Origin of the sequence: Pseudorhizobium banfieldiae, assembly GCF_000967425.1 — a bacterium.
GTDB classification, from domain to species: domain Bacteria; phylum Pseudomonadota; class Alphaproteobacteria; order Rhizobiales; family Rhizobiaceae; genus Neorhizobium; species Neorhizobium banfieldiae.
This window is the reverse complement of the sequence record NZ_FO082820.1, coordinates 3,297,501-3,352,008: the sequence shown is the minus strand read 5'-3', so window position 1 is coordinate 3,352,008 and position 54,508 is coordinate 3,297,501. Positions and strand designations below refer to the sequence as shown.

58 protein-coding genes, 1 tRNA gene and 1 pseudogene (2 of these 60 only partly in view) are annotated in these 54,508 nt (G+C 63.0%); 33 read left to right on the top strand and 27 right to left on the bottom strand.

Annotation, left to right across the window (positions count from 1 at the left end):
* The 3 genes from NT26_RS16325 to NT26_RS16315 form a co-directional block, all read left to right on the top strand.
* A protein-coding gene (locus NT26_RS16325) for a class I SAM-dependent methyltransferase (protein WP_052640320.1) crosses the window boundary here: on the top strand, window positions 1–356 show its final stretch. Its footprint begins 409 nt before the window's first position; only the last 356 of its 765 coding nucleotides appear in the window; its start codon lies off the left edge, out of view; its stop codon occupies window positions 354–356.
* Between the two features lie 78 nt (window positions 357–434).
* Window positions 435–1,544, top strand: a complete 1,110-nt coding sequence (gene hisC / locus NT26_RS16320) for a histidinol-phosphate transaminase (RefSeq protein ID WP_052640319.1) — start codon at window positions 435–437, stop codon at window positions 1,542–1,544.
* Window positions 1,541–2,470 (top strand): prephenate/arogenate dehydrogenase family protein, encoded by a 930-nt coding sequence (locus NT26_RS16315; RefSeq protein ID WP_052640318.1) that lies wholly within the window; start codon window positions 1,541–1,543, stop codon window positions 2,468–2,470. The genes hisC and NT26_RS16315 overlap by 4 nt, the downstream gene beginning before the upstream one ends.
* 2 nt (window positions 2,471–2,472) lie before the next feature.
* On the opposite strand, the gene NT26_RS16310 is transcribed toward NT26_RS16315, so the two are convergent.
* Window positions 2,473–3,483, bottom strand: coding sequence for a DUF2125 domain-containing protein (locus tag NT26_RS16310; RefSeq protein ID WP_052640317.1), 1,011 nt, complete (start codon window positions 3,481–3,483; stop codon window positions 2,473–2,475).
* Window positions 3,484–3,536: 53 nt separating this feature from the next.
* Here NT26_RS16310 and NT26_RS16305 point away from each other — a divergent pair, with 53 nt between their 5' ends.
* Window positions 3,537–4,070 carry a gamma-glutamylcyclotransferase gene (locus NT26_RS16305; RefSeq protein WP_052640316.1) on the top strand — a complete coding sequence of 178 codons (534 nt, stop codon included), beginning with the start codon at window positions 3,537–3,539 and terminating at the stop codon, window positions 4,068–4,070.
* Between the two features lie 22 nt (window positions 4,071–4,092).
* Here NT26_RS16305 and NT26_RS16300 read toward each other — a convergent pair whose 3' ends face one another.
* From NT26_RS16300 to ftsE, 4 genes are all read right to left on the bottom strand, one after another.
* Window positions 4,093–4,896 carry a lysophospholipid acyltransferase family protein gene (locus tag NT26_RS16300; protein WP_052640315.1) on the bottom strand — a complete coding sequence of 268 codons (804 nt, stop codon included), beginning with the start codon at window positions 4,894–4,896 and terminating at the stop codon, window positions 4,093–4,095.
* A gap of 88 nt (window positions 4,897–4,984) precedes the next feature.
* A complete protein-coding gene (locus tag NT26_RS16295) occupies window positions 4,985–5,722 on the bottom strand; it encodes a YdcF family protein (protein WP_082077743.1) in 738 nt (245 codons plus the stop codon).
* Window positions 5,723–5,787: 65 nt separating this feature from the next.
* On the bottom strand, window positions 5,788–6,795 hold the full coding sequence (locus NT26_RS16290; protein ID WP_052640314.1) for a cell division protein FtsX: 1,008 nt from the start codon (window positions 6,793–6,795) through the stop codon (window positions 5,788–5,790).
* Window positions 6,788–7,447, bottom strand: a complete 660-nt coding sequence (ftsE, locus tag NT26_RS16285) for a cell division ATP-binding protein FtsE (RefSeq protein ID WP_052640313.1) — start codon at window positions 7,445–7,447, stop codon at window positions 6,788–6,790. Before ftsE ends, NT26_RS16290 begins: the two co-directional genes overlap by 8 nt.
* Before the next feature lie 213 nt (window positions 7,448–7,660).
* Here ftsE and NT26_RS16280 point away from each other — a divergent pair, with 213 nt between their 5' ends.
* The 3 genes from NT26_RS16280 to NT26_RS16270 all read left to right on the top strand — a co-directional run bounded on the left by NT26_RS16280 (window position 7,661) and on the right by NT26_RS16270 (window position 9,395).
* Window positions 7,661–8,302: a hypothetical protein gene (locus NT26_RS16280; protein WP_052640312.1), complete on the top strand. Its 642-nt coding sequence runs from the start codon at window positions 7,661–7,663 to the stop codon at window positions 8,300–8,302.
* 41 nt (window positions 8,303–8,343) lie between these two features.
* Window positions 8,344–8,898 carry a hypoxanthine phosphoribosyltransferase gene (gene hpt / locus NT26_RS16275; RefSeq protein ID WP_052640311.1) on the top strand — a complete coding sequence of 185 codons (555 nt, stop codon included), beginning with the start codon at window positions 8,344–8,346 and terminating at the stop codon, window positions 8,896–8,898.
* 122 nt (window positions 8,899–9,020) lie between these two features.
* Window positions 9,021–9,395 (top strand): response regulator, encoded by a 375-nt coding sequence (locus NT26_RS16270; protein WP_052640310.1) that lies wholly within the window; start codon window positions 9,021–9,023, stop codon window positions 9,393–9,395.
* A gap of 4 nt (window positions 9,396–9,399) precedes the next feature.
* Here the strand turns inward: NT26_RS16270 and NT26_RS16265 are convergent, their stop codons facing one another.
* The 4 genes from NT26_RS16265 to argH form a co-directional block, all read right to left on the bottom strand.
* Window positions 9,400–12,084 carry a TIGR02302 family protein gene (locus NT26_RS16265; protein WP_052640309.1) on the bottom strand — a complete coding sequence of 895 codons (2,685 nt, stop codon included), beginning with the start codon at window positions 12,082–12,084 and terminating at the stop codon, window positions 9,400–9,402.
* 159 nt (window positions 12,085–12,243) lie between these two features.
* Window positions 12,244–13,512 (bottom strand): diaminopimelate decarboxylase, encoded by a 1,269-nt coding sequence (gene lysA / locus NT26_RS16260; RefSeq protein ID WP_052640308.1) that lies wholly within the window; start codon window positions 13,510–13,512, stop codon window positions 12,244–12,246.
* A gap of 12 nt (window positions 13,513–13,524) precedes the next feature.
* The gene (gene lptM / locus NT26_RS16255) at window positions 13,525–13,725 is read right to left on the bottom strand and encodes an LPS translocon maturation chaperone LptM (protein ID WP_052640307.1); all 201 of its coding nucleotides are present in this window, start codon (window positions 13,723–13,725) and stop codon (window positions 13,525–13,527) included.
* Between the two features lie 85 nt (window positions 13,726–13,810).
* Window positions 13,811–15,214, bottom strand: a complete 1,404-nt coding sequence (argH, locus tag NT26_RS16250) for an argininosuccinate lyase (RefSeq protein ID WP_052640306.1) — start codon at window positions 15,212–15,214, stop codon at window positions 13,811–13,813.
* Window positions 15,215–15,238: 24 nt separating this feature from the next.
* Here argH and tlpA point away from each other — a divergent pair, with 24 nt between their 5' ends.
* Complete coding sequence (tlpA, locus tag NT26_RS16245) at window positions 15,239–15,898, top strand: thiol:disulfide interchange protein TlpA (protein WP_052640305.1); 660 nt, start codon at window positions 15,239–15,241, stop codon at window positions 15,896–15,898.
* A gap of 4 nt (window positions 15,899–15,902) precedes the next feature.
* Here tlpA and NT26_RS16240 read toward each other — a convergent pair whose 3' ends face one another.
* The 7 genes from NT26_RS16240 to NT26_RS16210 all read right to left on the bottom strand — a co-directional run bounded on the left by NT26_RS16240 (window position 15,903) and on the right by NT26_RS16210 (window position 21,162).
* Window positions 15,903–16,787, bottom strand: coding sequence for a 3-hydroxybutyryl-CoA dehydrogenase (locus NT26_RS16240; RefSeq protein ID WP_052640304.1), 885 nt, complete (start codon window positions 16,785–16,787; stop codon window positions 15,903–15,905).
* Between the two features lie 121 nt (window positions 16,788–16,908).
* Window positions 16,909–17,838, bottom strand: a complete 930-nt coding sequence (locus NT26_RS16235; protein WP_052640303.1) for an electron transfer flavoprotein subunit alpha/FixB family protein — start codon at window positions 17,836–17,838, stop codon at window positions 16,909–16,911.
* Window positions 17,839–17,863: 25 nt separating this feature from the next.
* Window positions 17,864–18,613, bottom strand: coding sequence for an electron transfer flavoprotein subunit beta/FixA family protein (locus NT26_RS16230; RefSeq protein WP_052640301.1), 750 nt, complete (start codon window positions 18,611–18,613; stop codon window positions 17,864–17,866).
* Between the two features lie 153 nt (window positions 18,614–18,766).
* Complete coding sequence (locus tag NT26_RS16225; protein WP_052640299.1) at window positions 18,767–19,513, bottom strand: rhomboid family intramembrane serine protease; 747 nt, start codon at window positions 19,511–19,513, stop codon at window positions 18,767–18,769.
* Window positions 19,514–19,532: 19 nt separating this feature from the next.
* Window positions 19,533–20,105, bottom strand: a complete 573-nt coding sequence (locus NT26_RS16220; protein WP_052640297.1) for a cob(I)yrinic acid a,c-diamide adenosyltransferase — start codon at window positions 20,103–20,105, stop codon at window positions 19,533–19,535.
* Window positions 20,106–20,107: 2 nt separating this feature from the next.
* Window positions 20,108–20,305, bottom strand: a complete 198-nt coding sequence (locus NT26_RS16215) for a twin transmembrane helix small protein (RefSeq protein WP_052640291.1) — start codon at window positions 20,303–20,305, stop codon at window positions 20,108–20,110.
* A 23-nt stretch (window positions 20,306–20,328) separates the two neighbouring features.
* Entirely contained in the window at window positions 20,329–21,162 is an 834-nt protein-coding gene (locus NT26_RS16210) for an SDR family oxidoreductase (RefSeq protein ID WP_052642284.1), read from the bottom strand.
* Between the two features lie 65 nt (window positions 21,163–21,227).
* Between NT26_RS16210 and NT26_RS16205 the strand changes: the two genes are divergently transcribed.
* On the top strand, window positions 21,228–22,175 hold the full coding sequence (locus tag NT26_RS16205) for a YihY/virulence factor BrkB family protein (protein WP_077548717.1): 948 nt from the start codon (window positions 21,228–21,230) through the stop codon (window positions 22,173–22,175).
* On the opposite strand, the gene gluQRS is transcribed toward NT26_RS16205, so the two are convergent.
* Entirely contained in the window at window positions 22,140–23,021 is an 882-nt protein-coding gene (gene gluQRS / locus NT26_RS16200; protein WP_052640289.1) for a tRNA glutamyl-Q(34) synthetase GluQRS, read from the bottom strand. The two genes, NT26_RS16205 and gluQRS, sit on opposite strands and share 36 nt — an antisense overlap.
* On the opposite strand from gluQRS, the gene NT26_RS16195 reads away from it, so the two are divergent.
* Both NT26_RS16195 and NT26_RS16190 read left to right on the top strand, forming a co-directional pair.
* A complete protein-coding gene (locus NT26_RS16195) occupies window positions 23,020–23,712 on the top strand; it encodes a DNA-3-methyladenine glycosylase family protein (protein ID WP_425287715.1) in 693 nt (230 codons plus the stop codon). The genes gluQRS and NT26_RS16195 overlap by 2 nt on opposite strands.
* A 91-nt stretch (window positions 23,713–23,803) precedes the next feature.
* Entirely contained in the window at window positions 23,804–24,361 is a 558-nt protein-coding gene (locus NT26_RS16190; protein ID WP_052640285.1) for an HNH endonuclease, read from the top strand.
* Between the two features lie 6 nt (window positions 24,362–24,367).
* On the opposite strand, the gene NT26_RS16185 is transcribed toward NT26_RS16190, so the two are convergent.
* Both NT26_RS16185 and NT26_RS16180 read right to left on the bottom strand, forming a co-directional pair.
* Complete coding sequence (locus NT26_RS16185) at window positions 24,368–24,889, bottom strand: disulfide bond formation protein B (RefSeq protein WP_052640282.1); 522 nt, start codon at window positions 24,887–24,889, stop codon at window positions 24,368–24,370.
* A gap of 137 nt (window positions 24,890–25,026) precedes the next feature.
* Window positions 25,027–25,111 (bottom strand) — tRNA-Leu (locus NT26_RS16180).
* Between the two features lie 244 nt (window positions 25,112–25,355).
* Here NT26_RS16180 and NT26_RS16175 point away from each other — a divergent pair.
* Together NT26_RS16175 and NT26_RS16170 are read left to right on the top strand one after the other, a co-directional pair.
* Window positions 25,356–25,940 carry a hypothetical protein gene (locus NT26_RS16175; RefSeq protein WP_052640280.1) on the top strand — a complete coding sequence of 195 codons (585 nt, stop codon included), beginning with the start codon at window positions 25,356–25,358 and terminating at the stop codon, window positions 25,938–25,940.
* Window positions 25,941–26,046: 106 nt separating this feature from the next.
* Complete coding sequence (locus NT26_RS16170) at window positions 26,047–27,684, top strand: AMP-binding protein (protein WP_052640278.1); 1,638 nt, start codon at window positions 26,047–26,049, stop codon at window positions 27,682–27,684.
* A gap of 3 nt (window positions 27,685–27,687) precedes the next feature.
* Here the strand turns inward: NT26_RS16170 and NT26_RS16165 are convergent, their stop codons facing one another.
* The 3 genes from NT26_RS16165 to secA form a co-directional block, all read right to left on the bottom strand.
* Window positions 27,688–28,941 (bottom strand): GNAT family N-acetyltransferase, encoded by a 1,254-nt coding sequence (locus NT26_RS16165; RefSeq protein WP_052642280.1) that lies wholly within the window; start codon window positions 28,939–28,941, stop codon window positions 27,688–27,690.
* A 32-nt stretch (window positions 28,942–28,973) separates the two neighbouring features.
* Window positions 28,974–30,383 carry a lipopolysaccharide biosynthesis protein gene (locus tag NT26_RS16160; protein ID WP_052642278.1) on the bottom strand — a complete coding sequence of 470 codons (1,410 nt, stop codon included), beginning with the start codon at window positions 30,381–30,383 and terminating at the stop codon, window positions 28,974–28,976.
* Between the two features lie 141 nt (window positions 30,384–30,524).
* On the bottom strand, window positions 30,525–33,245 hold the full coding sequence (gene secA / locus NT26_RS16155; RefSeq protein ID WP_052640276.1) for a preprotein translocase subunit SecA: 2,721 nt from the start codon (window positions 33,243–33,245) through the stop codon (window positions 30,525–30,527).
* 249 nt (window positions 33,246–33,494) lie between these two features.
* On the opposite strand from secA, the gene NT26_RS16150 reads away from it, so the two are divergent.
* From NT26_RS16150 to NT26_RS22470, 6 genes and pseudogenes are all read left to right on the top strand, one after another.
* The gene (locus tag NT26_RS16150; RefSeq protein WP_052640274.1) at window positions 33,495–34,382 is read left to right on the top strand and encodes a peptidylprolyl isomerase; all 888 of its coding nucleotides are present in this window, start codon (window positions 33,495–33,497) and stop codon (window positions 34,380–34,382) included.
* 57 nt (window positions 34,383–34,439) lie between these two features.
* Complete coding sequence (argJ, locus tag NT26_RS16145) at window positions 34,440–35,681, top strand: bifunctional glutamate N-acetyltransferase/amino-acid acetyltransferase ArgJ (RefSeq protein WP_052640272.1); 1,242 nt, start codon at window positions 34,440–34,442, stop codon at window positions 35,679–35,681.
* Window positions 35,650–36,460: pseudogene (locus tag NT26_RS16140) on the top strand (GNAT family N-acetyltransferase). Before argJ ends, NT26_RS16140 begins: the two are co-directional and overlap by 32 nt.
* Window positions 36,461–36,486: 26 nt before the next feature.
* Window positions 36,487–36,879: an 8-oxo-dGTP diphosphatase MutT gene (gene mutT / locus NT26_RS16135; protein ID WP_052640270.1), complete on the top strand. Its 393-nt coding sequence runs from the start codon at window positions 36,487–36,489 to the stop codon at window positions 36,877–36,879.
* 110 nt (window positions 36,880–36,989) lie between these two features.
* A complete protein-coding gene (locus NT26_RS16130) occupies window positions 36,990–37,310 on the top strand; it encodes a hypothetical protein (RefSeq protein WP_052640268.1) in 321 nt (106 codons plus the stop codon).
* A 30-nt stretch (window positions 37,311–37,340) separates the two neighbouring features.
* A complete protein-coding gene (locus NT26_RS22470) occupies window positions 37,341–37,514 on the top strand; it encodes a Flp family type IVb pilin (protein WP_082077742.1) in 174 nt (57 codons plus the stop codon).
* Here NT26_RS22470 and NT26_RS16125 read toward each other — a convergent pair.
* Window positions 37,507–38,400, bottom strand: coding sequence for a methyltransferase domain-containing protein (locus NT26_RS16125; RefSeq protein WP_052640266.1), 894 nt, complete (start codon window positions 38,398–38,400; stop codon window positions 37,507–37,509). The two genes, NT26_RS22470 and NT26_RS16125, sit on opposite strands and share 8 nt — an antisense overlap.
* 91 nt (window positions 38,401–38,491) lie before the next feature.
* Here NT26_RS16125 and NT26_RS16120 point away from each other — a divergent pair, with 91 nt between their 5' ends.
* Genes NT26_RS16120 through NT26_RS16105 form a run of 4 tightly spaced genes read left to right on the top strand, consistent with a single transcriptional unit; the run spans window position 38,492 to window position 40,837 of the window.
* The gene (locus tag NT26_RS16120) at window positions 38,492–39,235 is read left to right on the top strand and encodes a ComF family protein (RefSeq protein ID WP_244467634.1); all 744 of its coding nucleotides are present in this window, start codon (window positions 38,492–38,494) and stop codon (window positions 39,233–39,235) included.
* Window positions 39,236–39,291: 56 nt separating this feature from the next.
* A complete protein-coding gene (grxC, locus tag NT26_RS16115; protein ID WP_052640262.1) occupies window positions 39,292–39,546 on the top strand; it encodes a glutaredoxin 3 in 255 nt (84 codons plus the stop codon).
* An 11-nt stretch (window positions 39,547–39,557) separates the two neighbouring features.
* A complete protein-coding gene (locus NT26_RS16110; protein ID WP_052640260.1) occupies window positions 39,558–40,412 on the top strand; it encodes a carbon-nitrogen hydrolase family protein in 855 nt (284 codons plus the stop codon).
* Window positions 40,409–40,837 (top strand): DUF1178 family protein, encoded by a 429-nt coding sequence (locus NT26_RS16105; RefSeq protein ID WP_052640258.1) that lies wholly within the window; start codon window positions 40,409–40,411, stop codon window positions 40,835–40,837. The genes NT26_RS16110 and NT26_RS16105 overlap by 4 nt, the downstream gene beginning before the upstream one ends.
* A gap of 2 nt (window positions 40,838–40,839) precedes the next feature.
* Here the strand turns inward: NT26_RS16105 and ubiG are convergent, their stop codons facing one another.
* Complete coding sequence (ubiG, locus tag NT26_RS16100) at window positions 40,840–41,586, bottom strand: bifunctional 2-polyprenyl-6-hydroxyphenol methylase/3-demethylubiquinol 3-O-methyltransferase UbiG (RefSeq protein WP_052640256.1); 747 nt, start codon at window positions 41,584–41,586, stop codon at window positions 40,840–40,842.
* 228 nt (window positions 41,587–41,814) lie between these two features.
* On the opposite strand from ubiG, the gene NT26_RS16095 reads away from it, so the two are divergent.
* The gene (locus NT26_RS16095) at window positions 41,815–42,414 is read left to right on the top strand and encodes an SH3 domain-containing protein (RefSeq protein WP_065814551.1); all 600 of its coding nucleotides are present in this window, start codon (window positions 41,815–41,817) and stop codon (window positions 42,412–42,414) included.
* Window positions 42,415–42,462: 48 nt separating this feature from the next.
* On the opposite strand, the gene NT26_RS22830 is transcribed toward NT26_RS16095, so the two are convergent.
* On the bottom strand, window positions 42,463–42,603 hold the full coding sequence (locus NT26_RS22830; RefSeq protein WP_156157147.1) for a hypothetical protein: 141 nt from the start codon (window positions 42,601–42,603) through the stop codon (window positions 42,463–42,465).
* Here NT26_RS22830 and NT26_RS16090 point away from each other — a divergent pair.
* The 5 genes from NT26_RS16090 (at window position 42,602) to NT26_RS16070 (ending at window position 49,230) form a co-directional block, all read left to right on the top strand.
* Complete coding sequence (locus NT26_RS16090; RefSeq protein WP_052640254.1) at window positions 42,602–43,876, top strand: aspartate kinase; 1,275 nt, start codon at window positions 42,602–42,604, stop codon at window positions 43,874–43,876. The two genes, NT26_RS22830 and NT26_RS16090, sit on opposite strands and share 2 nt — an antisense overlap.
* 85 nt (window positions 43,877–43,961) lie before the next feature.
* Window positions 43,962–46,229: a phosphoenolpyruvate--protein phosphotransferase gene (gene ptsP, locus NT26_RS16085; protein WP_052642274.1), complete on the top strand. Its 2,268-nt coding sequence runs from the start codon at window positions 43,962–43,964 to the stop codon at window positions 46,227–46,229.
* Between the two features lie 25 nt (window positions 46,230–46,254).
* The gene (prfA, locus tag NT26_RS16080; RefSeq protein ID WP_052640252.1) at window positions 46,255–47,337 is read left to right on the top strand and encodes a peptide chain release factor 1; all 1,083 of its coding nucleotides are present in this window, start codon (window positions 46,255–46,257) and stop codon (window positions 47,335–47,337) included.
* Window positions 47,334–48,203, top strand: a complete 870-nt coding sequence (prmC, locus tag NT26_RS16075; RefSeq protein WP_052640248.1) for a peptide chain release factor N(5)-glutamine methyltransferase — start codon at window positions 47,334–47,336, stop codon at window positions 48,201–48,203. Before prfA ends, prmC begins: the two co-directional genes overlap by 4 nt.
* 301 nt (window positions 48,204–48,504) lie before the next feature.
* A complete protein-coding gene (locus tag NT26_RS16070) occupies window positions 48,505–49,230 on the top strand; it encodes a DUF4167 domain-containing protein (protein WP_052640247.1) in 726 nt (241 codons plus the stop codon).
* Window positions 49,231–49,345: 115 nt separating this feature from the next.
* Here NT26_RS16070 and NT26_RS23305 read toward each other — a convergent pair whose 3' ends face one another.
* Together NT26_RS23305 and NT26_RS16065 are read right to left on the bottom strand one after the other, a co-directional pair.
* Window positions 49,346–49,474: a hypothetical protein gene (locus NT26_RS23305; RefSeq protein ID WP_280136220.1), complete on the bottom strand. Its 129-nt coding sequence runs from the start codon at window positions 49,472–49,474 to the stop codon at window positions 49,346–49,348.
* Window positions 49,471–50,559 (bottom strand): metallochaperone AztD, encoded by a 1,089-nt coding sequence (locus NT26_RS16065; RefSeq protein WP_244467633.1) that lies wholly within the window; start codon window positions 50,557–50,559, stop codon window positions 49,471–49,473. Before NT26_RS16065 ends, NT26_RS23305 begins: the two co-directional genes overlap by 4 nt.
* Window positions 50,560–50,709: 150 nt before the next feature.
* Between NT26_RS16065 and NT26_RS16060 the strand changes: the two genes are divergently transcribed.
* The 4 genes from NT26_RS16060 to clpB form a co-directional block, all read left to right on the top strand.
* The gene (locus NT26_RS16060; protein ID WP_052640246.1) at window positions 50,710–51,036 is read left to right on the top strand and encodes an ArsR/SmtB family transcription factor; all 327 of its coding nucleotides are present in this window, start codon (window positions 50,710–50,712) and stop codon (window positions 51,034–51,036) included.
* Window positions 51,033–51,443: an SRPBCC family protein gene (locus tag NT26_RS16055; RefSeq protein WP_052640245.1), complete on the top strand. Its 411-nt coding sequence runs from the start codon at window positions 51,033–51,035 to the stop codon at window positions 51,441–51,443. The genes NT26_RS16060 and NT26_RS16055 overlap by 4 nt, the downstream gene beginning before the upstream one ends.
* 62 nt (window positions 51,444–51,505) lie before the next feature.
* Window positions 51,506–51,721, top strand: coding sequence for a hypothetical protein (locus NT26_RS16050; RefSeq protein ID WP_052640244.1), 216 nt, complete (start codon window positions 51,506–51,508; stop codon window positions 51,719–51,721).
* 206 nt (window positions 51,722–51,927) lie between these two features.
* Window positions 51,928–54,508, top strand: partial view of an ATP-dependent chaperone ClpB gene (gene clpB, locus NT26_RS16045; RefSeq protein ID WP_052640241.1) — the 5' portion only. 26 nt of this gene lie beyond the right edge of the window; 2,581 of the gene's 2,607 nt are visible here — the first part of the coding sequence; its start codon is at window positions 51,928–51,930; the stop codon falls past the right edge of the window.

The following is a 54,508-nucleotide window of genomic DNA, read 5'->3' as shown; positions in this document are numbered from 1 at the left end:
GCGTCTGGGCCCGAATGGAGCACACGCCTTTCGGGTCGGGCCGGCCCTATTCGCGCCGGCAGTTGAGCCTGCTGCTGCGGGAGACGAACTTCACGCCTGCCGCGAGCGCCGAGGCACTGTTCTTTCCACCGTCGCGGATCAGGACCGTGCTGCGGTTCCGGAACGTGATCGAGCGGATGGGCCGTCGGTTCTGGCCGGTCTTTTCCGGCATCATCATCGTCGAGGCGCAGAAGCGCCTTTACCAGGGGCTGCCGGTGGCTGCGCGGGCGTCCCGGCGCGTCTTCGTTCCGGTCCTCGCGCCGCAGGGCGTGCCGACCACACGGGATGGCGCAGATGGCTGCGGGGCCGTGGCCTGACCCTCGACAAAGACCGGTTTCGGCTTTAATGCGACAGCATTATCCGCCGGTTCCGGTACCCTTCAGAAGGTCGTTCCCATGAGCATCGTCGTCAACGAGCCTGTTCCCCGTCCTGGCATCCTGGACATTGCCGCCTATGTGCCGGGCAAGGAACATGCTCCGGGCGTCGCACGCGTCTTCAAGCTCTCGTCGAACGAAACTCCTCTTGGGGCCAGCCCAAAGGCGATCGAAGCGTTCAAGGGCGCGGCGGACCATCTGGAGATCTACCCTGACGGCCAGGCAACCGAACTCCGGCAGGCCATCGCCGCCGTGCACGGACTCAACGCGGCCAACATCCTCTGCGGCAACGGTTCGGACGAGCTGCTTGGCCTTCTCTGCCATGTCTACCTGGGGTCAGGCGACGAAGGCATCATTACCGAGCACGGCTTCCTCGTCTACAAGATCCAGATCATCGCGGCGGGTGCCACGCCCGTCGTCGTCAAGGAGAAGGATTGCCGCGTCGATGTCGACGCGATCCTGGCCGCAGTCACGGACAGGACGAAGATCGTCTTCATCGCCAATCCCGGCAATCCGACCGGAACCTATGTGCCGGTGTCGGAGATCCGACGCCTCCAGGCCAGGCTGCCGAAGAACGTCGTTCTGGTGCTCGACGCGGCCTATGCGGAATATGTCCGCCGCAACGATTACGAGGCTGGGCTTGAACTCGTCTCCGGCAGCCGCAACGTCGTGATGACCCGCACCTTCTCCAAGGCCTATGGCCTGGCTGCCCTTCGCATCGGCTGGATGTATGCGCCAGCCGCCATCATCGACGCTCTGAACCGGGTGCGCGGCCCGTTCAACATGAACGCCCCGGCGATTGCCGCCGGTGCCGCCGCCATCCGCGACCAGGGCTTCATCGAAAAGGCGGTCGAGCACAACAACCTCTGGCTCGGCAAGCTGGCGCACGCGTTCGAGGCGATCGGCCTCACGGTCACCCCTTCGGTCACGAACTTTCTTCTCATCCATTTCCCCGATATCGACGGCAAGCGGGCCGAGGATGCCGACGCCTTTCTCACCAGCCGTGGCTATATCCTGCGGGCGGTGAAGGGCTACGGCTTCCCGAACGCGCTACGCATGACGGTCGGATCGGAGGAGGCGAACCGCGGCGTCATCGAGACCCTTGGCGAATTCATGGGTCGCAGCGCATGACGGATGGCGTATTCGACCGGATCGCGCTGATCGGCATCGGCCTTATCGGCTCTTCGATCGCCCGCGACGTGAAGGAGCTCGGGCTGGCAAAGGAGGTTGTCATCTCGACGCGGAGTCCGGAGACGCTGCGGCGGGCCGAGGAACTAGGGCTTGGGACGGCCTACGTCGCTTCAGCGGCAGAGGCGGTGCGTGGCGCCGATCTGGTAGTCGTGTCCGTTCCGGTGGGTGCCTCGGAAGAGGTGGCGAGGCAGATCGCGCCCAACCTGAAGCCCGGAGCAATCATCACCGATGTCGGCTCGACCAAGGCTTCGGTCATTGCGCAGATGGCCCCGCACATGCCGCAAGGCGTCCACTTCATTCCGGGCCACCCGTTGGCAGGAACGGAGAAGTCCGGTCCGGATGCCGGTTTTGCCGGCCTCTTTCGCGGCCGCTGGTGCATCTTCACGCCCTTGCCCGACACCGACCCGCAGGCAATGGAGAAGCTCAAAGCCTTCTGGACCGCCTTGGGGTCGCGGATCGACGAGATGGATCCCCAGCACCATGACAAGGTGCTCGCCATCGTCTCGCACCTGCCGCATATCATCGCTTACAATATCGTCGGCACGGCGGATGACCTCGAAACGGTGACGGAATCGGAAGTCATCAAGTATTCCGCCTCCGGTTTCCGCGACTTCACGCGTCTTGCGGCCTCCGACCCCACCATGTGGCGCGATGTCTGCCTGCATAACAAGGATGCGATCCTGGAAATGCTGGCGCGGTTTTCGGAAGACCTTGCCTATCTGCAGCGGGCGATCCGCTGGGGCGAGGGCGACAAGCTGTTCGACCTCTTCACCCGGACGCGCGCCGTACGCCGCTCGATCATCGAGGCCGGCCAGGACGTGGATGCTCCGGACTTCGGGCGCCATGCACTGGACGCCAAGAAATAGCGTCAGATCGGCGGGATCTCGCCGATTGGAATGAAACCGCCCGCCAGCACCTTGCCGCGCTCGATCGTCAGATCGATCGATGCGCTCTGGCCACCTCCGGTCAAGGCCGAGAGCATGCCGGAAACGGTCCTCAGGACAGGCTCGATATCCGGGAACGCCGCTGCAACACTGTCGCGCCACGCGTCGATCTGCTCCACCTGCACCTTCAATCGACCCGACAGATAGCCCTCTCCATCAATGGAGAAGGGGCCTGTCACGGTGACGAGCCGTCCCTCGCCAAGATCGACGGCCAGCCTGCGCATCTCACCTTCCGTGCCATAGAGGGCAAGGCCGCTGGGATCCGTGCCGTCCACCATGCCGGCACGTCCGACAAGCGTCACGTCGACCACGGCCGATCCTGCCGGCAACGATACCTCTGCCAGTCCCTCTCCCGTTGCCGTGACATTCTGGAGACTGAGTGCCGCGTCCAGATCGTTGCCATTCTGGCGCAGATGGACCTCCGTCCTGTCTGCTGCAACGTTCAGCGCTTGCCCCGCGGCAGTGGAGACGAGGCTCGTGGCCACCTGCTGTATCACCGTCGAGCTGCGCTCTAACCGGCCATCATTCGCCACCAGGCTCGATTGCAGGTTTTTCCAGTTCGATGACACGGACAGACCGTGGCTTGTCCTTACTTCCGCGGGTCCATCGACTTCCCAGACGATATGGCCTGGGTCGTAGACCTGCGCAGCGGAACGAAGCGCGCCGAGCGTCGCCGAAATGCCGTGGGTGCGATCGTCGAGGTTGACGCGGGAGCAGAACAGGCCGATCCGGAACGGATAGCCCCGATAGGACGCATCCAGGCATTCGACGGTTACTCCATCAGCCTCTTTGCTGCCCAACAGCGCAAGCGTTCGCTCCTTCAGAGCCGATGCCGCATAGAACCAGCCGCCGGTGTAGATGGCGATGACCAGAACGATCGAGAGCGCGAGAAGCCAAACTCTCCTGGCGATAGCGGATCGGCTTGACGCTGCCATGATGTTCTCCCAAAGGTGGCCGGATGTAGCGCGAACGACGCTGACGGGAACGCATGGCGCCGGATATGGACGAATTTTGGGTGTTTGGCTACGGGTCGCTCATGTGGAACCCGGGCTTCCCCTTCGAGGAGAAGGCGGAGGCGCATATCTTCGGTTACCGCCGCTCGCTCTGCGTCCGCTCCCACGTCCATCGGGGCACGCCGGAGCGACCGGGTCTGGTCCTGGGGCTGGACCGTGGCGGGTCCTGCCGCGGCATGGCATTCCGCGTCCGGAGCGAGGAACGCGCCGAGGTGCTCGCCTACCTGCGCGCCCGGGAACTGGTCACGCATGTCTACAAGGAGCGTTTTCTGCCCGCAATGCTGGGGGACCGGCGACAGGTCAGGGCGCTGGGATATGTGGTCGACCGGCAGCACGCTCAGTATGCCGGGGTATTGGACGCGCGGGAGGCTGCCGAGATCGTCCGCAGCGCCGTCGGCAAGTCCGGCCCCAACCCAGCCTATGTCCTCAATACCGTCTCCCACCTGCGCGAGATGGGAATACGCGACCACTGGCTGGAAGGCGTGAGCAGGATAGTCGATGTGGACTAGCGGCAGCCGGCAGCCGCTAGGCTCAAGCCGGGCCGATGTCCGCCTGTTGCTCCCGCAGTTCCGCGAGGCGCTTCACGGCGGTCGGCGGTAGCTTGAGGTGCGGATTGGCCTCCACCGTTTCGACGAGAAGTTCGTCGCTTGCCTTCTCCAGCCGGTCGATCAGCGTCTGATAGAATGTGTCGGGGTCAAGACCCGGCTCGATCGCCGGAAGAATTCGCACTTTGAAATGGCCCGGGAAGCGGACCGAGCGGCGCCGCGGCCAGAACAGCCCGGGATGCATGGCGATCGGCACGACCGGAACCTGAATGTCGCGATAGATGCGGGCAATGCCATAGCGATATTGCGGCTCGGCACCTGGCGGACGGCGGGTTCCCTCGGGGTAGATGATGAGCTGGCGCCCGTTGTTCATCTCCTGCTTCGTGCGCTCCATCACGCCCACCATCACCTTGCCGCGGGCGCCGCGGTTGACCGGGATCATCCGCTGCTTCATCACGTACCAGCCGAAGAGCGGGATCCACAGCAGTTCGCGCTTGAGGATGTAGACCGGGTCCTTCTGCCAGGGGAGGAGCGCGAAGGTGTCCCAGAAGGACTGGTGCTTGGGCGCGAAAATGCAACCGCCTTCCGGAATATTCTCCAGTCCCTCGATCTCGAAGGTCGTGCCGACGATCTTCTCCATCAGCCAGTGATTGGAGAGTGCCCAGTTCTTGGGGATCCGGAACGCCTTCTTGCGCGGCAGGGCGAAGTAGACCGGCGTCAGGACGATCATCTGAAGGATGAGGTTGGCGTAGAATGCCATGTTGAACAGGATGGAGCGAACCATCAGCATGCAGGATTTCCTCGTGGACCAAGGCTGCCTACACGAGAACGGCCGGCAGCAAAAGCGGCCAGATGCAAGTATGGAAGGCGGGCGGGGCTCAGAGCGTTGCCTTGAAACCTGACGCTTCCGATTTCTCTCCGGTACGCAGGCCGGTGCGGTGGCCGAGCCCGACCCAGTCCCGCATGTTCGCCGCGAGGACCTTCACATATTCCTGCATCATAGTGCGGACCACGTCCGGCTCAGCGAACCAGGCCTTGCGGGTCAGGTCGGAATTCACCACCGGATAAGGGATGAAGTCGGTCACCGGATCGGCCCGGCGCAGTTCGTGAAGGCTGCGGGGCATGTGATAGTTCTGGGTGACCACCAGTACGGTGGCGAAGCCGTTGTCATTAATCCAGCGTGATATCTCGTTGGCATTGCCGATCGTGTCGATAGCGTCATAGCCGATGTCGACGCAGCACGAGAAAAGATCGGGTGGAGTCTGCGTCATCTTCTGGATCTGTGCCCGACTGGTGGAAGGGTGCGCGCCAGAGATCAGCAGCCGTTTTCCCGCTCCGTCACGCAACAGGCCCATGGCCTGGTCGATGCGCTGATAGCCACCCGTCAGCACGACTATTGCGTCGGCCTTCACCCCCTCCGGTGGCTGCAGCGAGGCGACCGAGTCGGCGAACCAGAGGAAGCCGCCCAGGATCGTTGCAATCACAACCAGAGAACCGGTGATGATCCAGCGCGCAGCCCGCCTCAGCCTGCTGCTCCGGGAGAAAAGCTGCGTTGCCACACGTCTGCGCGGAGTATCAGGCAGGCGTTCCCCCTTCGATGGACGAGTCGTGCTCATGCGAAAGTGAATAGACCGAGTCCCACGTCATGAACAGGGTTTTGTCTCCAGCCTCTACCCATGCGTCACGACGCCGGAAGGCCGTCGGATCTCGCCGGATCCGAGCGTATGAGGTCGATTTCGTCGATCGTGCGCATCACCGTCAGGCGTGCTGTCAGTGTCGTCAGGAGGGCGATGACGACCATTGTCGCAACGATGCCCAGATAGCCGCTCCATCCCAGCGAGAACGTTCCGAAGAGGGCCATTGCCTGGTCGCTTTCGGGCGTCGCACGGGCGTTCGTCTGCCAGATCCCCAAGGTGGCAAACAGGACTGCTGCCAGTGCGCTCCCGGCGGCCGATCCCTTCAGGCTGATCTTGAGGAAATGCTTCTGGAATTCCCGCGCCACGAAGCCGCCTTCGGCTCCGACGAAATGAAGAACCTCGACGATGTGGCGATTGCCGGCGATCACGCCGCGGGTGGCAAAGACCACGGTAAGGACCATGGCCGTGAAGACAAGGACCAGGACACCGGTTCCAATCATCACCGTAGTGCTCGCCATGGAGACGAGCCGGTCGACCCAGGTGCGGTGATCGTCGAGGAAGGCCTCGGGGAGTTCCTGCGCCAGCAATTCCCGCATCTCGGCGAAATCGGGCGGGTTCTCTTCATCGATGGTGATGACCACCAGTCGCGGAACCGGCAGTTCCTTGAGATCGAGCCCGGCACCGAGCCAAGGCTCCAGAAGTCGCGCCGTTGCGCCATCGTCCAGTATCGTTCCCGCCTCGGTGCCGACAAAGCCGAGCGCAAGATCCTTGGCTTTCTGCAGGGCCGCATCCATGTCCAGCCCTTCCGCGGGCTTGATCTGGATGGTGATCTCCCGGGAGATCTGGCTTTGCCAGCCTGCGGCGGTCGCCCGAACCATGCTGACGGCGCCGAAGGTCAGGCAGGCGAGGAAGGCCATGATCGCGATGACGACAATCAGCGCATTGCCCTGAATATTGGAGGGTGGCAAAATGGGAGCCGTTGGCCGAACACGCATCGCAGCACGCTGCTGCGTCGGCCTTGGTGCGGGATGGGAGCGGGTCATCTCATTCATAGATGTCGAGCTGCCCTTCCGTCAGGATCATGCGACGCGCATCAACCTGATCCATCAGCGCGAGGTCATGGGTTGCGATCACGACAGCGGTGCCCAGACGGTTGAGTTCGAGGAAGAGCGAGAGAAGCCGCTTGGCCATGGGCGGATCGACGTTGCCCGTCGGCTCGTCGGCCAGCAGGATTTCGGGACGATCGATCAGGGCGCGGGCGATCGCCGCGCGCTGCTTCTCTCCCCCGGACAGGACGGGTGGCAGGACGTTGATACGCTCCCCGAGACCCACCCATTTGAGGAGTTCGATGACGTCGTTGCGATAGCTGACTTCCTGCTTTCCCCGCACGCGCAACGGAAGCGCGACGTTCTCGTAGGTGGTCAGGTGGTCGAGCAGGCGGAAATCCTGGAACACGATGCCGACGCGCCGGCGCAGCATCGGCAACTCGTTGCGGGGTATCTGCGACAGGTCGCGCCCGAACATGCGGATCAGGCCGCGGGTCGGCTGCAGCGACATGAAGAGCAGCCGCAGGAGTGTCGTCTTCCCGGCGCCGGACGGCCCCGTGAGGAACTGGAACGACTTCTTCGGGATGTCGAAGGTCATGTCCCGAAGAATCTCCGGGCCCATCCCGTAACGGAGGCCGACGTTTTCGAAATGAATCAAAAGGAAACCCAGATCCCGTGTTGCGCCGCCCTTGCAACCAAGGTCATGCGATCTTCTATCGCCACCGGACTAGGTCGTTTTGAGGGCCGCATTTGCGAAGCATTAACCATTTAAATTTACGACTGGGTAGGATTCGATTCAATGCCAAGTTTTCCCACGTGGGGGAACGTGGCACTCAGGGCCCCGGCAGGCCGGAGTCCGGAAAGGCGAACGATGACGGTCATCGATATCCTGCCCCCCGAACCGAGGTCGGCCCGCAGACGGTTCAGCCATGGCGCCACCGGCAACGTAGCGGATGCCAGCTTTGTCACGGTTCCTGCGGCATCGCGCCGATCCGGTCCCGCAACCGAACGTCCGACCCCGCCTCGTCCTCGTTCCACCCGTCACGTCGCCGCCGCGGAAAAACCATCTGCCGGAGCCGTCCTGGCGTGGGTAGAGCGCGCGCTCATGAATCTCTCTGCCGATGTGTTCGCAGCGATCGTTGCAGCTCTATGCGTTGCAGTGTTCGGTCTGGCGGGTGGATTCGCCTTGTTCCTGGGCGAGTCCGCGCCAGCAGAGCCGCCAGGCCTTGACCTGACGCACGTGAACCTGACGCCGCAGGACGCAAACGGCATGTCGCTTCTCCTGATTACGGGGATCGTCAAGAACAACAGTGACGCGCCGCTCGAGGCGCTGCCGATCCGCGCGGACCTGGTCTCGGGTGATGCCACGGTCGCCAGCACCGTCATCCAACCACCCGTCGCAGCGATCGGGGGTGGCCAGAGCCACGGCTTTTCCGCACGCCTCCCGCATCCTGGTGGAAAAATGCCGGAACTGCGGCTTTCCTTCGCATCGGCGGGTGCCTCGGCGCCATGATTATGCTATCGGCGGCCTTCTGAACCTGTCAGGAGAGCCCCATGCCCGTCGTTCGCGGCAAGATCATTGAGCCGCTCTACTCCGCGGAAGCCATTGCCGAACGCAATCGTTCGATTGCCGCGGAGATCGCCAAGGGTCCTACCAAGGACCTGCTCGTCATCGCGATCCTGAAGGGCTCCTTCATCTTCGCGGCCGATCTCATCCGTGCGCTCCACGATGTCGGTCTGGCGCCGGAAGTGGAGTTCATTACGCTCTCGAGCTATGGAGCGGGTACGGTCTCGCAGGGCGTGCGCATCGTCAAGGATATCGACAGCGACGTGAAGGACCGCGATGTGTTGCTGATCGACGATATCCTAGAGTCCGGGCGCACGCTGCTGTTTGCCAAGCAGATGCTGTACGAGCGCGGCGCCAGGAATGTCTCGATAGCGGTGCTCCTGGACAAGAGTGTAAAGCGCAAGGAAGAGCTGGAGGCGGATTACGTCGGCTTCGAATGCCCGGATTATTTCGTGGTGGGCTACGGCATGGACGTCGCCTACGCCTTCCGCGAACTTCCTTTCGTGGGCGTGGTTACCGGAGATGCACTCGGCGAGAGTTAGCAGTCGGCGGTCCGCATATCGTTAACCATCTCGGGAGTGCTGGAGGAGGCTGTTTACTCCTCGAAAAGGAAAGTCTGGTGATTTGCTCCCGTAATGAGACAGAATGGGAGACGTCGAGCGCCATGGCCAAGATCCTGATAACCGAGGACGAGGATTCCCTGCGCATGTTCGTCGCAAGGGCCCTGCGTCTCGACGGACACGAAACCCACGAAGCGGGCGATGGCGCGGAAGGGCTGGAGAAGCTCGGGGAGACCGAGTTCGATCTCTTGCTGTCCGACATCCGCATGCCCGTGATGGATGGTATCGAACTTGTCCATCAGGCGGCGTCGCGTCACCCTGGTCTCAAGATCCTTCTCATGACCGGTTATGCAGAACAGCGGGAGCGCGCCGACGATCTCGCCGAGAAGATAATCGATGTTGTCCAGAAGCCTTTCGCCCTTCCGGAAATCCGGCGGGCCGTGGCGCGCGCACTATCCGAGCAGCCACAGGCGGCCTGACGGGCTAGCGTATTTCCAGCAAACGCTCCAGGTAACGGCGCTCGATCTCACCCGCTGACGGTGCCGGGAACTGTTCCTGAATCGCGGTACCCAGTTTTTCGCGAATGGCCTCCAGAATCCGCCGCGCCTGCTGCACGTCGATCTCGTTTGGCACCTTCACCTGATCGCCGAAGTCGGGACCCTGGGTGGCGCGTGGACGTCCCAGGGGATCCCGGCCGTTCTGGTTGCCTTGGGAGACCTCGCCAGGACCTTCACCCTGACCTTGGCCCTGTCCCTGCTGCATGGCCTGCATCATCTGCTGCATCATGTCTTGGGCGCCCTGACGCAGGGCGTTGAGGGCATTCCCCTGGCCCTGGACAGCCTGTTCGCCTTCGCCCTGGCCGAGGGCCTCGCCGGCATTGCCCATTTCGCGCTCCGCCTCTCCGAAGCCCTCGCCCGGCTGCATTCCGAGCTCCTTGAGACCCTGCTGCAGTTCCTGGAGCTTCTTGCCGAGGCCTTCCTGCTGGGCTTGCAGGTTCTTCAGCGCTTCCCGCAGTTGTTCCGCGGTCATCTGGTCGGTGGTCGATCCTTGTTGCCCCTGCTGGCCGGGCTGGCCCTGTTGTCCCTGCTGCTGCTGCTGCTCGTAGGGCTGCTCTCCCTGCTGCCCAGGGTCGCCGCGCTGCATGCGGTCGCGCAAGGCCTGCTCCAGCTGGAAGGTCTGGTCCATCAGGCGCTGCTGTTCCTGCATGATCTCGCCGAGCTTGTCGATCTGCTGGCGCATCTGGCTGTTCTGCTGCTGCCCCTGCTGGCCTTGCTGCATGCGACCGGCCTGGAGGTTGTTCATCATCTGCTGCAGTTGCGAGAGCATCTGCTGGGCCGCATCGCGATTGCCCGAGCGAGCCAGATTCTCGATCTGGTCCAGCATGTTCTGCAGATCGCGCTGGCGCAGCATGTTCTGGGCCTGCATGTCCTGGGGCGCGCGCGGGCTGTTCTGCAGGCGCTGGGCGAGCTCTGACATGAATTCCTGCATGGCCTGGCGGAGCTCGTCCATGAGCCTGGCGATCTCCTCGTCGCTGGCGCCGTTCTTCAAGGCCTCGTTCAGGGCATTCTGGGTATCGCGAAGGCGTCGCTCAGCCGCGGAAAGATCGCCGTCCTCGATACCGAGTGCGATGTCCCAGAGGTAGTCGGCCGTTTCCTTCAACTGTTCCTCGTCGCGCGCGAGTTCCATGCGGCCATGCGCCGATCGCAGAAGCAGGAAGTGCGACAGGTTCGGGATGGTCTCATCGGGTCGCAGCGTCAGCGCCTCGTTGAGTTCGAGCGCCCGCGGCACCTGCCTGCTATCCAGGGAGAAAACCTGCCGCTGTTCGACGACCGCCGCCGCCAGCGGCTCCGAGAACGGCCGGGCGGGCAGCACCATTTCGTAAGGCTGGCTCCGTCCCGTCTGGCCTGCCCCGTCCGTCGCCAGCAATGTAATCCTCACCCGCTTTCCCGAAAGCGGGTGCTCGGTCAGGTCACGGCTTGTGAGCCCCTTGACCTCTTCCGAGCTACGTCGCGGCAGGTCGAGCGGGAAGGTCGGGAGTGGGTAAAGGGGAGTGGCGTCCGCTTCCGGTGCGTCGACCGGTTCGATCAGTGCCTGCGCTTCGCGAATGCCGTAATCGTCCTTACCCTTGAAGGATATCTCCAGCGCGCCGTTCACGGCGCGACGCGGCTGCTTGTCGAAAGCGATCTCCGGCGGTTGGTCGGGGATGACGTCAAAGGTCCAGGTCTGCCCATTGATTGCGAGTTCACCGCTGCCATCGAGCGTCATCAGGTAGGTCCGCCTTTGCGGAAGCTGGCCTGGTTGGCCGGCGGCCGGAGCGCCTTGCTGCTGCTGTGCCTCGTCCGTTGCCTTCTCCCTCGCGGCGGCGATCTCTTCGCTCACCAGAGCGACGGGTTCCGCTTGTGAGGCAGGTGTGTAGGTTACGACTTCCTGGCCGTCTCCACCGGTCAGGCGGACGGTCAGTTGCGAGTGCTGTGGCAGTGACAGGTCAGTCGTGGCGCCGTTAGCCCCGCCCGTCAGGAAGATTGGCGCACGTCCGGTATAGGAGGGTGGAGTCAACCACGCATCAATCCGCAGGTCGGGGGCAGAGTCGGCTGGCGCAGAGGTTGGCCGAAAGGCGTCTGCGATCGTTCCTGCTCCGTTGGAGAAGGAGAAGCCGAATGCGACGACCAGCAGGAGAGCGGGGACAGCGCGCAAGGCATGGCGGTCGTGACGCGCGATATCGGGCTGTGGCAGGCCTGCATCGAGAGCTGCGATCCGTTCCGCCATGCGGATCTGGTGCTCCTTCCACAGCGCGCGCGCGAAGAGGGTGTCGTGGGAGAGCGCATCATCCTGAACGGCGACCGGCTGGTGCGGCAGGTGGTTTCTCTCCTCCAGCAGGCGGTCGGCATCCGCGGATGCGGGCCAGCGAAGCCGAGCGATAGGCAGCAGTGTAGCGACAAACCCGACGCCGAAGACGACCAGCAGGGCCCAGCGGACCATATCCGGCATGAGGCGGAACAGGCCGAACCATGCGAAGGCGAAGAAGAGCGCAGCGACACCCAGCATAGGCAGGAGGCGCGGCATCAGGCGCTCGACGAAGAGCACGGAGCGAGCGAGGGAGCGCTTCCAGGCCACACGCCGGGCAAGTCCGGGAAGGGCGTCGAAGGCACCTTTGCGGATATTGCTCATGTCAACCGTCTCCTGTGGCGGCGCAAGATGCGGGCGTGCCGAGAGCGACGCTGCCTTCGAACCAAGATAGCGATCTTTATGGCGAAGACGAGAGCGCTCCTGCGGCGAGCGGCAGAAATCCGTCCGCTTCCTGTAATTGTGAACAGGACGAGATAAGGGTCAGGCGAGCCAGGCGGGTATCGAATCCAGGCCGATCAGGTCCTCGTAGCTTCCGCGCGGACGTATCACGTGGAAGTCGCTGCCCCTGACCAGGACTTCCGGAACGAGAAGGCGTGAATTGTAGGTGCCCGCCTGCACGGCGCCATAAGCGCCGGCGGAGCCAACGGCAATCAAGTCCCCGGGCTTCGGCGCCGCCATCTCCCGATCAAGCGCAAGGTAGTCACCCGTCTCGCAGACGGGTCCTACAATATCGCCACGGATTCGTGGCGCGCTGGCCGCGGCCGCAATCACCGGGCGTATCTCGTGATAAGCGTCGTAAAGCGTCGGGCGGATGAGATCGTTCATGGCGCCGTCGACGATGACGAAGGCCTTTTCGCCGCCGTCCTTGACGTAGATGACCTCGGTCACGAGGATGCCGGCATTGCCGACAATGAGCCGGCCGGGCTCGGTGACGATCTTGCAGTCCAGCGAACGCAGCTGTCGCTTCACCGTCTCGGCGTAGGCGTCGGGAAGCGGCGGTGGATCATTGTCGTCCTTGTAAGGAATGCCGAGGCCGCCGCCGATATCGACATGGTCGATCCTGTGGCCGTCGGCGCGTAGCGTATCCACCAGTTCGCGCAGCAGCCGGAAGGCATCCTCGAATGGCTGCAGATCGGTGATCTGGCTGCCGATATGCATATCGATGCCGGTGACGTCTATTCCCGGCAACTGGGCCGCATGCGCATAGACGGCGCGGGCGCGCTCATAAGAAATCCCGAACTTGTTTTCCTTCTTGCCCGTGGAAATCTTCGCATGGGTGCGCGCGTCGACATCGGGGTTGATGCGGAAGGATACATGGGCGCGGGTACCTTTACGCTGCGCCCGCTGGTTCAGGACTTCGAGTTCCGGCTCGGATTCGACGTTGAAGCAGTAGATGCCTGCCTCGAGTGCCAGATCCATTTCCGCCGCGGTCTTGCCGACGCCGGAGAACATGATGCGGCTTGCGGGGATGCCGGCCGCCAGCGCCCGCCGCAGTTCACCTCCGGACACGACGTCAACCCCGGCTCCGAGGCGCGCGAGCGTCTTCAGCACCGCCTGGTTGGAATTCGCCTTCATCGCGTAGCAGACCATCGCGTCGACATCCGCGAACGCCTTGGCGAAGACGGTGTAGTGGCGTTCCAGCGTTGCGGTGGAGTACACGTAGAAGGGGGTGCCGACCGCCTTGGCAATCTCGGGAATCGGCACGTTCTCGGCGTGCAACACGCCATCGATGTAGTGAAAATGGTTCACGGCTGTTGTCGCTCAGAGCAAGGGATCGAGCAGGAAGCGCTTCTCGGGAACCGGCTCCGGCTTGCGGTCGTCTCCCGTCTTGCGGATGTTCTGCTGCTCCACAGGAGTGCTGGGGCGGTCGAGATCACCCTTGCGGCCGCATCCGGAAAGGACGATGCCGGCCACCGCCAGCGTCAGGGCGATGCCGCCGAATTTTTGCACGAGCTTCGACATTCCGTTTCCTTCATCAACCAGCCTGCGCTGGTGTCATAGCGGAGTTCCTGCCGCTTGTGCAGTCACTCTGCGGTCATTTCGATGGCTAGTTGCGAGCGCGCCACCAGGCAATCTGCTTGCGCACTTCCGACGGGGCGGTGCCACCGAAACTGGTGCGGCTTGCGACCGACGCATCGACCGACAGGACATCAAAGACCTTGTCGGTGATGGCATCATGGATGCCCTGTAGTTCCTCCAGCGAAAGCTCTGCGAGGTCGCAGCCCTTCTGCTCGGCAAGCGCAACGGCCCGGCCAGTCACGTGGTGGGCGTCGCGGAACGGCAGGCCCGCCTCGCGCACCAGCCAGTCGGCGAGGTCGGTGGCGGTCGAGTAGCCGGACCCGGCTGCAGCGCGCATGCGGTCGGCGCGGATGGTCATGTCGCGCACCATCCCGGTCATCGCGGCAATCGTGAGTTCCAGGTTTTCTGCGGCATCGAAGACCTGTTCCTTGTCTTCCTGCATGTCCTTGGAGTAGGCGAGCGGCAGGCCCTTCATGACGGTCAGCAGTGCGACGAGCGAACCGTTGATGCGTCCCGTCTTCGCGCGGACCAGTTCGGCCGCATCGGGGTTCTTCTTCTGCGGCATGATAGAGGAGCCGGTCGAGAAGGCGTCCGACAGGCGGATGAAGCCGAACTGCGGCGTCGACCAGATGACGATCTCTTCCGCAAGCCGCGACAGGTGCATCGCGCAGATTGCGGTAACCGACAGGAATTCCAGCGCAAAATCGCGGTCGGACACGGTGTCGATGGAGTTGCGGGTGGGCTCGCGGAAGCCAAGCGCCTCAGCCGTCATGTGCCGGTCGATCGGGAAACCCGTGCCGGCGAGTGCGGCGGCGCCGATCGGGCTTTCGTCCAGGTGTTCGATGGCGTGGCGCACCCGCTGCCGGTCGCGGCCGAACATTTCGACATAGGCCATGCAGTGATGGCCGAAGGTCACCGGCTGCGCCGTCTGCAGGTGGGTGAAGCCGGGCATGACGGTATCGGCGTGCTCGTCGGCACGCTCGAGAAACGCGGCGATCAGGCCGGTCAGCATACGTTCGGTCTTACTCAGTTCTTCCTTCACCCAGAGGCGAAAGTCGAGCGCGACCTGGTCGTTACGGGAGCGCGCCGTGTGGAGCCGTCCGGCGGCTGGGCCAATCAGAGCGGCAAGCCGTGCCTCCACGTTCATGTGGATGTCCTCGAGCTTGCGCGAGAACTCGAACTGGCCGCTCTCGATCTCTGACAGGATCGTGTTCAGCCCTCCGACAATCTTGTCTTTATCTTCGCCGGAAATGATGCCTTTTGCAGCAAGCATGGTCGCATGCGCCATTGAGCCGCGGATGTCCTGGGCGTAGAGCTTCTTGTCGAAGCCGATGGAGGCATTTATCTCCTCCATGATCGCATCCGGGCCGGAGGCGAAGCGACCGCCCCACATCTGGTTGGAGGATACCGCGTCCTTCGTGCCGTCAGCCATGATGCATACGTCCTGGAGTGCTAGATGACGAACAAGAGACCGCTTGGCCTTCCCTCCGCCAGATTGATCGTGATTGCCGCCGTGGCCGGGCTGATTGCCGGCGCCGTGGCGGTATACGTGAGGAACACCGGGTCTGGCAATGGCGAGGTCGCCGCCGACGCTGGCGCGTGCGAGGGCACGGTGGAACTTGCCCGGACGGTCGACGAGTTCGCGCGGGGTGAGGTTGCCGCCATGGCCGCCGCCACATCGCCGCGGCTGATCGACCTCTCGTTCAAGGGGCCTGAGGGGCAGGACCTGAAGACGAGCGATTTTGCAGGCAAGACCGTGCTGCTCAATCTCTGGGCGACGTGGTGCGGCCCGTGCAGGGAGGAGATGCCGGCGCTGAACAATCTGCAGAAGGAGATGGGTGGGGAAGACTTCGAGGTCGTCGCCGTCAACATCGATACGGGCTCAGACGAAAAACCTAAGGCATTCCTGGCAGAAACCCGGGTGGATGCGCTCGGCTATTACCGCGACAGCACGATGGGCGTGTTTAACACCATGAAGAAAGAAGGACTTGCCTTCGGACTTCCCGTCACGCTCATCCTCGACAGGAAGGGCTGCCTCGTCTCCGCCATGAATGGCCCCGCGGTCTGGGACAGCACGGATGCCAAGGCATTGATCACGGCCGCAAAGGGTTCGTGACGCCTCAGCGCGTCGGGATCGGCGTTTCGCCGCGGTAATCGTAGAAGCCGCGGCCGGATTTCCGGCCAAGCCAGCCCGCTTCCACATATTTTACCAGCAGCGGGCAAGGGCGGTACTTGGAATCCGCCAGACCGTCGTGCAGCACCTGCATGATCGACAGGCAAGTGTCGAGCCCGATGAAGTCTGCCAACTGCAACGGCCCCATCGGGTGGTTGGCACCGAGCTTCATGGCCGTGTCGATGGCCTCGACCGAGCCGACGCCTTCATAGAGGGTGTAGATCGCCTCATTGATCATCGGCAGCAGGATGCGGTTGACGATGAAGGCCGGGAAATCCTCGGCGACCGTGATCGTCTTGTCGAGCGTCGAGACGAATTCCTTGGCGGTGGCGAAGGTCGTTTCTTCGGTCGCGATCCCGCGGACCAGCTCCACCAGCTTCATGACCGGAACCGGATTCATGAAATGGATGCCCATGAAACGTTCCGGGCGATCGGTCGCAGAAGCGAGGCGGGTGATGGACAGGGACGACGTATTGGTGGCGAGCAGCGCTTCCGGCTTCAGGATCGGACAAATCTGCGCGTAGATCTTGCGCTTGACGCTTTCGTCCTCGGTAGCCGCCTCGATCACGAGGTCCATCGGTGCCAGGTCGTTGAGATCGGCCGAGCCGCTGATGCGTGACAGCGCCGCCTTGCGATCCTCGTCGGACAGCTTGCTGTTCGTGACCTGCCGGGCAAGGTTGCCGTTGATGGTTGCCAGGCCAGCCTCGATGCGGTCCTGCGAGAGGTCGTAGATGTGCACCTTGTAGCCCGCAATGGCAGCGACATGGGCGATGCCGCATCCCATCTGCCCTGCCCCGATCACACCGACGTTTTGAATACTAGCCAAACCCATGGACCTGCTCCCGAGGCGTCCGGCGGCGCCTGCTTTGATGCCGGCCCCTCGAAGGGCCGGCCTTTCTTATCTTGGCCGACTGGCGTCAGTTCTAGCGTTTTTCGCAGGTGCGAAGCAACGACTAAAGCGACTCCTGGAGTTCCGGCAGAAGTTCGAACAGATCACCTACGAGACCGTAGTCGGCGACCTGGAAGATCGGCGCCTCCTCGTCCTTGTTGATGGCGACGATGACCTTGGAATCCTTCATACCGGCCAGGTGCTGGATCGCTCCGGAAATGCCGGCGGCGATGTAGAGGTCGGGCGCGACGACCTTGCCGGTCTGGCCGACCTGCCAGTCGTTCGGCGCGTAGCCCGCGTCGACTGCCGCACGCGAAGCGCCGACTGCGGCACCCAGCTTGTCGGCAAGCGGAAGGATCACTTCGTTGAACTTGTCGGCCGAGCCGAGGGCGCGGCCGCCCGAAACAATGATCTTCGCGGAGGTCAGTTCCGGACGCTCGGAAGACGCGATCGCGTCGGAGACGAAGCTGGAAAGGCCGGGATTGGCCGCTGCCGAAACCGTCTCGACCGAAGCCGAACCGCCTTCGCCTACAGCCGAGAAGGCTGCGGTGCGCACGGTGATCACCTTTTTTGCATCGGTCGACTGCACCGTCTGGATGGCATTGCCCGCATAGATCGGCCGCTTGAAGGTGTCGGCAGAGACCACTTCGATGATTTCGGAAACCTGCATGACGTCCAGCAGTGCTGCGACCCGTGGCATGACGTTCTTTGCGGACGCCGTTGCCGGGGCAATGATGGTGTCGTAGCTGCCCGCCAGCGACACGATCAGGTCGGCCAGCGGTTCGGCCAGGTTATTGGCAAGGTCTCCGCTGTCAGCGAGCAGGACCTTAGAGACGCCGTCGAGCTTGGCGGCCGCATCGGCGGCAGCCTGTGCGCCGGAGCCGGCGACGAGGACGTGGATGTCCCCACCGATCGACTTCGCCGCGGTCAATGCCTTGGCGGTCTGATCGGAAACGCTGCTGTTGTCGTGTTCTGCCAGAAGAAGAATGGCCATGTCTTTGTCTCCCTGTTCTTCCGACTTAAAGCACGCCGGCTTCGGTCTTGAGCTTCTCGACGAGCTCGGCAACGGTCTTCACCTTGATGCCGGCCTTGCGGCCGCCCGGCTCCTCGGTCTTCAGCACCTTGAGGCGCTGCGCCGTGTCGACGCCGAAATCGGAAGGCGTCTTCTTGTCGAGCGGCTTCTTCTTTGCCTTCATGATGTTCGGCAGCGATGCATAGCGCGGCTCGTTGAGGCGAAGGTCCGTAGTCACGATTGCCGGCAGCTTCACGTCGATCGTCTGCAGCCCGCCGTCGACTTCGCGCGTTACCTTGGCGGATCCCTCGGCAAGCTCGACCTTGGATGCGAAGGTCGCCTGGCCGCACTTCAGGAGGGCGGCGAGCATCTGGCCGGTCTGGTTGCTGTCATCGTCGATCGCCTGCTTGCCCATGATGACGAGGCCAGGAGCTTCCGCTTCGGCGACACCCTTGAGGATCTTGGCAACAGCCAGCGGCTCGACCGTGTCGTCCGTCTCCACCAGGATTGCCCGATCGGCACCCATGGCGAGCCCGGTGCGGAGGGTTTCTTCGGCCTTGGCGGGACCGATGGAGACGACCACCACTTCCTCGGCCTTGCCCGCTTCCTTCAGGCGCAGGGCTTCCTCGACCGCGATCTCGTCGAACGGGTTCATCGACATCTTGACGTTCGCGAGCTCAACGCCGGTGCCATCAGGCTTGACGCGGATCTTGACGTTATAGTCGACCACTCGCTTCACAGGTACCAGGATCTTCATGGGGTCCTTCCTTGACTTATGGAGCCGCTCGAATGCAGCCTCTCCCGTTCGTCCTCTAGTCAGTGGGCGACATGGATACCCATTTTTGGCGCGATTACAACGTGGTTTTGGGCCGCGACGCGTGCGCTTTGATCATACCGCTATGACTGCCGTCTATGGTTGGCGCGGACCGACAACAGGTACGGTGGCGCGGGTTTCGACCGCCTTGGGAATGACGATCTGGCGATCGAAGAGCGGCATGCCCTTCCGTCGCATGAAGAGGATGAGGATTGCTCCTGCCAGGATCCCGCCGACATGGGCGCCCCAGGACACCATGCCGTCTAGGTCGAGCGCCAGCATGGCGAACTGCTGCAGCAGCCAGAGCGTCAGCGGAATGAAAGCTGGAAACGGAAGCGGTATGCGGAACAGTACCAGCACCCAGAGCCGAACGCGCGGATGCAGGATGAAATAGGCGGCGACGACGCCGGATATGGCCCCGGACGCGCCGATCAGCGGACCCTCCGATGCCGGAGCGATCACCGCATGCAGCATTGCCCCGGCCGCAGCACAGAGGAGATAGAAGACCAGGAACCGGACATGTCCGAGCGCATCCTCGACGTTATCGCCGAAGACCCACAGGAAGACCATGTTCGAGGCCAAGTGCCAGAAGTCCAGGTGGATGAAAGCATAGGTGACGTAGGTCAGGCCCGTCGGAACCAGGACAAGCTCGGGATCGAGGTAGGCTTGATCGGAGGCGACGGCGGGGATGAAGCCGAGGCCGAGCGCCGCCAATTCACCTATCATCTCCGGCGTTAATGCAGTGAAGGCCCAGACTGCGACATTGGTGAGGATCAGCGCGATCGTCACATACTGGGCGCGGATGTGCTTCAGCGTGTTGGCATCATGGATCGGGATGAACATGGATGCCGCTTGCCTCTCGTTACCGATTCTTCCCCGGTACCCACAGCACATCGACCTTGCCGTCATCATTGGCGTGGCGGGCGGCGACGAACAGGAAGTCGGAGAGCCGGTTGATGTATTGCAGCGCCGGTTCGGCGACGGTCTCTCGCCGCGACAGCTCCACCATCAGTCTTTCGGCACGCCGGGACACGGTTCGGGCCAAATGCAGGGCGGCCGCAGCCGGAGATCCGCCCGGCAGGACAAAGGAGCGTAGCGGTTCGATCACCGCGTTCAGCTCATCGATTTCGCTTTCTATCCGCGTCACCTGGGCCGGTACGACGCGCAGAGGCTCGTATTCAGGGTTCTCCTCGACCTCCGGGTTGGCGAGGTCCGCGCCCAGGTCGAAGAGGTCGTTCTGGATGCGCGCCAGCATTGGATCGAGCTTCTGCATGCCGGACGTATGGAGACGCGCCATGCCGATGACCGAATTCGTTTCGTCCACCGTGCCATAGGCTTCGACGCGCAGGTCGTGCTTGTCCCGCCGCGGGCCGCTGACCAGCGAAGTCATGCCCTTGTCGCCGGTGCGGGTGTAGATCCTGTTGATCCTGACCATTTCTATCGCCCGCCGCCGGTAATCCAGAGGGTGAGCATGATGAGCACGATGGCGACCGCCTGGAGCATAAGCCGCAACTGCATCAGCTTGTTCGACTTGTTGGCATCGGTTCCCTTCATCATGTTGAACAGCCCGCGGATCAGGACGAGGACAACAAGGCCCATCACGATGACGGTGAGGATGGTGGTGAATGTGGACATTCGAGATGTAGACCTTTTTGTTGTCAGTCCAGCCGGCGCATCAGGCGGTAGAAGAGATCGGCCGGGAGGAGCCGCTTGAGCAAGGCTCCCTGCTTGGCGGGTGTCGTGACCAGATAATGTGGTTTGGGGCGGGATGCGGTCAAGGCATGCGTCAAGACGTCGTAGACCGCTTCGGGACCGAGCCTGTGTCGGTTTTTGGCACCCGTGCCACTCAGGCGGGCGAGCTGGCGCTTGTATTCGGCCGAATGCGCCGAGTTCTCCAGGTCGACATGTTCCTCGATCTTCGCCAGCGCATTGGCCGTGAAGCGCGAGGCGATCGGCCCGGGTTCGATCAGGCTGACGTGGATGCCACTGCCTTCGAGTTCCATCCGCAGGGTCACTGTCAGGCCCTCAAGCGCATACTTTGAGGCGGTATAGGCGCCGCGGTAGCGATAGGGCAGAAGCCCGAGAATGGAGGAGCAATTGACGATCCGCCCATGGCCCTGTCGGCGCATGAGCGGAATGACCTTGCGGGTCAGGTCGTGCCAGCCGAACAGGTTGGTCTCGAATTGCTCGCGAAGGACATGGGTCGCGAGATCCTCGACGGCGCCGGGCTGCCCGTAGGCGCCGTTGTTGAAGAGGGCGTCGATCTGGTCGCCGGTGCGCTGCCGCACGACCTCTACCATCGCCGCGATCGTCTCCGGCTTCGTGTAGTCCATCAGCAGCGCTTCAATGCCGTCCGCCTCAAGGGAGGCAAGATCCTCCGTCTTGCGGACCGTAGCAAAGACCTGCCAGCCGTCCCGCTTGAGGGCGCGGGCGCAATGGGCGCCGATGCCCGAAGAGCAGCCGGTAATGATGATCGATCTCTGATGCGGCATGAAAGGGTCCTGTACAAGGTGCCCGTGCATCCCATATTTCGGGTGCAGTGACAACGGAGCCGACCTTGGCCGAGAAGAAGAGCAGGATCCGCGGGCTGGGGCTCGCCTGGAAGGTCGCCTATGATGCCTATTGCCACTTCAACGAAGACGATGGCTGGGCCATGGCGAGCCATGTCGCACTGTCCGGCCTGCTTGCCCTGTTTCCCTTCCTGATCTTCGGCACCGCGCTTGCCGGATTCCTCGGCGCAGACACGTTTTCCGAAACCGCCGTGCATCTGCTCTTCGACACCTGGCCCCAGGACATTGCCGATCCCCTGTCGCGGGAGATCGAGCAGGTACTGACGATCCCGCGCGGAGGGCTTCTCACGCTGTCGGTGCTTGCGGCCGCCTACTTCGCGTCCAATGGCGTCGAAGCCTTGCGGGTGTCGCTGAACCGCGCTTATCGGGTCAGCGAGACGCGGGCCTGGTACATAACGCGTCTCGCAAGTCTCGGCTACGTCATCGCGGCCGTCATCATCTTTGCGGTCATCAGCACCCTGCTTGTGGCGGTGCCCGTTGCCCTCCACTATGGAGAACGCTTCTTTCCCTGGCTGCAGGATCTCCTTCGCGCCGCATCCGATTGGGGGCTCTACGGTACCGTTCTGGTCCTGATGGGCGGCCTCATCCTGTCGCACAAATGGTTGCCGGACGGGCACCGGCGGATCATCGACGTGCTGCCCGGTGTCGTGGTGACGCTCGTCCTTTGGACGATCGGCGCGCTGATATTCGCGTCCTACCTGGCCACGTTCGCAAACTACGCGGCGACCTACGCGGGTCTGGCGTCCGTCATGATCGTGCTCGTCTTCCTCTACATGGTGGGCGTGATCTTCATGCTGGGCGCAGAGATCAATGCGGCGCTCATGAAATATCGCGTCTATTCCGTGGTCGTGCATGCGCGCCGCAGGCGCAACAACCGAGACAGCCGGATCAAGGATGCCTCAGAGCCCGATCCGTCGGCGAATGTCGGCGGGTGAGGCGCCGGCGGCCCTGAGTGCCGCGAGCCCCGTCGACTGCTCGCTCTTCGAGAGCTTCCGGCCATCCGGCCCGAGGATCAGCCGGTGGTGGTGATAGACCGGCTCGGGAAGACCCAGCAGTTCCTGCAGCAGCCGATGTACCGAGGTTGCATGGTAGAGGTCGACGCCGCGGACCACGTGAGTGATCCCCTGCAGTGCATCGTCCACCACCACCGAGAGATGATAGCTCGACGGCGCATCCGAACGAGACAGGATGACGTCACCCCAGGCCGCAGGGTCCGCCTGCATTTCCTCTTCGCAGCCTTCTCCCGTCTCCCGCCATGTGAGCGGACGGGCGACCCTTGCCAGCGCCCCTGCCATGTCGAGACGCCATGCGTGCCGGCTGCCTTCCGCCAGCAGGCGCCGACGCTCCGTCTCGCTCCTCTTACGGTCGGCGTCCGGATAAAGCGGCGATCCGTCCGGGTCGCGAGGCCATACCTCACCGGCCGCCTCATGCGCGGCAACGGCGGATTTCACGTCGCCGCGGGTCATGAAGGCGGGGTAGACAAGCTCCATCTCCCTCAGCCGATCCAGCGCCGCGCCATAGTCGCCAAAATGCTCCGACTGGCGGCGGACCGGTTGCTCCCATCGAAGTCCCAGCCAGGCGAGGTCCCTGTAGATGGCTTCCTCATGATCCGGCGTGCAACGGGCGAGGTCGATATCCTCGATGCGCAGCAGAAAGCGCCCGCCGACCGCCTGCGCCATCTCATGGTTGAGAATGGCGGAGAGCGCATGGCCGAGATGCAGGGGGCCGTTCGGGCTGGGCGCAAAACGGAAGACGGGTCTTTGACCGGGTGGTGCGAGCATGGTTTCTTCTGGCATGAAATCGGTGGCGGGACCACAGGGACAAAACATGTGCATCATCCGCAACGAAAGCGACATCCAGGTCGGCCTTGCGGCGCTGGCGTCACTCGACCCGCGGCTGGTGCCGGTGATCGAGGCTGCCGGTCCCGTGCCGCTGAGGTTGGTGGAGGCAGGCTTTGCCGGGCTAGCCTTCATCATCGTCTCGCAGGTGGTCTCGAAAGCGAGCGCCGCGGCGATCTGGAACCGCATCCGCGCGGCGGGACCAACCACGGCCGAAACCTATCTTGGCCATCAGCCGGCAACGATTGCGTCCTTCGGCTTGTCGCGCGCCAAGGCAGCCACGCTCGCACATGTTGCCCGAGCTGTGGCCAATGGTGAGGTAGACCTGGAAGAAGTCGCGCGGATGGAGCCCGCCGCTGCGATGGCGAAGCTGACGGCGCTTTACGGGGTGGGGCCATGGACGGCCGAAGTCTATCTGATGTTCTGCGGCGGCCATCCAGATATATTTCCGTCAGGCGATGTCGCCTTGCAGGCTGCTGCCGCCCATGCTTTCGGCCTGCCGGGAAGGCCATCCGCCCGGTCGCTCGCGGGGATGGCGGAGGTTTGGCAGCCATGGCGTTCGGTCGCGGCCCGACTTCTATGGGCCTACTATTCCGCCAGCATCCGCAAAGATGTGGCCCCAGTTGCGGGGTAACTACTGCCCACCACTGTTATTTCTGCTTCACAATTCTGTGGCAACGGACCTAATATAAAACTGCGGATGCCGAATCGGTAAGGAGTACCCCTTGACGATTGCAGTCTCTCCCCAGGCCTTGCCGGCGCTCGTCCTGAACGCCGACTACCGGCCGCTGAGTTACTATCCCTTGTCGCTGTGGTCCTGGCAGGACGCGATCAAGGCCGTATTCCTGGACCGTGTGAACATCATCGCCGAATACGAACAATCCGTCTCGTCGCCCAGCTTTTCCATGCGCCTGCCGAGCGTCGTCAGCCTCAAGACCTACGTGCAGCCCACTCGCCACCCGGCCTTCACCCGGTTCAACGTCTTCCTGCGCGATCGCTTCGAGTGCCAGTACTGCGGTTCCCGCGACGAGTTGACCTTCGACCACGTTATCCCGCGGGCACATGGCGGGCAGACGACGTGGGAGAACGTCGTGGCTGCCTGTTCTCCCTGCAATCTTCGCAAGGGTAGCAAGCTGCCGAAGCAGGCCGGCATGTTCCCACACCAGAAGCCTTATCCGCCGACGGTGCAGGACCTTCACAACAATGGCCGGCTCTTCCCGCCGAACTACCTGCACGAAAGCTGGATGGACTATCTCTACTGGGATACCGAACTGCAGCCTTGAAGCCGTTCAGGCCGTCTTCTCCGACGCGCCGAGGAAGGCGACGGCAGCCAGCATCACGCTCGCAATCACGTTCCAGCCGGCGAACGACAGACCAAGTACCCGCAGCGATGCCTGCGTGCAGGATGGGCCGTGAAAGGCGTTCAGATCGTCCAGGAGGCTGCCGGCATTGGTTGTGATGCCGGGCGAACTGGTGGCGCAGGTGGCCGGACCCTCCCAGAACCCCCACTCGACGCCCGCGTGATATACGCCCATGCCAGCACCCACGATCATCATCACACCGATGAGCGCGAGCAGGCTGCGGGTAACCCATGGGGGTGCACGGAAGCTGGCGGCGATGATCGCAGCGATACCGACCGGGATTCCATAGTAGTAGGGGTCGCGCTGCAGCAGGCAGAGCGCGCAGGGGATGTAGCCGCCGATGTGCTCGAAGGCGAGCGCTCCGCCAACGGTCGCCACCATGCCAAGGGTCACCGCGGAAGCGTAGATCAAGGGGCGGGAAAGGGCGGGGGAGCGGGTTTCAGATGGCATGCACATCTCCGGGCCGGAGGCCGATCAGGGTCGTTGCTCATTAGAACATCGGACCGGACGACGCAATTGTCCCGAGTCGAGCACGAAGACGACCCTCACACATCTGCGTGAGACGCGGCTCTGGATGTCAGGGAGGATGGTGCCCCGTGCCGGAATCGAACCAGCACTCCTTTCGGAACCTGATTTTGAGTCAGGCGCGTCTACCAATTCCGCCAACGGGGCACGGAAGGTATGGAATGGCCTCTATCATGGGCGCGCGCTGCTGCGCAAGTGAGGAGGTAGCCGGCAGCTCGGAGGCTTCTGCGTGCTTCCGGCACAGAAGTCCATCCGACAGTGACCCAGCGTTAATGATCACGGCAAAGCGGAGGGCTCCCGGGAAACCTTCTCCATGCAACGGCGGTTCCGTACATGCCCGCGATGGTTGCGGGTCTCGTATGGAGGAATGGCCATGAATGTTAGGAGAAGCATGCTTCTCGTCTCCGCTTGCCTGCTCTTGCCGGCTCTCGGGCCGGCGGGTGCGCAGGAAGCGGGAGTGTCGGTAGGTGGCGTCAGCGTCGGCGTCGATACCAGCGACGGCCTCGGAGTCGGGGCTTCGGTCGGCGGTAGCAACGGCGTGGACGCAAGCGCGAATGTCGGAGGGAGTAGCCTCGCCGATGTGGATGCGTCCTTGGGCGGCACCGATGGCGTGAATGCGAGTATCGGTGCGGATATCAGCGATGGTGTCGATGTCGATGCAACCGCCTCGATCGGAGGCTCGAACGGGGTCAATGCCGGTGCCGGGGTGCGGGCCGGCGGAGGTTCGGGCGTCGGGGCCGATGTTGAACTCGGAATCGGTGGCGCCGGCGCGGGTGTGGGCGGGCCGGGTGCGGGTGGGCCGGGCGTCGGAGGTACCGAGCCCGACCTCACCCCGGCGCAACGTGAGGCCTTCAACGCCATGTCCGAAGACGAGCAGCGCCGGCTGCTCAACCGTTGCGATGACCTGCTCTCGAGCGGCACCGACGCCGAACTGGCGGCCTTGTGCCGGATGCTGCGGATGACCGCGCAGCGTTAGGCTGCGATACGCATGATGATGGGCCAAGGGGGCAGGCACGGCTGCTCCTTGTGGCCGCGGCCTGCTGGTGCTAGCAGATTGCAACGCTGAAAACGCGACACAGGCCATGCTGCTTCCAAACGCTCAATCTTCCTACGACGAAATCCTTCGCAGTTTTGAGTGGCGCATCCCGACCAGGTTCAACATTGGCCATATGGTTTGCGATGCGTGGGCGGAAAAGGAGCCGGCGCGCATCTGTCTGCAGCACTTCAGTCCCGATGGGCAGCACCTCACCATGACCTATGGCGAGCTTCGCGAAAAGTCCTCTGCGCTCGCAAACGGATTGCGGTCCCTCGGGATACGCCGCGGCGACCGGGTGGCGCTTCTAATGCCGCAGGGCTTCGATACGGTCGTTGCCCACGTGGCGATCTACAAGCTCGGCGCGATCGCATTGCCATTGGCGCTGCTGTTCGGGGAAGATGCCCTGGAGTATCGGCTGCGTGCGTCGGAAGCAGTGGCAATCGTGACCAACGAATTCGGCCTGCCGCGCTTGCAGGCAATCCGCGCGAGGCTGCCGGCTCTGCGGCATCTCGTCGTCGCGGGAGGGGCCGTCGCCAGGGATGGTGTGCTGGCGTTCAATGATCTGCTGGATCAGCATCCATCGCGGTTCGAGGTCGCGGCGACCGGCCCTGACGACCCCGCACTGATGATCTTCACGTCCGGCACCACCGGACCGCCCAAGGCGGCGCTCCATGGCCATCGAGTGCTGGCCGGCCACATTCCCGGTTTCCAACTGGGACATGAGTTTGCCCCACAGGAGGGGGATCGCATCTGGACACCCGCCGACTGGGCCTGGGCCGGCGGCCTGTTGAACGTGCTCCTTCCGGCGCTGATGCTTGGCATACCGGTGGTCTCCTCGCCGGCGCAGAAGTTCGACCCTGACATGGCCTTCCGCATCATCGCCGAGATGGATGTCCGCAACGCCTTCATTCCGCCGACCGCGCTTCGCCTGATGAAGTCTGTCGCCGAACCGCGGTCCCGTTACGAGCTGCACCTGCGAACGATTACCTCGGCGGGCGAGGCACTCGGACGAGAGACCTATGAGTGGGCCCGCAACGTCCTCCGCGTCACCGTCAACGAGCTCTATGGCCAGACAGAGTGCAACTTCGTTCTCGGTTCCTGTGCTGCACTCGGCGTGACCAAGGCGGGTGCTATCGGGAGGAGCGTGCCGGGGCATGACGTGGCCGTCCTTGATGAACGAGGTCTTGAAGTCGCGGATGGTGTCGAAGGCGAGATCGCCGTCAGGGCGCCCGACCCGGTGATGTTCCTCGGCTACTGGGACGATCCGGCTGCGACGGAGGCAAAGGTTAGGAACGGTTGGCTACTGACGGGCGACATAGGGCGCCGGGACGCAGAAGGCTTCGTGGAGTTCGTCGGGCGGGACGACGACGTGATCACCTCGGCCGGCTACCGGATCGGCCCGGGGGAAATCGAGGATTGTCTCAGCGGCCACCCCGCCGTCCGACTCGCTGCCGTGATCGGCAAACCGGATCCGCTGCGCACGGAGATCGTCAAGGCCTATGTCGTCCTTCGCGAGGGGCACGAGCGTAGCGAACGCCTCGCGGCCGAGCTTCGCGACTGGGTCAAGCACCGGCTGTCGATGCATGAGTACCCCCGGGAGGTGGACTTCGTCGACGATCTGCCGCTGACGACGAGCGGCAAGGTGATCCGCCGGATGCTGCGCCTGCGTGCGGCAGCGGAATGAACCTTATTCAGGTCGCCTGGCGATCGACAGGATCTTCTGCCGCAGCAGACGTGCCATGTTTCGCGTGCTCCGGTACATGTGGAGCTGGGCCGCGACTTGCCGGACATCCTTGTCGGCATTATGCGTCAGGCCGATCACAAGCGTCCCCATCTCCTCGCGCTCCTCCCACATCCGGCTCATGATGGAGTGGTCGGCGGTCGCGCAGGAATCGGTACGCAGGATATTGGCGTCATCGAGGTGCCATTCGGTCAGCTTCATCATGAGCAGCTTGCCGGGGGACCATGCGGCAAATTCCTCGTCGTAAGTCGTCTTCCAGGTATAGGCTTCGCCGGCCATGACGAAGACGATGAGGGAGGCGATCGCGCGGCCGTCGAGGTCGAGCGTATGGATGCGGACGGCATCGATTTCGGCGAGATTGGTGATGGCTTCCCGGGCAAAGGCAGCGCGGTAGCGGTCGTTGATGAGGGCGGAGCGCTTGCGCCCCTTCCATCCTGCTGCCTCCAGCGCCAGGAATTCCTCCATGCGGAGCCGGACCTCTTCCGGTTGACGGGCGACTGTATAATCCAGCTGCCCGTGCTCGGCGAGCCGGCGCCATTGGCGCTGCATTTCCCTGTAATGGTGAGGAGAAACCGCCCGCTTGATGTATGTCTCCGGAGCATCGAGGCTTTCCAGCATGGGACGTGTGCCGGGTTCAGCAAGCGTCACCGGCAGGTCGCGACCCACCGCAACGGCGCGCGCCAGCTGGGCGAAGCGTCCGTTGACGCGGATCTGGGGCAGGACAAGCACTGAAGGAAGCTGCATGTCCGGTCGCGAAAGACCGTCCAGAAGGTTGTCGATCGTCTCTGCTGCACCCTCTGCATCGACCAGCGGCGTTCCCAGAGGTCCGAAAGGGTTCGCCCATGCTCGGGTGATCGCAGGCCCGATCGAGAAGCCGGGTTTTTCGATCGTGAAGGGCATCAGCAGCCGCATGCGGCTGTGCCCCTCGTTCTCGTCGCGGATCACTGCGAATCGGACCTGCTTGTCCTCTATCCGTGGCATTGCAGGCGCCAGCAGACGGGCGCTGAAGAAGATGTTGGGTTCCATTACCCGGTTGGAAAGGAATTCGAGCTCCTGCTGGAGGTCGTAGCCTAGCGAGGCGGGGTAGATGCAGAGTTCCCGTCCCAGGCGTCCTACTTCGATCTGTTGGTCGGCATGGGGCCGTTCTGCCTGCAGCTCCGGCAGTAGGGGTGGTGTCCAGAGAGGAGCTGCGGGATCCATGGGCCGGCGGCTGTCGGGGGAGGGGGCCATGGTCATTCGGCCTTTGCTGCAGTTGGAATTGGGTCGGCGAAGGCAAACATGGCGATGCCGAGGCTTCGGCGAAGCGCTACGTGCAGCAGGATCGCCTCGATTGCCATGGCGCAGGCGGTCGCGGTCGCCGCGCCGTTCAGCCCGAAACGAGGGATGAGCATGATGTTCATCAGAATGTTTGCGCCCAGCACGATCGCGTAGAGAACCACGCAGAGGTTCTGACGGCCGGCCATGCTGAGCAGCACTTCGGCGGGGCCGACCAGCGACTTGGCGAGGATGCCCGCAAAGAGGATCGGGAGCAGCCAGTAGCCAATCGTGAAGGCCGGGCCGAAGAGGGCGAGCAGGTGTTCGCCGACCAGCAGGATGGCCGAGCCCAGCAGGAGAGCGGGCCAAAAGCTCCAGCGTGCGGCCTGTCCGGCGAATGCCCTCAGTTCCGAGGTCTCGCCGCTCGCAAGTATGGCGGAGAACCTCGGGCCAGCCGCAGCCTTGACGGCGAAGGCGACGAACTGGACGAGCACGATCGTCTTCGTCGCAGCAAAGTAGACCGCCACCTGGTCGGGGGGCAGGTAGAGACCGACCACCACCACATCAGCATTGGTCAGGAGGAAGCCGATCCCGTCAATCAGGAAGATCGGCAAGGAATAGGCGAGCCAGGCGCGTGGGTTGAGACGAAGCGGACCATCGCCGAAGGCGCGCCGCAGCCGTTGGCGCAGGCGCATGTACTGGATCAGCGTCGTGACATAGGTTGCGGCAAGAGCGGCTTCCATCGCAGTCACCGCCGTGTCGGGCGCGCCGAGCCAGACGGCGCCGACCATGAAGAGCAGGATCAGGGTCGGACGGATCAGGAAGGTCGGCGTCAGGGCCGTCACCGTCCAGCCGCTTGCCCGTGCGGTGCCGTCGAGGACATCGCCAAGCGCGATCATCGGCAGCGTGAAGAGCGCCAGGAACAGAGGCGCCAGCCAGTAGGCTTCGAAAGAGTCAGCGAAGAGGCGCAGAAAGATAAACCCCAGTGCCGCAAGCACGCTTGCTGAGAGCATCGCAAAAATGCGCGCCGTGACATGAAGGCCGCGGGCAGAGGCGAGATCACCGTCCGCCTGGTGCTGCGGCAGGAAGCGGATGACGGATGTATGGAAGCCGAGGCAGGAGAGGTTTCCTGCCAGAACGACGATCACCCAGACGAAGGCGAAGATGCCGTATTCGAACTCCCCCATCAGGCGGGCAAGGATGATCTGGGAAACGAAGGCGATGGCTGCACTGACGACGCGAATTGCGAAGGCGACGAGAGCCTGCCGCTGGGCACGGGCCGTCTCGCCGTCCAGGGTATTCGCCTCGATTGTCCGGTCGAGCACAGGCCTTAGCCTGGAGCGCAGGCCGCGGGGCAGATATCTCTCCGCTGTCTCGAGAACCGCCATGATCGGCACGCACTACTCACATGAACTCAATACCGGGTAGCCCAGTCTTGCCACGACAGGGTTAACAATCCTTTGGAGCAGACTGGAGCACACGCGAAAATGCCGCCCGGAGGCGGCATCCCGATGTGTTGCTGACGGAGCTCAGGCCTGCTCGAAGGCGCCGTGGCAGTGCTTGTATTTCTTGCCGGAACCGCAGGGGCATGCCTCGTTGCGGCCCACCTTGCCCCAGGTCTCGGGGTCGGCAGGATCGCGATCATCGGGTGGCACCTGCAGGCCAGAGTCGTTACCGCCTGCGAAGTCGTCATCGCCTGTCGAAGCGTCGATATGATGGGGTTCCATGACCGGGGGCGGCTCTGGCGAAGGCTGGGCCTCGCGCACGAGCTCGACGCGCATCATCTGCGCCGTCACGGCTTCGCGCAGGTTGGCAAGCAAGGCCTGGAAGAGTTCGAACGCCTCCGACTTGTATTCCTGCAGCGGATCGCGCTGGGCGTAACCGCGGAAGCCGACGACGGATCGCAGGTGGTCAAGGTTGACGATATGCTCGCGCCACAAGTTGTCGAGTGTCTGAAGCACGATGGATCGCTCGACATAGGTCATGATGTCGGCACCGAAGCGTTCGGTACGGTCGGCAACCGCCTTGTCGGCAGCTTCTGTGATCCTCTCGCGGATATCGTCCTCGCCGATGCCTTCTTCCGCCGCCCAGTCGGCGATGGGGAGGTCAAGGTTCAGCAGGCGCTGGACGTCGTTGTTCAGCCCCGCCACATCCCATTGCTCGGCATAGGCACGTTCCGGAATATGCTTGGCGACCATCACCTCGATCACCTCGTTGCGCATGTCGGCAACGATCTCCTTTAGGTCGTCGGCATTGGCATCCATCAGTTCGATGCGCTGCTCGAAGATCACCTTGCGCTGGTCGTTGGTGACGTCGTCGTATTTCAGGAGGTTCTTGCGGATGTCGAAGTTGCGGGCCTCGACCTTGCGCTGCGCTCGCTCCAGCGCCTTGTTGATCCATGGGTGGACGATGGCCTCGCCTTCCTTCAGTCCGAGCTTCTGCAGCATTCCGTCCATGCGGTCGGAGCCAAAGATGCGCATCAGGTCGTCCTGCAGCGACAGGTAGAACTTGGAGCGACCGGGGTCGCCCTGGCGCCCGGAACGGCCACGAAGCTGGTTATCGATGCGGCGGCTTTCGTGCCGCTCGGTGGCGATGACGTAGAGACCGCCGGCGTCAAGAGCCTTCTGCTTCAGCGCTGCGATTTCCGCCTTGATGGCGTCGGCCTTGGCGTCTCGCTCCGGACCTTGCTCCATTTCGGCCAGCTCGTGCTCCAGACGCATGTCGAGGTTACCGCCAAGCTGGATGTCGGTACCGCGGCCGGCCATGTTGGTGGCGATGGTGACGGCGCCAGGAACGCCGGCCTGGGAAACGATATAGGCTTCCTGCTCATGGTAGCGGGCGTTCAGGACCTTGAAGTCCTTGAAGCCGGACTGGCTCAGCATCGTGGCCAGAAGCTCGGACTTCTCGATGGAGGTCGTGCCGACCAGGACCGGCTGGCCACGTTCGTGGGCGGCCTTGATCTCGGCAATGATTGCCTTGAACTTCTCCTCGAAGGTCCGGTAGACCTCGTCGTCCTCGTCGATGCGCTGGATCGGCAGGTTGGTGGGAACCTCGACGACTTCAAGCCGGTAAATGTTGCTGAACTCTTCCGCTTCCGTCGCAGCCGTACCGGTCATGCCGGCGAGCTTTTCGTACATGCGGAAGTAGTTCTGGAAGGTGATCGAGGAGAGCGTCTGGTTCTCCGGCTGGATCTGCACCTTTTCCTTGGCTTCAAGCGCCTGGTGCTGGCCTTCCGAATAGCGGCGGCCCGGCATCATGCGGCCGGTGAATTCGTCGATGATGACGATCTCGCCGTTGCGGACGATGTAGTCTTTGTCGCGGGTGAAGAGCTTGTGGGCCTTCAATGCGTTGTTGATGTGGTGGACGATCGCGACATTCTCGACGTCGTAGAGGCTTTCGCCTTTCAGGAGACCAGCTTCGCGCAGCAGGTTCTCCAGCTTTTCCGTCCCGGCCTCGGAGAAGTTTGCCGAACGCTGCTTCTCATCGATCTCGTAGTCGCTTTCGTCCAGCATCGGAATGAAGGCGTCGATCGTGTTGTAGAGTTCGGAGCGGTCGTCCAGCGGGCCGGAGATGATCAGCGGCGTACGCGCTTCGTCGACGAGGATGGAGTCCACTTCGTCGACGATGGCATAGTTGTGGCCGCGCTGAACCATCTGGCCGCGGTCATACTTCATGTTGTCGCGCAGATAGTCGAAGCCGAGCTCGTTGTTCGTCGCATAGGTGATGTCGCAGGCATATGCCGCGCGGCGCTCCTCGTCGGAGAGTCCGTGGACGATCACGCCGGTGGTGAGGCCGAGGAAACCGTAGAGGCGTCCCATGGTCGCGGCGTCGCGGCGGGCGAGGTAGTCGTTGACGGTGACGACATGGACGCCCTTGCCGGCCAGCGCGTTCAGGTAGACGGCAAGCGTCGCCACCAGCGTCTTGCCTTCACCCGTCTTCATCTCGGCGATCGCGCCGTCGTGAAGGATCATCGCCCCCGTCAGCTGGACGTCGAAGGGTCGCATGCCGAGCACCCGGCGAGAAGCTTCGCGAACCACCGCAAATGCCGGCGTGAGGAGGTCATCAAGGCTTTTGCCTGCCGCGAGCTGTTCGCGGAACTCGGCCGTCTTGGCCGCCAGTTCTGCATCAGAGAGAGCCTTCGTCTTCTCCTCGAGGGCGTTGACAGCATCGACGCGGGACTTGTAGGAGCGGACGCGGCGCTCGTTTGCCGAGCCGAAGAATTTGCGGGCCAATCCGCCGAAGCTGACCATTCGAATGGTCCTTTCTGGTTAAACGTACTTGTGATCGCAGGCCGGCCTACGGCTCTGCAGAACCGTCAAAATCGCCCGCTACGCCCGGAAACCCATCTGGACGCAAAGTTGCGTGACAGATAAGAGGGGGTCGATTTGATGTCAACGGTAACGGCCGATACACAAAGGCCACATTCCGATGTTTGTGAACGCTTTCCGGCCGGCTTCGGGCTATATCGAGACCGGCAATCATTCTTGAAAGGTGACTTGATGCTGCGCCATAAACTTCTCGCCACGGCTGCCCTTGCTGTCGGGCTTTCCTTCGGTGCCTCCGCCTTCGCGCAGGAAGAGGCCGTCGTCGCCAAGGTTGGCGACCTGGAGATCCTTCAGTCCGAGCTCGACCTGGCCGTGGCCAACCTCGATCCGCAGCTCCAGCAGCTTCCGGACGAGCAGAAGCGCGTGGCTGCCCTGTCGGGCGCGATCGACGTGAAACTTCTCGCACAAAGCGCCGCCGAGGAGGGGCTTGCCGAGACGGAAGATTTCCAGAAGCGGATGGAGTACATCAAGGATCGCGAGTTGCATAACTCTTACTTCCGCAAGCACGTTGTCGACGCCGTCACCGACGAAGAGGTCAAGGCACGCTATGAGAAGGAAATAGCCGCCCTGCCGAAGCAGGAAGAGGTCAACGCCCGCCATATCCTGGTCAAGACCGAGGAAGAGGCCAAGGCGGTCATCGCTGACCTCGACGCGGGCAAGGATTTCGCCGAGCTTGCCAAGACGAAATCGGAAGATTCCAACAAGGACGACGGTGGCGACCTCGGCTGGTTCTCGAAGGGCCGCATGGTCCCAGAATTCGAGGAGGCTGCCTTCGCGCTGGAAAAGGGTGCCTACACGAAGACGCCGGTGCAGTCGCAGTTCGGCTTCCATGTCATCAAGCTTGAGGACCGTCGTGACGTCCAGCCCCCGGCGCTGGAACAGGTTGAGCCGCAGGTTCGCCAGCTGGTCATGCGCGACAAGTATCTGGCGCTGATCGAGAAGGCCAAGGCGGAGCAGACGGTCGAGATCATGGACGAGACGCTGCGCAAGGGCTATGAGGACGTCAACAAGGCGCCCGATGCCGATCCCGCAGCCGGCGAAGCGCCCGCGCCTCAGCAGTAAGTAATTTACAAGGGCCCGGTTTTCCGGGCCTTTCCATATTCAGTTTGGATGCCTCCGATGTCCGCTTCCGTCTCCCCGCTTGCTCCAAAATCCTACCCGGACATGCCGCCGATCCGCGGCCTACGCATGGCAACCGCTGCCGCCGGGATCAAGTACAAGAATCGTACCGACGTTCTGCTCATGGTGTTTGACCAGCCGGCAGCGGTGGCCGGTGTATTCACGCGCTCCAAATGCCCCTCGGCGCCGGTCGATTTCTGCCGCGCGAATTTGCCTCATGGCAAGGCAAGGGCGGTCGTCGTCAATTCGGGCAATGCGAACGCCTTCACCGGCCTCAAGGGCAGGGCCGCGACGGAACTGACGGCGAAGTCTGCGGCCTCGGCCGTGGGATGTGCTGAGAACGAGGTATATCTGGCGTCGACGGGCGTGATCGGCGAGCCGTTGGATGCCGGCAAGTTCGCAGGGGTGCTCGGCGATATGAATGCCGATGCAGAACCGGATTTCTGGCTGGACGCTGCCAAGGCCATTATGACCACCGACACCTATCCGAAGGTCGCGACACGCTTGGCTGCCATCGGTGGCGTCACAGTGACGATCAACGGCATTGCCAAGGGGGCGGGCATGATCGCGCCCGACATGGCGACCATGCTGTCCTTCGTCGCGACCGATGCGGACATCGCGCCGGACGTACTGCAGCAGCTGCTGTCCGCCGGCGTCGGCCCCACCTTCAACTCCGTGACCGTCGATAGCGACACCTCCACCTCGGACACGCTAATGCTCTTTGCCACGGGTGCCGCCGCGGCCGACGGACAGGCGAGGGTCACCTCTGTCGAGGACCCGGCACTGGCGGAGTTCCGAGCCGCGCTGAACGCGCTTCTCAAGGACTTGGCGCTCCAGGTGGTTCGCGATGGTGAGGGTGCTCGCAAGATGGTGGAGGTCACCGTAACCGGCGCCGAGACCGGCGCCGCTGCAAAGCGGATCGCGCTTTCCATCGCCAACTCGCCCCTCGTCAAGACGGCGGTGGCCGGCGAAGACGCCAACTGGGGTCGCGTCGTCATGGCGGTCGGCAAGGCCGGCGAGATGGCCGACCGGGACCGGCTGGCGATCTGGTTCGGCGATGTCCGTGTCGCAGTCAACGGCGAACGCGATCCGGACTATTCCGAAGCGGCTGCCAGCGCGGTCATGAAAGAAGAGCACATTCCTGTCCGGGTGGATCTCGGGCTGGGTGAGGGGCGGGCGACCGTCTGGACCTGCGACCTGACGAAGGAATATGTGGCCATCAACGGCGACTACCGGAGCTGATGCGGGCGATGCAGGCAACACCGTCCGCGAGCAATCTGCCGCTGGTCCGCCGTCTGGAGGCCGTCGGCTTCCGGGCCTGGCCGGCCGCCTCGGTGATCTATGACGGCAGCTGGCAGATCCGGCTTGCGGGCGGACATCCCTCCAAACGCCTCAATTGCGTCGTGCCGCTCGATCCTTCCGATTTCCGGGACATGGACCTGCGCCTCGAGAAGGCGGGCAAGCGCTTCCAGGCCTACGGTCGGCCGCTCATCCTGCGCGAGACGCCATTGGCGCCCACGCAACTTGTCGAGCACCTGTCCGAGGCCGGCTGGAAGCGGTTCGAGACGGTGAACGTGATGACGGCGGATCTTGCTCGCCTGGCATTGCCGGATACGATTGATCACCTCCCCACGCATGATGTCAGTCGCTTCATCGACGCGAGCCTGCTGGTCGCCGGGGAGGATCCGGCGCTCAAGCCTGCGCTTGCTGAAGTACTCAACGCCATCAAGCCGGCGAAGGGGCTGTTCACGATCGAGAATTCTGCGGGCGGACCGGTCGCCGTTGCCCTCTGCGTCCAGGATAACGACCTCGCCGGCGTCATGGGACTTGCCGTCGCCGCCAGCGCACGCGGTCAGGGGCGCGGAACGGAGATCCTGTCCTCCGCCCTGCGCTGGGCCCGCATCAGCGGGGCCCGGAGCGCCTGGATTCAGGTCGTAGCGGACAACTTAGCGGCGCTCGGGCTGTATCGGAAGTTCGGTTTCCGGCAAGCCTATCAATATCATTACTGGCGGGAGGCCTAAACGTGGTGCAATCTCAACCGCGGCGAATGCTGCTGGTCGCGGCCTGCGCCCTCGTCGACACCGACAATCGTATCCTCCTGGCGCAGCGGCCGGAAGGAAAGGAACTGGCAGGTCTTTGGGAATTCCCGGGCGGAAAGGTGGAGCCGGGTGAAACACCCGAAGAGACGCTGATCCGTGAGCTACAGGAAGAGCTCGGGGTTACGACGAAAGTCCCCTGCCTGGCTCCGCTCACTTTCGCCAGCCACACCTACGACACCTTCCATCTGCTGATGCCGCTCTACATCTGCCGGCGCTACGAGGGCATTCCACGGGGGATGGAGGGCCAGGCGATCAAATGGGTTCGCAGCCGCGACCTCCGCACCTACCCTATGCCGCCCGCCGACGAGCCGCTCATCCCCTTTCTCCAGGATCTCCTGTAGAAGCCTGGTAACAGTTGCGCCTATTCGTAAATCGGCGTTAACAGATCGTTTAACCAATTCGCCTAGTCTCGAGGCTTACCAAGGCAGTATCTGCGTCGAGGCTTTGAGACATGGACGAGGAATCGTGGAAGACTGTGCGGGTCCGGAACCGGTCGTCGTACAGGTCGGGCAAGACCGGCGCCCTGAATATCGCCCTCCTGTTCGGCACGGCGGCAATAGCGCTATCCCTCATCGTGACACCCATGGTCGCCGATAGCGGCGATGCCCGCCGCCTTGCGCATGTGCAGGAAGAATTTGACCGCATCACCACGGGCTCGATCAAGCCGGCGGAAAAGGGGTCGAAGCAATATACCATTCGCCGCAGTATCCTTCAGGAAACGCCCGGATCGGTCTGCATCATCCAGCCCTACGACACGGACGCGCGCTGCTAGCCCAGGTCTCCCTGAGAAAGGAAATACCGCATGCGTCTTCTGAACGCGTTCTCGGGCAGCAAGGACGGAGCAACCGCTGTCGAATATGGTCTGATCGCAGCTCTCATCGCTGTCGTTCTCGTCGCGGCCTTCGGCGGCTTCGCCGATACGCTGGTGAGCGTGTTCGAGACGATCGAAGGTTATCTCACGAACGCCGTCAACTAGCGCTCCCGGGTTCCTCATCCCGCGGCACTCGCAGGGCGTCGGCGAGCCTCATCTTCGCGGAGCCAGGCTTCAGCGGCTTCTGCTGGCTCTCATGCGGTGCCCAGCCCGAGACGTAGATGATGGAGAAGGTTGCACGGATGCGTCCGTCCGGATCCGCGTAGCGTTCCGCGTACAACTCCGCTGCCCGAATGAAGAAGCCCCGGCTGACGGGCTGCCGGCTGCGCCCGACCAGCGGATTGGCCATTCCCATCGCACGGATGTCGCGCATCAGCGGGAAGATCGAGTCGTAGCGGACCGTATAATTCTCGACATCCACCACCGGCAGGGTGAAGCCTGCCCTTTGCAGCAGCGCCCCTACATCCCGAACGTCGGCGAAGGGGATGACGCGAGGGCTGGCGCCGCCGGTCCGTTCTATCTCGGTCGCGAGCAACACATCGCGCAGTTCGGCAAGCGTCCCGGCTCCCGGTATCGCCGCCATGAACAGGCCATCGGGCTTCAGGGCCCGCCGGATGCGGACAAGCATGCCCGGTGTATCATTGACCAGGTGGAGGGAGAGCGGCGAAAGCACGAGGCTGGCCGAAGCCGGCTCCAGCGGTAGGTCGTCGAGCGCAGCGACCGTCAAGGGCTCACCGGACGCTGCGAAGACGGAACTGGTCTCGACCCGCTCGATGCTGGCGATCCTGCCGGTTTCGTTCGCAAGGCGTGCTGCGATGCCTGTGCCGCCATGGAGTTCAACAGCGGTCTCGAACCGTCGCTCTACGACAGCGAGCCGTTCGGCCAGCTCGTGCGCCACCAGGTCGAGCAGGAAGGAGGCTCCCGGCTCGGCATTCCTGAACGCCCGTTCCCGCCGTGCTGCCACCAGCGCCTGGTCGAAAAGAATCTCCATTGAGCTAGGTCCTTGCATTTCCAGTTGCGGAATGGCGCGTCGCGGGCGCAAATGTCAATCCATGGGGGACGGACACAAGTCGGCTTTTGGCATGCCAACACCACCCAGATCGGCCTGGCTGCGCTGGATCGCCGACCTTGTCTACCCGCCTGCCTGCCCCGGCTGCGGCGTGATCCTCGCCGGGCAGCCGAGCTTTTGTGCAACGTGCTGGCGCGAGATCCGTTTCATCGAACGACCCTATTGCGAGATCCTCGGCATCCCGTTCGGATATAATCCGGGTGAGGGCATGGTATCGGCGGAGGCGATCGCCACGCCGCCGGTCTTCGATCGGCTGCGCAGCGTCGCGATCCACGAAGGTCCCGTGCGTCATCTGGTCCACGGGCTGAAATATCGCGATCGCACCGACCTTGCCCCCATGATGGCCGCCTGGATGCTGCGTGCGTCCGAGCGGCATGTCCTCGAGTGCGACGGCATCGTGCCCGTCCCCCTGCATCGTTGGCGGTTCGCCGGGCGGAAGTTCAACCAGTCAGCGGAGCTTGCCCGGCACCTGGCACATCTTTCCGGCCGGCCGTTCCTGCCGGCGACGCTGGTCAGGGTGAAGAAAACGGCGCGGCAGGTCGGGCTGACCGCCAGGCGTCGCGAGGAGAATGTCCGTGCGGCATTCAAGGTGGTGCCGGGCCGAGAGATGGACGTCGCGGGGAACCATCTGGTGCTGGTCGATGACGTCTTTACCACGGGCGCGACGGTCTCCTCCGCGACCCGAGCGCTTAAGAAGGCGGGAGCGGCGGAAGTCACCGTTTTGACCTTTGCAATGGCTATCGCCGGGCCTATATGAAGCTTCAAACACCAACTGCGCGGCACTTCCCACCTGGTCGCTCCCGGAGAATCTCGATGGCAGATGTTACGATCTACACCCGCCTGGGCTGCGGTTACTGCTCCCGCGCCAAGTCTTTGCTCCAGTCCAAGGGCGTCGACTTCACCGAGCACGATGCGACCTATTCGCCGGACGTGCGCCAGGAGATGATCGGCAAGGCTGGCCGTTCCACCTTCCCGCAGATATTCATCAATGGCGAGCATGTCGGCGGCTGTGATGATCTTCATGCGCTCGATCGTGCCGGCAAGCTCGATCCGATGCTCGCCGCCTGAGGAGAGGGACGATGACGTTCAAGGCTGCTGCCATCCAGATGTGCTCCGGCGTCGATCCGGAGAAGAACGCCGCCGACATGACGAAGCTCGTGCGCGAGGCCGCTTCCCAGGGCGCGGTCTATGTTCAGACGCCGGAAATGACGGGTGCTGTGCAAAAAGATCGCGCGGGGCTGATGGCGGTGCTCAAGGACGAGGCGAACGACGTCATCGTTTCCACCGCCCAGGAGCTTGCCCGCGACCTCGGGATCCACGTCCATGTCGGGTCGACGGCCATTGCACTTGCCGACGGCAAGATCGCCAATCGGGGCTTCCTGTTTGCGCCTGGCGGCGACCGGATCTGCACCTATGACAAGATCCACATGTTCGATGTCGATCTCGACAATGGCGAGAGCTGGCGCGAAAGCGCCGTCTACCGGCCAGGCGGAGAGGCAAGAGTGGCGGAGCTTCCCTTCGGCAAACTCGGTTTTGCAATCTGCTACGACGTCCGCTTCCCGGCGTTGTTCCGCACCGAGGCTGTCGCCGGTGCCGATGTGCTGACCGTCCCGGCGGCGTTCACGCGGCAGACGGGCGAGGCGCATTGGGAAGTGCTGCTGCGGGCTCGTGCCATCGAGAACGGTGCCTTCCTGATTGCCGCTGCCCAGGCGGGCGTGCATGAGGATGGGCGCGAGACCTTCGGTCATTCGATGATTATCGACCCCTGGGGCAAGGTACTTGCATCGGCCGGAGGCAGTGGCGAGGCCGTCGTAATCGCGGAGATCGATGTCGACCAGGTGAAGGCCGCGCGGGCCAAGATCCCGAACCTCAAGAACGCTCGCGACTTCACGCTCGACACGGTGGCCGCGGAGGCGAAGGGGGTCGCCGCGTGATCCGCTATTCGCTTGTCTGCGACAATGTCCACGGCTTCGAAGGATGGTTTTCCGAAAGCGCGGACTTCGACCGGCAGGTTGAAGCCGGCTTCCTCACCTGTCCCGTCTGCGGTTCCGCTGATGTCTCCAAGTCACTGATGGCGCCCTCCGTTTCCACGGCACGGAAAAAGGAGGAGAAGCAGGCGGTCGCCATGGACCTTGCGCAAAAGCAGGTGATGGCGAAGCTGAAGGAAGCCGTGGCTGCGATCAAGGCCAGTGCCGAGGATGTCGGGGAGAGATTTCCCGAAGAGGCCCGCAAGATCCACTACGGTGAGGCGGATGCGCGGGGCATTGTCGGCCAGGCGAGCTTCGCCGACGTGCGCGAATTGCTCGATGAAGGGATCGAGGTGGCACCGCTGCCGGTGCTGCCCGAGGATGCCAACTAGGGCTAGGCGGGCCGCTTCGCCAGCAGCATGTAGTTGACGTCCATGTCCGGCGACAGGTTCCAGCGGTCCTGCAGGGGATGGAAGAAGACGCCGGTGCGGTGAATGATGTCCATGCCGCTCGCCCCAAGCGGCGCTTCCAGCTCCTCTGGCCGAACCAGCTTCTCATATTGGTGCGTGCCCCTAGGTAACCAGCGCAGGATGTTCTCGGCAGCGAAGATGGCCAGCGCGCGGGCCTTCATTGTGCGGTTGATCGTAGCCACGAACATCAGACCGCCCGGTTTCACCATCGAAGCGCAGGTGCGCATGAAGAAGTCGACGTCGGCGACATGTTCGACAACCTCCATGTTGAGGACGACGTCGAACATCTCGCCGGCTTCGGCCAGTCGCTCTGCCGTGACGGCGCGGTAGTCGATCTCTACACCTGTTTCTGCGGCATGTGTCTGCGCAATCCTGATGTTCTTTTCCGACGGGTCGGCGCCGACGACCGTCGCGCCCATGCGGGCGACCGGTTCCGAGAGAAGGCCGCCACCGCAGCCGATATCAAGGACGCGAAGGCCGGAGAGCGGCAGGTGCGCCTTTGGATCGCGGCCGAAGTTCTCCGAGACCCTGTCGCGGATGTAGGTGAGGCGCACCGGATTGAACTTGTGCAGCGGCTTGAACTTGCCGGTCGGGTCCCACCATTCCGCCGCCATGGCGGAGAAGCGGTCAACTTCGCTCTGGTCGATCGTGGTCTTGGCGGCATCGGTCATGGGGTGTCATCTCCGGCGTTTGAACCTGAGGTCGGACGATCGGCAGCAGAAGTCAAGGGCCGTTGCCGAATGCCGGCGATGCGCCGGGCGCATCTGGCATTCCTGCGCCACTATCTCTGATTCGCGAGCCGTTCATAACCGGTTCAGGGGCCGTGCGGAACAATGGCAGGGTGTCAAACATTGAGCGGAAACAAGAGCGGCGTAGCCGCCTGTTTCAGGAGAAAACACGTGAGGAAATATCTGTTCAGTGCCGCTGCTGCCCTGTGTGCAGTGGTGGCTGCACCATCTCTGGCCGATGCGGCGGTACGTGGTTTCGCGACTGCAAACGTCAACATGCGATCCGGGCCAAGTACGTCCTATCCCGCCGTGACCGTTATTCCGAACGGTGCACCGGTCACCATCTACGGCTGCATGAGTAACGTCAACTGGTGCGATGTTGCCTTCAGCGGTGGCCGTGGCTGGGTTTCCGGCAATTATGTGCAGGCAGCCTATCAGCAGCGGCGCGTCCATGTAGGTCCCCAGTACTACCGGCCGCTCGGTATCCCCACGGTCACCTTCGAGATCGGCAACTACTGGGACCGGCATTATCGCGGTCGTGACTTCTACCGCGATCGTGACCGCTGGGACCGCCGTGACCGTGATCGCTGGGACCGCGACAGGGATCGGAGATACCGGGACCGAGACAGAGACCGGGTAGACTGGGACCGTGACCGCGATCGCCGTTCCGATCGAGATCGTTCACGCTTTGAGGTCATTCCTGGCCCAGGCGGCGAGACATGCATCGCCAACGACATCGAATGCCTGCGAAACCAAGAGACTCGTAGATAGTTGCGATTTTGGAGGAAGGGTAGACGTCAAGGGTCCGCCCTTCCTTTCTCACGTTGCCACATGCCGTGCCGGCCGCCATTGCACGCCACCCACCTTTTCGATAAGAGACCCGGCGAAATCCGTCTGCTTCCTGAAGACGGGCAGAGAGATCCGCTCCCTTGGGAGCGAACGGGTGGTATCAGTCAGCATGGCACGCATCGTCATGAAGTTCGGCGGCACATCAGTCGCCAATCTCGAGCGCATCCACAACGTCGCTCGCCATGTGAAACGCGAGGTGGATGCCGGAAACGAGGTGGCGGTCGTGGTCTCGGCGATGTCCGGCAAGACGAACGAGCTCGTGGGTTGGGTCCAGGACATTCCGAAGGTGGCGGGAGCCAATTCCCCGTTTTACGATGCTCGCGAATATGATGCCGTCGTGGCGTCGGGCGAACAGGTGACCTCAGGGCTGCTTGCCATCGCCCTACAATCGATGGGCATCAACGCCCGCTCCTGGCAAGGTTGGCAGATCCCGATCAAGACCGACAATGCCCATGGGGCCGCCCGCATCCAAGAGATTGACGGGGCGGACATCATCCGCCGCATGGGCGAGGGACAGGTGGCCGTGGTCGCCGGCTTCCAGGGTATCGGCCCCGACAATCGCATCGCGACGCTCGGTCGCGGAGGCTCGGATACGTCTGCCGTGGCAATCGCCGCAGCCGTCAAGGCAGACCGTTGCGACATCTACACGGACGTGGACGGCGTTTACACGACGGACCCACGCGTGGTGCCGAAGGCGCGTCGGCTGAAGAAGATCACCTTCGAAGAGATGCTGGAAATGGCGTCGCTGGGCGCCAAGGTCCTGCAGGTTCGGTCCGTCGAGCTTGCGATGGTCCACAAGGTCCGCACCTTCGTGCGTTCGAGTTTCGAGGATCCCGATGCGCCGGGCATGGGCGACCTCATCAACCCGCCCGGCACATTGATTTGCGACGAGGAAGAGATCGTGGAACAGGAAGTCGTCACCGGCATCGCCTATGCCAAGGATGAGGCGCAGATTTCGCTCCGCCGGCTGGCTGACCGCCCCGGCGTCTCGGCAGCCATCTTCGGGCCGCTCGCGGAGGCGCACATCAATGTCGATATGATTGTCCAGAACATTTCGGAGGACGGATCGCGCACGGACATGACCTTCACGGTGCCCTATGGGGATGTTCAGAAGGCGCTCAAGATCCTCGAGGACAACAAGGAAAAGATCGGCTTCGACGTCGCCCAGAACGAATCAGGGCTGTGCAAGGTGTCGGTGATCGGCATCGGCATGCGCAGCCATGCGGGCGTCGCGGCGCAAGCTTTCAAGGCACTTGCCGAAAAAGGCATCAACATCAAGGCGATCACGACGTCGGAAATCAAGATTTCCATCCTGATCGATGGTGCATATTCGGAACTTGCTGTTCGGACTTTGCATTCCGCCTACGGTCTCGATAAGAGTTGAGCATGAGCCGAGGGGCCACCCTTCCCACCTGTGGAAGGGTCGATCCCGAGGCGTGGGGCACCTTGTTTCGGGAGCGATGATGCCGATGAGAGACCTGTCGGCTGGGCCGCGCGTGCTGCTTCGGCGGCTGCGCGAACTGATGGCGGAGCCGCTGGATCCGCAGGAGCGTCTCGACCGCATCGTCCGCCAGATCGCCAGCAACATGGTGGCGGAAGTCTGCTCCGTATACGTGCTGCGATCGGACGGAGTGCTCGAACTCTACGCCACCGAAGGCCTCAATCCGGAAGCGGTCCACCTGTCACAGCTCAAAATGGGGCAGGGTCTTGTCGGAACGATCGCTGCTTCGGCGCAACCCCTCAATCTTTCCGATGCTCAGGCCCATCCCGCCTTCCGCTATCTCCCTGAAACGGGTGAGGAAATCTACCATTCCTTCCTCGGCGTGCCGATCTTAAGGGCAGGCCGCACTTTGGGCGTCCTGGTCGTCCAGAACAAGGCGAGTCGGACCTATCGCGAAGATGAGGTCGAGGCGCTCGAAACGACTGCCATGGTAATCGCCGAAATGATCGCCACCGGGGAATTGAAGAAGATCACCAAGCCCGGCCTCGAGCTCGACCTGACGCGCCCCGTCACGATCGAGGGAGACGGCTACAACGAGGGCATCGGGCTGGGACACGTGATCCTGCACGAGCCACGCGTGGTGGTGACCAATCTTCTCAACGAAGACGCCGAAAGCGAAGTGCGGCGGCTGGCCGAGGCGCTGGGCTCGCTCAGGATCTCCATTGACGACATGCTGTCGCGCCGCGACGTGGCCACCGAAGGCGAGCATCGCGAGGTGCTCGAGACCTACCGGATGTTCGCCTACGACCAGGGCTGGGTGCGGCGCATGGAGGAGGCGATCCACAACGGCCTGACGGCGGAAGCGGCCGTCGAGAAGGTGCAGAGCGACACCAAGGCGCGGATGATGCGCCTGACCGATCCGTATCTGCGCGAGCGCATGCATGATTTCGACGACCTTGCAAATCGCCTGCTGCGGCAGTTGACCGGGTTTAGCGGGCGGTCGATCGGTGAGGGCATGCCCGCTGACGCGATAATCTTCGCGCGCGCCATGGGTGCGGCCGAGCTTCTCGACTACCCGCGGGAAAGGCTTCGCGGGCTGGTGCTGGAAGACGGCGCCGTCACCAGCCACGTCGTGATCGTGGCGCGCGCGATGGGCATTCCGGTGGTCGGTCAGGCGGTCGGGGCGGTTGCGCTCGCCGAGAACGGTGACGCTGCGATCATCGACGGCGACGACGGCCAGCTTCACCTGCGGCCGGTATCGGATGTCCTGAAGGCCTACGAGGAGAAGGTCCGGCTACGCGCCCGCCGCCAGGAACAGTTCCGAGCGCTCCGCGACGTCGATCCTGTCACCAAGGACGGAAAGCGCATCAGCCTGATGATGAATGCCGGGCTGATCGTGGACCTGCCACATTTGCCGGAATCAGGTGCGGACGGCATCGGGCTGTTCCGGACCGAACTCCAGTTCATGATCGCCTCGACCATGCCGAAGCTCGAGGAGCAGGAGGCGTTCTACCGCAATGTCATCCGGCAGGCCGGTGGACTTCCGGTCACTTTCCGGGCGCTCGACATCGGCGGCGACAAGGTCGTGTCTTATTTCCGCGCGCATGAGGAGGAAAATCCGGCGCTTGGCTGGCGGGCGATCCGCCTGTCGCTCGACCGTCCGGGCCTCCTGCGGACACAACTGCGGGCCCTGCTGCGCGCCTCTGCCGATGCGGAACTCAGAATGATGCTGCCGATGGTGACGGAGGTTGCCGAGATCCATGCCGTGCGCGACCTCCTGCAGAAGGAGGTCCAGCACCTTTCGAAATTCGGGCACAGCCTGCCGCGCAAGCTGCAGTTCGGCGCCATGCTCGAGGTGCCGGCGCTGATGTGGCAGCTGGACGAGCTGATGGCCGAGGTGGATTTCGTCTCCGTCGGCTCAAACGACCTCTTCCAGTTTTCAATGGCTGCCGACCGTGGCAATGCACGTGTCTCTGATCGGTTCGACATGCTGGGCCGGCCGTTCCTGCGGATCCTGCGTGACATCGTGCGGGCGGCGGAACGCAACAAGACGCCGCTGACGCTGTGCGGCGAGATGGCCGGCAAGCCGCTCTCGGCCATGGCCCTGATCGGACTCGGCTTCCGCTCCGTTTCGATGGCGCCAACCTCTGTCGGTCCGGTCAAGGCCATGCTCCTGTCGCTCGATGCGGACAGGCTGACGGAGACCCTGAACGCGGCGCTGGACGACAGGCAGCCGAGAGAGCCGGTCCGCGAACTGCTGATGCGGTTTGCGGCAGAGAACGGCATTCCGGTCTGAAGACAACAATATGGAGTAGAAGCGGGTGGCGAAGCTTCCTGTAGAGAAGATGCGCGAACTGGAGCGCCGCTTCGGCGAGATCGAGGCCCGCATGTCCGAAGGCCCGGCTGCGGACGTTTATGTGCGGCTCGCGTCCGAATATTCGGAGTTGCAGCCTGTCGTGCGCAAGATCCGCGACTATGAGAAGGCAACCGCGGAAGTGGCCGACCTGAGGACGCTGCTCGCCGACAAGGCGACGGATCGCGAAATGCGCGAGCTTGCCGAGATGGAGCTGCCGGAGGCCGAGGAGAGGGTCGAGGCGCTGGAAAAGGATATGCAGGTCCTGCTGCTGCCGAAGGATGCCGCGGATGAGAAGAGTGCGATCCTGGAAATCCGCGCCGGCACCGGCGGCAACGAGGCGGCACTGTTTGCGGGCGACCTGTTCCGGATGTACGAGCGGTATGCCGCGGGCAAGGGCTGGAAGGTGGAGGTGCTTTCCGCCAGCGAGGGCGAGGCCGGCGGCTTCAGAGAAATCATCGCTACCGTCAGCGGGCGCGGCGTGTTCTCGAAGCTGAAGTTCGAGTCGGGTGTCCATCGAGTCCAGCGGGTGCCGGACACCGAGACGCAGGGGCGGATCCACACCTCGGCGGCGACCGTGGCCGTCTTGCCGGAGGCCGAGGAGATCGACATCGAGATCCGCCCGGAGGACATCCGGATTGATACCATGCGGTCATCGGGCGCTGGTGGGCAGCACGTCAACACCACCGATTCTGCCGTCCGGATCACGCACCTTCCGACGGGATTGGTGGTAACGAGTTCGGAAAAATCGCAGCACCAGAACCGCGCAAAGGCGATGCAGGTGCTGCGGTCGCGGCTCTACGACATGGAGCGGCAGAAGGCCGATAGCGAGCGATCCGCCGACCGCAAGAGTCAGGTCGGATCCGGCGATCGGTCGGAACGCATCCGAACCTATAATTTTCCGCAGGGGCGCGTGACGGACCACCGTATCAACCTGACGCTCTACAAGCTCGACCGAATGATGGAGGGCGAGATTGACGAGGTTGTCGATGCGCTGATCGCCGACTACCAGGCGGGCCAGCTGGCACAACTTGGCGAGCAGCAGGGGTGACCACGCTCTCCGCCGTGGTTGCAGATGCGAGGAGCCGACTTGCCGCAGGCGGATTGCCGGACGCGACGATCGAAGCGAGAATTCTCATCGGCGGCGTACTCGGCCTGACGGCTACGGACGTCTTTGTCAGGGGCGACCGCGAGATTGGCGCCCCTGAGCTCGAGAAAATAGCGGAAGCTATCGGGCGACGCTTGAAACGGGAGCCCGTGCACCGCATATTAGGAGAACGAGAATTTCACGGTATGGTGCTGAAGCTCTCTCCGGAGACGCTGGAGCCGCGACCGGACACGGAAATCCTCGTCGATGCCATCCTTCCCTATGTGAGGCAGATTGTCGCATCGCGAGGTGAAGCACGCATCCTGGATCTGGGAACCGGAACCGGCGCAATCGTCCTGGCACTCCTGAAGGAATGCCCGCAGGCGACCGGAGTCGGCACTGACCTATCCGAGGCAGCGTTACAGACTGCCCGCGAAAACGCGGCGAGGCTTGGCCTGGCTGGCCGGTTCGAGACGATCCGGAGCAATTGGCTGGAAGAGGTTACAGGGCGGTTTGACATCGTAGTTTCAAACCCGCCTTACATCAGAACGGGCGTTATCGCGGCGCTTGAGCCGGAAGTCAGGGAGTTCGATCCCCTGCGTGCGCTTGATGGCGGACCGGACGGGCTCGACTGCTACCGTGCCATCGCCGCAGGTGCCGGTGAGGTTCTGGCGCCCGGCGGAATGGTCGGAGTCGAGATCGGCTATGACCAGAGGGACAGTGTGAGGACGATCTTCCAGGCGGTAGGCTTTGTCCTGCATCAGGCGCTTCGGGATTTTGGCGACAAGGATCGTGTCCTTCTGTTTGCCAAGGCGGAACCTGGCCATTGATTTTGCACAGCGAAAGAAAAGGCTTGGATTTCCAAAGGAAGCGCGATAGTTTGCGGCCACGTACCGGGCGGCTGGGAATGAACGGAGATTCGTTCGGGTTAAGGTCAACCCTGAGACCGGCTCTTTTGAGTTTCAAAGGTTGAACATTTCCTGGTGCGTGATTCAGGTAATTTGACTTTCACTAGCGGCAGGTGGCTCGGTGTCCTCCTGTGCGCGGCGCGCGAAGTCTCGGTCTGGCGCGAGCCAGCATGGCCGCGCGGCCCCCTATCAGCGGATAACAGACAATTCAGGTGATCTATCTATGAGGCCAGGACAGCAGAACAAGCGCGGTCGAGGGCGTGGCGGCAGCAACAACAGTGGCGGCGGCGGCAACTTCAATCGTAAGGGCGGCAATCCTCTTACCCGCACCTATGACAGCTCCGGCCCAGACGTTAAGATCCGCGGAACGGCGCAGCACATTGCCGAGAAGTACGCAGCACTGGCGCGGGACGCACAGAGCTCTGGCGACCGAGTGATGGCAGAAAACTATCTGCAGCATGCGGAACACTACAACCGCATCATCGCAACGGCCCAGGCGCAGATGCAGGAGCGCTTCCAGCGCGACGACCGCGGTGAGTTCCAGGATCGCGAAGGGCAGGACGGCGACGACATCGACACCAATGAGGGGGATGACGAGGGTTCGTTCCGCCAGCAGCCTTCGGCTGAGGGCCAGTCGCAACGCCGGGACAACCAGCAGCCTCGCGAACAACGGGATCATCAACGTCAAAATCGCCGCGAGCGTGATCCGCTCCCTGCAGCCGAGGCGACGCCTGCCATCGACGGATCCGGGCCTCAGCCCGTGATCGAGGGTATACCAGCCGAGGTTGCCGTGGAATCGGAAGAGCAGGGCGCGCAACGTGAACGCCAGCCGCGCCGTCGCAATGCCGGCAACCGCCCGCGTCGCCCCCGTCGGGGAGAAGAAGGTGCGACTTCAGAGGCCGGCGCAGCCGAGTCTCAACCCGAACTGGCGGACGCACCCGGGGAGTAGCCCGACTGATCAGCACCAAGACCACAGGACCCCGGCCGTAACGCCGGGGTCTTTTTCTATAAATGGTCTCATCGGCAAGCATTCCGCCACGGCATGAGGCCATCACTGTCCGCGCCTAGTGGTTGATGCCGGAGCCCCCGACGGCGACGATGTTGAACGGAGTACCTGTGACTGCCAGTGAGCGATTCTCCGCCAAGGTGCCGGCATCGAGGATAAGGATGCGCTCGCGGCGCGGGTCCGTCACGGCGATCTCCGTGCCCATGACCGCCAGAGCGGACGCGGATCGCGCCAGTGCCCGTCCTTGCTGTAAGGCTCCGTGACCTGAGCTGATCTCGTCAGGCGGCCGGTGAGAATATCCAGTACATGGAGTGTCCCATCTTCCGTGAACACATAGGCTGTCGTGGGCCGCGCAGGATCAAGGGCGAAGTCCACCCGCCGGACGGGAAGCTCGACCAGAAGGAATGGGTTCTCCTGAGAGGGGTCGATCACGACAACCTTGTCGTCACCGTAGTTGCCGAGGAAGAACTGCATGGCTCGTCCGCCCAGTAGAGTGCCGACCTGCCCTTCCGGCATGTCGTCGCCATAGGACAGCATCTCAAGCTCGGGCGTCCCACTTCCACCCCTGCAGGCGATCAGTACGCCTTCCTCGCACCCGAATGCGACCATCCCTGCGGAAGATGCTTCGCCGTGCAGGCCGGTGCAGGTCGCGATCTCTCCTACCTGTTGTCCTTCGCCGTTCAGAACCTTCAGCCCCAGTCGCGGCGGCAAGTCTCCTTCCTTTGTCGCCTTTGAAACGTCCGGCTCGGATATGAGCATGTAGGCTCCAAGCGGCACCGCCACGCCGTGATGAGGCGCGGTCGACCTCACAACCCCATGGGTCATTTCGCCTCTCAGAAGCGCAGCCTCGTCAAAGATGCGTGCTTCGCCTTCCAGGTCGAAGAATTGCAGAACCTGATCGTCATGCGGTACCGCGTGGACCGGCCGCCGTCCATGGATCCGCCCGAGTTGCGCCGGCTGGTTGAGTTCCACATCCTTGTGTTCTCCGTGATCAGAGAAGGTGACGCCCGTGGCGATCACGTCGACGGCGTCGGCATCCATCTGAACCGCAAAGGCGGTCTTCCTACTTTCGCTCGCAACCAAATGGGTGACGTAGCCTTCAAGCTGATACTGCGCGATCTGGTGTCCGGTGGCGCCATCCAGCACTGTGAGCTTTGCATCCTTCTGGTCTCCGACCAGAAGCCGCCAGGCCTCCACCTCATCTGCCCTCGAAGGGCTGAGCGTTGCTATGAGGATGGCGGAGGACGCTGCAATAAGCGGCAGGCGAAGCATGACTGTCTCCTAGATGTTGTAATGCAATAACATTACGTCACCAGGATATATCCCGTTTGCCGTCCAGTTGAAATCCGGCACCGGCTTAGGCTTGACTCACAGATAGCTGATTGGTTATTTGACTGATAAATAGCTGATTGGTTATCGATAGTGGCACAAGATCCTCAGACGCTTCTCTTCAAGGCCCTGGCCGACCCCACGCGCAGGGCGATATTCGAGCACTTGTGCCGCGACGGCGAACAGACGGTTGCTGCATTGACTGCCCGTGCCCGAATTTCGCAGCCGGCGGTTTCGAAACACCTCGTGGTTCTCAAGCAGGCGGGTCTGGTGAAAGATCGGCCCGATGGGCGTCACAACCACTACAGCGCAGAACCGGCCCCCCTGAAGTCGATCATCGACTGGTCGGGCGAGATGACCCGCTTCTGGGACGCAAGCTTTGTTGCGCTGGAAGATCTGCTGAAGAGGATGGATCAATGAACTCTATGTCTGTCGATACGCTTTCGGTCGTCGTTGAGCGGGACCTTCCTTATCCGCCGGAGAAGATCTGGCGGGCGCTGACGCAGCCGCATCTGATCGAGGAGTGGCTGATGAAGGGCGACTTCCAGCCGGAGATGGGTCATCGCTTCAGCCTGCGTGCGGATTGGGGTTCCGTCAACTGCGAGGTACGGGCAATCGAGCCGGGCAAGGCGCTGTCTTATACATGGGATACCAAGGACCTCAGGAGCATCGTCACCTGGACCCTATTCCCGAGCGAGACGGGAACACGGCTGCGCATTGAGCAGACAGGTTTCCAACCGGAGCAGCAGCCATATTACCGGGGAGCACAGGCGGGCTGGCCGAGGTTCCTGGACGCCATGGAGCGCGTTCTCAGAGAACGGAACTGACGCAGTCTCATCCACAGCGTTCGAGGGGGGCGATGTGACGGCCACGCAAGAGGAGGACTGACATGACCTTGAGCTACGCAATTCGGCAGGGCCATCGCTGGCTGTCGATCGCCTTTACCGTTACGGTTATCGCCAACTTCATCTTCATGGCACTTGGGCAGCCGCCCGCCTGGATCGGCTATGCGCCGCTGCCGCCGCTCTTTCTGCTCCTGATCACCGGCCTCCATATGTTCGTGCTGCCCTATATAGCCAGACGGCGCGCCGAACGGGGACGTTGAGCGGCAACGTGGCCAGATCGTGCCGCCAAGGCCGCCTCAAAAGATATCCCTGCGAGCCGTGACCGGTTCTTTAAATCTGCGAAACCGCCTCCCATATCTCGTTCAACGCCGACGTTTCCGGCGAAGGGCTCGCCTTTTGAGGGAGCTCAATCTCAATCATCGTTTCGTGCCTTATGAAAGGGCGGAACGATCTGTGGAGGTTCGACATGAATATCGACACATATTCCGAGCGGGTTCGCGGCTTCCTGCAATCGGCGCAGACCCATGCCCTTTCCGAAGGGCACCAGCAGTTCACGCCCGAGCATGTGCTGAAGGTTCTCCTGGACGACGACCAGGGGATGGCTTCCTCGTTGATCACCCGCGCCGGCGGCGATCCCAAGGAAGCGCGTCTTGCCAATGATGCAGCCCTTGCCAAACTGCCCAAGGTGTCGGGCGGTGGCGGCCAGGTCTACCTGTCGCAGCCGCTTGCCAAGGTCTTCACCACCGCGGAAGAGGCTGCCAAGAAGGCGGGCGACAGCTTCGTCACCGTGGAGCGGCTGCTTCTGGCACTTGCCATCGAAAGCACGGCATCCACGTCCGCGACGCTGAAAAAGGCGGGTGTGACTGCCCAGGCCCTCAACCAGGTCATCAACGAGGTTCGCAAGGGTCGCACCGCCGACAGCGCCAATGCCGAGCAGGGTTTCGACGCGCTGAAGAAGTATGCCCGCGATCTGACCGCGGAAGCGCGAGAGGGCAAGCTCGACCCGGTGATCGGCCGGGATGACGAGATCCGCCGCACGATCCAGGTTCTTTCCCGCCGCACGAAGAACAACCCGGTTCTGATCGGCGAGCCCGGCGTCGGCAAGACGGCGATTGCCGAAGGTCTCGCGTTGCGCATCGTCAATGGCGACGTGCCGGAGAGCCTGAAGGACAAGAAGCTGATGGCACTCGACATGGGCTCGCTGATTGCAGGCGCGAAATATCGCGGCGAGTTCGAGGAACGCCTCAAGGCGGTCCTGAACGAGGTGCAGGCGGAAAGCGGTGAGATCATCCTGTTCATTGACGAGATGCACACTCTGGTTGGCGCCGGCAAGGCCGATGGCGCGATGGATGCCTCCAACCTGTTGAAGCCGGCGCTTGCTCGTGGTGAACTGCACTGTGTCGGGGCTACGACGCTCGACGAATACCGCAAGCATGTGGAGAAGGATGCTGCCCTCGCCCGCCGGTTCCAGCCAGTCATGGTCGACGAGCCGACGGTGGGGGACACGATCTCGATCCTGCGCGGACTGAAAGAGAAGTACGAACAGCACCACAAGGTGCGGATCTCCGACTCCGCGCTGGTGGCTGCCGCAACCCTTTCCAACCGCTACATCACCGACCGTTTCCTGCCGGACAAGGCGATCGACCTGATGGACGAGGCCGCCTCGCGGCTCAGGATGCAGGTGGATTCCAAGCCCGAGGAACTGGACGAGCTCGACCGCCGCATCATCCAGCTGAAGATCGAGCGCGAGGCCTTGAAGAAGGAAACCGACACGGCGTCGGCCGACCGGCTGTCGCGGCTCGAAAGCGAACTCGCGTCGCTGGAGGAACAGGCAGATGCGCTGACGGCCCGCTGGCAGGCGGAGAAGCAGAAGCTCGGCCTTGCTGCGGACCTCAAGAAGCAGCTCGATGAGGCGCGCAACGAACTGGCGATCGCGCAACGCAGTGGCGAGTTCCAGCGCGCGGGCGAGCTTGCCTATGGGGTGATCCCCGGCCTGGAGAAGGATCTCGCCGCGGCGGAAGCTCAGGATTCGAGCACCAATGCCATGGTGCAGGAGGTCGTCAGCCCGGACAACATCGCCCATGTCGTCTCCCGCTGGACCGGTATTCCGGTCGACAAGATGCTGGAAGGCGAGCGTGACAAGCTGCTTCGCATGGAAGACGAGCTGGCGAAGTCCGTGGTCGGCCAGGGTGACGCCGTTCAGGCGGTCTCGCGCGCCGTGCGCCGGTCGCGCGCCGGCCTGCAGGATCCCAACCGGCCGATCGGCTCGTTCATCTTCCTCGGGCCGACCGGCGTCGGCAAGACGGAGCTGACGAAGTCGCTCGCGCGCTTCCTGTTCGACGACGAGACGGCGATGGTGCGCCTCGACATGTCGGAATACATGGAGAAGCATTCCGTCGCCCGGTTGATCGGCGCACCTCCCGGCTATGTCGGCTATGAGGAAGGTGGTGCACTGACGGAAGCCGTTCGCCGCAAGCCTTATCAGGTCGTGCTGTTCGATGAGATCGAGAAGGCGCATCCGGACGTGTTCAACGTTCTCCTGCAGGTGCTCGACGACGGGCGCCTGACGGACGGGCAGGGCCGCACGGTCGACTTCAAGAACACGATGATTATCATGACCTCGAACCTCGGGGCGGAGTATCTCACCACCCTGCCGGAAGGTGCAGATACCGACCAGGTGCGCGATCAGGTGATGGACGTGGTCAAGGCGTCGTTCCGGCCGGAATTCCTCAACCGCGTCGACGAGATTATCCTCTTCCACCGCCTGCAGCGGACGGAAATGGGCGCGATCGTCGATATCCAGATGAAGCGGCTGATATCGCTGCTCGCCGAGCGCAAGATCGCGATCGAGCTCACCCCGGAAGCCCGCGAGTGGCTTGCGGACAAGGGCTATGATCCGGTCTATGGCGCAAGGCCGCTGAAGCGGGTGATCCAGAAGTTCGTTCAAGACCCGATGGCCGAGCAGATTCTCTCCGGAAACATCCCGGACGATTCAGCGGTCGCCGTCGATGCCGGATCGGACCGGCTGCTCTTCCGCGTCAAGCGGA

What these genes read in the sequence shown, in the direction of transcription:
- NT26_RS16310 (WP_052640317.1), bottom strand. Translation starts at nt 3,483, where the DNA reads ATGGCAGCGTCAAGCCGATCCGCTATCGCCAGGAGAGTTTGGCTTCTC.
- NT26_RS16170 (WP_052640278.1), top strand. Translation starts at nt 26,047, where the DNA reads ATGCTGCTTCCAAACGCTCAATCTTCCTACGACGAAATCCTTCGCAGT.
- tlpA (WP_052640305.1), top strand. Translation starts at nt 15,239, where the DNA reads ATGACGAACAAGAGACCGCTTGGCCTTCCCTCCGCCAGATTGATCGTG.
- NT26_RS16195 (WP_425287715.1), top strand. Translation starts at nt 23,020, where the DNA reads ATGGTTTCTTCTGGCATGAAATCGGTGGCGGGACCACAGGGACAAAAC.
- NT26_RS16090 (WP_052640254.1), top strand. Translation starts at nt 42,602, where the DNA reads ATGGCACGCATCGTCATGAAGTTCGGCGGCACATCAGTCGCCAATCTC.
- NT26_RS16305 (WP_052640316.1), top strand. Translation starts at nt 3,537, where the DNA reads ATGGCGCCGGATATGGACGAATTTTGGGTGTTTGGCTACGGGTCGCTC.
- NT26_RS16165 (WP_052642280.1), bottom strand. Translation starts at nt 28,941, where the DNA reads ATGGATCCCGCAGCTCCTCTCTGGACACCACCCCTACTGCCGGAGCTG.
- mutT (WP_052640270.1), top strand. Translation starts at nt 36,487, where the DNA reads ATGCTGCTGGTCGCGGCCTGCGCCCTCGTCGACACCGACAATCGTATC.
- NT26_RS16065 (WP_244467633.1), bottom strand. Translation starts at nt 50,559, where the DNA reads ATGCTTCGCCTGCCGCTTATTGCAGCGTCCTCCGCCATCCTCATAGCA.
- NT26_RS16230 (WP_052640301.1), bottom strand. Translation starts at nt 18,613, where the DNA reads ATGAAGATCCTGGTACCTGTGAAGCGAGTGGTCGACTATAACGTCAAG.
- NT26_RS16300 (WP_052640315.1), bottom strand. Translation starts at nt 4,896, where the DNA reads ATGCTGATGGTTCGCTCCATCCTGTTCAACATGGCATTCTACGCCAAC.
- hpt (WP_052640311.1), top strand. Translation starts at nt 8,344, where the DNA reads ATGCCCGTCGTTCGCGGCAAGATCATTGAGCCGCTCTACTCCGCGGAA.
- NT26_RS16265 (WP_052640309.1), bottom strand. Translation starts at nt 12,084, where the DNA reads ATGAGCAATATCCGCAAAGGTGCCTTCGACGCCCTTCCCGGACTTGCC.
- NT26_RS16175 (WP_052640280.1), top strand. Translation starts at nt 25,356, where the DNA reads ATGCTTCTCGTCTCCGCTTGCCTGCTCTTGCCGGCTCTCGGGCCGGCG.
- NT26_RS16225 (WP_052640299.1), bottom strand. Translation starts at nt 19,513, where the DNA reads ATGTTCATCCCGATCCATGATGCCAACACGCTGAAGCACATCCGCGCC.
- lptM (WP_052640307.1), bottom strand. Translation starts at nt 13,725, where the DNA reads ATGTCGAAGCTCGTGCAAAAATTCGGCGGCATCGCCCTGACGCTGGCG.
- grxC (WP_052640262.1), top strand. Translation starts at nt 39,292, where the DNA reads ATGGCAGATGTTACGATCTACACCCGCCTGGGCTGCGGTTACTGCTCC.
- argJ (WP_052640272.1), top strand. Translation starts at nt 34,440, where the DNA reads ATGTCCGCTTCCGTCTCCCCGCTTGCTCCAAAATCCTACCCGGACATG.
- NT26_RS22830 (WP_156157147.1), bottom strand. Translation starts at nt 42,603, where the DNA reads ATGCTGACTGATACCACCCGTTCGCTCCCAAGGGAGCGGATCTCTCTG.
- NT26_RS16280 (WP_052640312.1), top strand. Translation starts at nt 7,661, where the DNA reads ATGACGGTCATCGATATCCTGCCCCCCGAACCGAGGTCGGCCCGCAGA.
- NT26_RS16270 (WP_052640310.1), top strand. Translation starts at nt 9,021, where the DNA reads ATGGCCAAGATCCTGATAACCGAGGACGAGGATTCCCTGCGCATGTTC.
- NT26_RS16185 (WP_052640282.1), bottom strand. Translation starts at nt 24,889, where the DNA reads ATGCCATCTGAAACCCGCTCCCCCGCCCTTTCCCGCCCCTTGATCTAC.
- NT26_RS16160 (WP_052642278.1), bottom strand. Translation starts at nt 30,383, where the DNA reads ATGGCGGTTCTCGAGACAGCGGAGAGATATCTGCCCCGCGGCCTGCGC.
- NT26_RS16110 (WP_052640260.1), top strand. Translation starts at nt 39,558, where the DNA reads ATGACGTTCAAGGCTGCTGCCATCCAGATGTGCTCCGGCGTCGATCCG.
- NT26_RS16070 (WP_052640247.1), top strand. Translation starts at nt 48,505, where the DNA reads ATGAGGCCAGGACAGCAGAACAAGCGCGGTCGAGGGCGTGGCGGCAGC.
- NT26_RS16315 (WP_052640318.1), top strand. Translation starts at nt 1,541, where the DNA reads ATGACGGATGGCGTATTCGACCGGATCGCGCTGATCGGCATCGGCCTT.
- secA (WP_052640276.1), bottom strand. Translation starts at nt 33,245, where the DNA reads ATGGTCAGCTTCGGCGGATTGGCCCGCAAATTCTTCGGCTCGGCAAAC.
- ubiG (WP_052640256.1), bottom strand. Translation starts at nt 41,586, where the DNA reads ATGACCGATGCCGCCAAGACCACGATCGACCAGAGCGAAGTTGACCGC.
- NT26_RS16215 (WP_052640291.1), bottom strand. Translation starts at nt 20,305, where the DNA reads ATGTCCACATTCACCACCATCCTCACCGTCATCGTGATGGGCCTTGTT.
- NT26_RS16235 (WP_052640303.1), bottom strand. Translation starts at nt 17,838, where the DNA reads ATGGCCATTCTTCTTCTGGCAGAACACGACAACAGCAGCGTTTCCGAT.
- gluQRS (WP_052640289.1), bottom strand. Translation starts at nt 23,021, where the DNA reads ATGCTCGCACCACCCGGTCAAAGACCCGTCTTCCGTTTTGCGCCCAGC.
- NT26_RS16130 (WP_052640268.1), top strand. Translation starts at nt 36,990, where the DNA reads ATGGACGAGGAATCGTGGAAGACTGTGCGGGTCCGGAACCGGTCGTCG.
- NT26_RS16240 (WP_052640304.1), bottom strand. Translation starts at nt 16,787, where the DNA reads ATGGGTTTGGCTAGTATTCAAAACGTCGGTGTGATCGGGGCAGGGCAG.
- NT26_RS16150 (WP_052640274.1), top strand. Translation starts at nt 33,495, where the DNA reads ATGCTGCGCCATAAACTTCTCGCCACGGCTGCCCTTGCTGTCGGGCTT.
- argH (WP_052640306.1), bottom strand. Translation starts at nt 15,214, where the DNA reads ATGGCTGACGGCACGAAGGACGCGGTATCCTCCAACCAGATGTGGGGC.
- NT26_RS16050 (WP_052640244.1), top strand. Translation starts at nt 51,506, where the DNA reads ATGACCTTGAGCTACGCAATTCGGCAGGGCCATCGCTGGCTGTCGATC.
- NT26_RS16290 (WP_052640314.1), bottom strand. Translation starts at nt 6,795, where the DNA reads ATGAATGAGATGACCCGCTCCCATCCCGCACCAAGGCCGACGCAGCAG.
- NT26_RS22470 (WP_082077742.1), top strand. Translation starts at nt 37,341, where the DNA reads ATGCGTCTTCTGAACGCGTTCTCGGGCAGCAAGGACGGAGCAACCGCT.
- NT26_RS16210 (WP_052642284.1), bottom strand. Translation starts at nt 21,162, where the DNA reads ATGCCGCATCAGAGATCGATCATCATTACCGGCTGCTCTTCGGGCATC.
- NT26_RS16055 (WP_052640245.1), top strand. Translation starts at nt 51,033, where the DNA reads ATGAACTCTATGTCTGTCGATACGCTTTCGGTCGTCGTTGAGCGGGAC.
- NT26_RS16125 (WP_052640266.1), bottom strand. Translation starts at nt 38,400, where the DNA reads ATGGAGATTCTTTTCGACCAGGCGCTGGTGGCAGCACGGCGGGAACGG.
- ptsP (WP_052642274.1), top strand. Translation starts at nt 43,962, where the DNA reads ATGAGAGACCTGTCGGCTGGGCCGCGCGTGCTGCTTCGGCGGCTGCGC.
- hisC (WP_052640319.1), top strand. Translation starts at nt 435, where the DNA reads ATGAGCATCGTCGTCAACGAGCCTGTTCCCCGTCCTGGCATCCTGGAC.
- NT26_RS16120 (WP_244467634.1), top strand. Translation starts at nt 38,492, where the DNA reads ATGCCAACACCACCCAGATCGGCCTGGCTGCGCTGGATCGCCGACCTT.
- NT26_RS16220 (WP_052640297.1), bottom strand. Translation starts at nt 20,105, where the DNA reads ATGGTCAGGATCAACAGGATCTACACCCGCACCGGCGACAAGGGCATG.
- NT26_RS16295 (WP_082077743.1), bottom strand. Translation starts at nt 5,722, where the DNA reads ATGAGCACGACTCGTCCATCGAAGGGGGAACGCCTGCCTGATACTCCG.